The following is a 56,335-nucleotide window of genomic DNA, read 5'->3' on the forward strand; positions in this document are numbered from 1 at the left end:
TGTCGGGTAAGTTCCGACCTGCACGAATGGCGTAACGATGGCGGCGCTGTCTCCACCCGAGACTCAGTGAAATTGAAATCGCTGTGAAGATGCAGTGTATCCGCGGCTAGACGGAAAGACCCCGTGAACCTTTACTATAGCTTTGCACTGGACTTTGAGCTTGCTTGTGTAGGATAGGTGGGAGGCTTTGAAGTGGGGACGCCAGTTCTCATGGAGCCATCCTTGAAATACCACCCTGGCAACCTTGAGGTTCTAACTCTGGTCCGTTATCCGGATCGAGGACAGTGTATGGTGGGTAGTTTGACTGGGGCGGTCTCCTCCCAAAGAGTAACGGAGGAGTACGAAGGTGCGCTCAGACCGGTCGGAAATCGGTCGTAGAGTATAAAGGCAAAAGCGCGCTTGACTGCGAGACAGACACGTCGAGCAGGTACGAAAGTAGGTCTTAGTGATCCGGTGGTTCTGTATGGAAGGGCCATCGCTCAACGGATAAAAGGTACTCCGGGGATAACAGGCTGATACCGCCCAAGAGTTCATATCGACGGCGGTGTTTGGCACCTCGATGTCGGCTCATCACATCCTGGGGCTGAAGCCGGTCCCAAGGGTATGGCTGTTCGCCATTTAAAGTGGTACGCGAGCTGGGTTTAGAACGTCGTGAGACAGTTCGGTCCCTATCTGCCGTGGACGTTTGAGATTTGAGAGGGGCTGACCTTAGTACGAGAGGACCGGGTTGGACGAACCTCTGGTGTTCCGGTTGTCACGCCAGTGGCATTGCCGGGTAGCTATGTTCGGAAAAGATAACCGCTGAAAGCATCTAAGCGGGAAACTTGCCTCAAGATGAGATCTCACTGGAGCCTTGAGCTCCCTAAAGGGCCGTCGAAGACTACGACGTTGATAGGTTGGGTGTGTAAGCGCTGTGAGGCGTTGAGCTAACCAATACTAATTGCCCGTGAGGCTTGACCATATAACACCCAAACAATCTGCCCTCAAAGCAGAGGGTGTCGATGGTGAAGTCGACAGAAAGCCGAAAATTTGCAAGAACTACAAATCATCTATCACGTATCCAAGGGATAGCGTCTCACGACGACATCCCAACCGAATTGCTTGACGACCATAGAGCGTTGGAACCACCTGATCCCATCCCGAACTCAGTAGTGAAACGACGCATCGCCGATGGTAGTGTGGTGCTTCACCATGTGAGAGTAGGTCATCGTCAAGCTCCTATACGAAACCCCAGATCGCGAAAGCGGTCTGGGGTTTCTTCTTTGCAGCGCGGAATACACGCGCATACCATCGCGTAAGGTGCGCTGCGCGGTAAGCGTTCAGCCAAGTCACCTTCCGAACTCCAGCATTAAGGGCGATGGTGTCCGCACCAATAAAAGTGCCGCTCGGGTAGAATGCGCGAATTCTGCTGGGGACTTTCATGTCTGACTCGCCACCCGAACCGTCCTTGTCATCCTTGCCGATCGAGCAGTTGGTCGCCTGTCATGAGTGCGATCTGTTGATGCGCAAGCCGGTGCTGCAGGATGGAGAAAGCGCCGAGTGTCCGCAGTGTGGGTATGAGTTGTTCAGCCATCGCCACCACGTCGTTCGACGTAGTCTGGCGTTAGTGCTGACTGCTCTGCTGCTTTATATCCCCGCGAACTTCCTGCCAATCATGCAGCTCAATCTACTGGGCCAGACCTCGCAAGATACGGTCTGGAGCGGTGTGATCGGCTTGTATGAAAGCGGTATGCAAGGCATCGCTGTGGTGGTGTTCCTCTGCAGCATGGCCGTACCACTGCTCAAGCTGATTTGCCAACTGCTGGTGTTGCTCAGCATTCGTCTCGATTTTGGCCGTAGCTACGGCCTGTTGCTTTATCGTATCTATCACCATCTGCGTGAGTGGGGGATGCTCGAGGTCTATCTGATGGGCATCCTGGTGGCGATGGTCAAGTTGATGGATCTGGCTGATCTGAGTATCGGCCTGGGGCTGTTCTGTTTTATCGCGCTGTTGCTGGTGCAGGTCTGGCTGGAGGTGACCATGTCGCCGCATCAGATCTGGCAAGCCTTGTCCGGGGAGGACATCCATGCGGGCGATTGAGGCTGGATTGCTGGTCTGCCATGAGTGTCATCAGCTCAATCCGGTCGATACCGAGGCCGAGCATCAGTACTGCAGTCGCTGCGGTGGCAGGGTTCATGAGCGTCGACCAGGCAGTCTGGTGCGTACCTGGGCGCTGTTGCTGACGTCGGCGATTCTTTATATTCCAGCCAACCTGCTACCCATCATGACGGTCAACAGCCTGGGCAAGGGCTCGCCGGCGACCATCATGGGTGGGGTGGTGGAACTCATCCACCTGGGCATGCTGCCAATCGCTGCGGTGGTGTTCATCGCCAGTATTCTGGTGCCGACGTTCAAGCTGGTTGGCATCGCGCTGCTGCTGTATTCGGTTCAGCGCCATCAGCCGATGTCGGCGCGTCAGCGTATTCTGATGTACCGCTTTATCGAATGGATCGGCCGCTGGTCGATGCTGGATATATTCGTCATCGCCATTCTGGTGGCGATAGTGAATTTTGGCAGCCTGGCCAGTATCGAAGCTGGGGCCGGAGCGGCCGCCTTTGCCAGTGTGGTCATCCTGACTATGTTGGCTGCACTGACTTTCGACCCTCGCCTTATCTGGGACAACACGGAAACCGACCATGACTGACCTTCCTCTGGCCAAGACGCGTCCTGCTTCGAATTGGTCGGCCATCTGGGTTTTGCCCCTGATTGCACTCATGATTGGTGGCTGGCTCGCCTGGCGCGCCTACAGTGATGCCGGCATTCAGGTGGAATTGGTATTCGCCAGTGGCGAGGGCATCCAGGCCGGCAAGACCGAGCTGATGTACAAGGGCATGGCGGTCGGCAAGGTGACGGCCATCAGTCTCGACAGCAGCGAGAAAAACAGGGGCGTCGTCGCCACGCTTGAGGTCAACAAGGAGCTCGAGCAGTACCTGCGCAGCGGTACCCGCTTCTGGTTGGTCAAGCCGAATGTAAGCCTGGCAGGGATAAGTGGCCTGGAGACGTTGGTGTCAGGTAACTACATCACCTTCAGTCCAGGCGATGGCGAGCCGAGCAAGAGTTTCACCGCTCTGACTCAGGAACCGCCGATGGGCGATGATGTGCCTGGTCTGCACCTGACGCTGAAGGCCGATCGGCTCGGCTCGCTCAATCGCGACAGCCCTGTGTTCTATCGGCAGATTCAAGTCGGTCGGGTGAAAAGCTACACATTGGGTGAAGACCAGAGCACCGTCGAGGTGAAGGTTTTCATCGAACCTGCCTATGCCAATCTGGTGCGCAAACATACGCGTTTCTGGAATGCCAGCGGTATCAGCGTCGATGCCGACCTGTCCGGCTTCAAGCTGCGCAGCGAGTCGCTGGCCAGTATCGTCGCTGGCGGTATCGCGTTCGCCACGCCGGAGCACCGCAAGGACAGTCCGCCTACCGATCCGGCACTGCCATTCCGCCTGTACGAGGACTATGACGAAGCACAGGCCGGTATCAAGGTCGTGGTGACGCTGACCGACTTCGAGGGTTTGCAGGAAGGCCGTACGCCGGTGATGTACAAGGGCATCCAGGTGGGGTCGCTGAAAACCATGAAGGTCGACCGTGACCTCAATAGTGCCACGGCGGAGCTGACCATCAACCCGCTGGCCGAGGAGTACCTGGTCGAAGGCTCTGAGTTCTGGGTGGTCAAACCGTCCATCTCGCTGGCTGGAATCACCGGCCTGGAAGCGCTGGTCAAGGGTAACTACATCGCTGTACGACCGGGCGAGAAGGGTAAGCCGCCGGCACGTAACTTCGTCGCGCGCAGCAAGGCTCCGCCTCTGGATCTGGGGGCGCCGGGCCTGCACCTGGTGCTGTTCACCGACCAGCTCGGTTCCATCGAGGTCGGCAGCCCGGTGCTCTACCGGCAGATCAAGGTCGGCTCGGTGCAGAGTTACCAACTGGGGCGTGATAACAACCAGGTGGTACTCGGTGTTCATATCGAGCCGGATTATGTGCATCTGGTGAATACCACCACGCGTTTCTGGAACGCCAGCGGCATCACCCTCAAGGGTGGGCTGTCTGGTGTCGAGGTCAAGAGCGAGTCGCTGCAGACCCTGCTTGCTGGCGGTATCGCTTTCGAGACGCCTGACCTGCAGGCGGCCAGGTCGGATCGCCAGGTGCAACGCTTTGCCCTGCACGCCGATCGCGACAGCGCCTTGCAGTTGGGTCAGCAGATCACCATACGCGTCGCCGATGGCGATGGTCTGCAACCGGGTACGCTGGTGCGCTACAAAGGTCTGGAGGTCGGCAAGGTCGAGAACCTCAACCTCACGGATGACCTGCAAGCAGTGATTCTCAATGTTCGCATCACTCAGGCCACCGAGCAGATTGCCCGTGACGGCACGCGCTTCTGGGTCGTGAAGCCGGAGTTGAGCCTGACTCGTGCCGCGAACCTCGGAACGCTGGTCAGCGGCCAGTATCTGGAAGTGCAACCCTCGGCGCAGAAGGGGGCGCGCCGTACCGAGTTCACCGCGCTCGCCAGTGCGCCGAATCAGGCCGTGCGCGAGGAAGGCCTGCGCCTGGTGTTGAGCGCGCCGCGGCGTGGTTCGATCAAGCCGGGCGTGATAGTCAGTTATCGCGAGGTGCCGGTGGGCAAGGTGGTGGATTTCGAGCTCGGGCCGACTTCGGATCGCGTGCTGATCCATGTGCTGATCGAACCACGTTACGCGCCCTTGGTACGTTCGGGCAGCCGCTTCTGGAACGCCAGTGGTATTGGCGTCGATGCCGGGTTGTTCAAGGGCCTGAAGGTGCGTACCGAGTCGCTGGAGGCGTTGATCGAGGGCGGTATCGCTTTCGCCACGCCGAACAATCCGGAGATGGGCGGGCCGGCGCAACCTGGGCAGACCTTCGCGTTATTCGATGAACCGCAGGAGCCCTGGATGCAGTGGGCGCCGAAGATCGTGCTGGAGCAGTAAGACGATTATGGAAATGAAAGGGGCCGCAGTGAGCGGCCCTTTTCATTTTTGCGGCTATAAAAGCTCGCGGCTGAAGCGGAATGCCGCCCAGCCGCTCCTACGAGTATGTGATCCGTGGGAGGGGCTTCAGCAGCGACGGGCTCAGGCCAGCTCGGCAGTTTCCTCCTGCGCAGGCTCCTGGGCCTTGGCACTTTCGCGCGGCCTGATGAACTTCCAGTCCGCCTCGTCGATGTAGATGCCGTTGGGGCCGCTGCCGCCTTCCAGGTCGATGGCCACGTGGGCCGAGACCTGCGGTTTCACCGAGGCCAGGATCGGCACGAAGCCGAGCTGCAGGCTGGTTTCGATCAGGGCCTGCTGGTTGCGTTCGTCGATGTCCGCCGCCTCGTCGAGGTAGTAGGGCAGACGCACCCGTCCGGCCTGCTCGCGATCCATCAGGTGCAGCAGCAGGTACATGTTGGTCAGCGCCTTGATGGTCATGGTGGTGCCGTTGGAAGCAGCGCCATCGATGTCGGTGTGGATGATCGGCTGGCCATGCACCTTGGTGATCTCGAAAGCCAGTTCGAACAGATCCTTCAGGCCCAGCTGGTTGCCGTTGGCGGCGACCAGGCGCGACAGGTAGTCCTTGGCTTCCTCGTTCTTGGCATCCTGATCGGCTGATTGCGACAGGTCGAATACCGACAGGGTTTCGCCTTCTTCGTACTGGCCGGCGCTGTGGATAATCTGATCGATGTGGCGCAGGGCTTCCTTGTTCGGTGCCAGGACGATGCGGAAGCTTTGCAGGTTGGAGACCTGGCGCTTGTTGATCTCGCGGTTGAACAGCGCCAGTTGGTGCTCGAGGTTGTCGTAGTCGCTGCGGATATTGCGCAGGGTACGGGCGATATCGGTGACCGCCGCACGGCGTGCTTTGGCCAGGGTCAGGGCTTCGTCCTGGCGGTGGGCGTAGGCGTTGACCAAGAGTTGCAGGCGGCGCTCGACGTCGTCCTCGCTGTCGAACTTGGCAACGCCCTTCAGGCGTACCTGGGCGTAGAGCGCTTCGATCTGACCGTCGATACGCTGCAGCGCCTGCCAGGTGTCCTGGTAGTCGTTGAGCAGCGGCAGCAGGTTGTCCAGCGAGTCGTCCACCGGCTCCATGAACGGAGTGCCGAACGGCAGGTCGGCTGGCAGCAACTGGCGACGACGCAGGGCGTCTTCCAGGGTGCGTTCCTTGGCTTCCAGATCGGCCAGTTGGCGGCCGACCAGTTGCAGCTTGGCGGAGAGTTGCTGCACGCGCTCGGCGAAGGCATCGCTGGCACGTTTGAGTTCGTCCTGGGCGCCTTCCAGCTCGGCCAGGCGTTCCAGCTTCTGCGGTTCCTCGGCGGCCAGGGTCTGGCTCTTGCGGAAGTCTTCCAGGGCTTTCTGCGCATCCAGCACGGCCTGGTACAGCGTCTCGGCCTGGGCCTTGCTGGCGGCGCGGTCGGCGGCGACCGACTGCTGGGTCTTGAGCTGCTTGAGCTCGCGTTCCAGGCGATCCTTCTGGTCGCGCAGGGCGGCGCGGTCGGCCAGCGCCTGCAGGGCCGGCGGTTCGATATGGCTGAGGTCGATGGACAGGCCCGGCACGGCGAAGGTGTCGCCCTTGAAGCGATCCAGCACTGCTTCGATGGCCTTGACCCAATCGTCACCCTCGGCCTGGATGCCTTTCTCGCCGAGCGGTAGGCTGAAAAGCTGGCCGTTGAACAAGCGCATCAGGCGATCGACATCGGCCTGGCTGAATTCCTCGCGCAGGCGCGAGTAGCTGTTGTTGTCAGCGTGGTCGAGTTGCTGCTTGACCGACTTGAGGCGTTTTTCCAGATCGCGCAGACGCTCGTCCAGGTCTTCGCTGGAGAACTGCCGCGACTGCGCCAGGGCGCCGGCCAGTTCGTCGTGGGCGTCCTTGGCGGCGAGCAGTTGCTCTTCCAGTACCTTGGCGTTTTCCACCAGGGCGAAGCGGTTCTTCAGCACCGAAAGTTCGCCCAGCCAGCGCTGGATCTCGCTGATCTCGCGCTCCAGACGCATCAGCTCACTGGTGCCGCCGCGCTGTTCGTTCTGCAGGCCGTCCTGCTCGCTGCGGTAATGCTCGGCCTGGATCACCAGCTCTTCCTTGCGCGCATCGGCATAGTCGTGCCAGGTGCCCAGCAGGTTGTCGAGCAGCGGCGAGAGGCGGTGTAGCTTGCCGCGCAGCACTTCGCGCTGGGCCACGCCCGAGGCCAGCGCTTCGATCAACGGGCCGGCGGTGACCAGCGCCTGGTAGTCCTGCTCCATACGGCGTACGTCGCGGAAGGCTTCCTCGGTGGCGGCGATATAGTCGACGCTGCCCGAGCGCAGGCTGTGCTCGAAGGCATCGAGGAACAGCTGCTTGAGCTTGGCGGCGGTGATCTCGCGCATGTGCAGCAGGTTGATGAACAGGGCGCGGAAGGTCTTCAGGCTCTGCTCGCTGGTCGAGCGCAGCGGGATCAGGGTCAGATCCAGCGGGATGCTGGTGTGGCCGCCGACCAGCAGGCGACGCAGTTCGTCGGGCTTCAGTTCGTAGGCGGTGATGCCGGCCTGGCCGAGGTTCTTGAACAGCTCACGCTGACGCAGGCAGGTGCCGTTCTGCTGATAGTGCTCCAGATCCAGCTCGCCAGCGTAGGCGAAGAACTGGTGGCCGAAGCCGCCGCCCGGGCCGCGACCGGCTACGCCGATCACGTGCGGGCCGTGGGGCAGGGCGACTTCGACGAGGATGTAGCTGGTGTCGCTGGCGAAGTAGAACTTGCGCGAGGCTTCCAGGCTGTACTTGCCGAAGCTCATGTCCGACATGCGCGCCAGGATGGGAAACTGCAGGGCGTTGATCGAGGCGGATTTACCCAGGTTGTTGGCGCCGTACACCGACAGCGGGTTTTCCAGCGGGAACAGGCCGAGACTGTAGCCGGCGGTATTCAGCAGGGCGAAGCGGCGGATGCCGTAGCGTTCCTGGCTCATGCGTCCATCTCCTGTGCGGCGCGTTCTTCGGCCATGGCGCGGGCCAGGGCATCTTCCTCGGATTCTTCGACGCCCGCGGCTTCAGTCGGATCGGCGTCGCCATCATCGTCCAGCAGCACCGGCGCCGGTAGTGGCAGGTCGCTGCTGTGCAGGCTGGCGGCCAGGTCACGGTCGTGCTGCACCGACAGGCAGACGTCGAGGAAACGGTGCATCGGTGGCAGAAAACGGTACACGCCGTTGCTGTCCTCGGCGAAGCCGAGCTGCACTAGGCGGCGGATGATCTTGTCTTCCAGCTCCTCGAAGGTGGTGACCTCGGCCTGCAGGAACAGGTCGCGGTACTTCTCTAGCAGCGCCGGCAGCTCGTCACGGCCGATGCTGCCGCCGTCAAGTACGGAGAGCGGGTCGCGGCCCTGGTCGGCCAGGTGCTCGACCAGGATGAAGGTGAATAGCGCCAGACGCTGGGCGGTCTTGTTCACCTGCGGCGCCACCTGCTCCGGCACGAAGTAGTAGAAACCGCGCGGGTCGCAGACCAGCTCGAAGCCGAGGGCACGGAACAGCGCGCGATACTGATCCTGCATGCTCGACAGCTGGGCGTAGCACTCCGGCTCGCTGCGCGAGATGTGGTAGCCCTTGAACAGGTCGCGGAAGGCCGCCGCGAGTTGGGTCATTTCTTTCAGATCGATGTTCATACGCAATGCTCACGGGCAGTCGTAGGGTGCGCTGTGCGCACCATGTCGTCGGTTGCGGTGCGCACAGCGCACCCTACGGGCAGCTCAGCCATTGGGCTGGCCTACCAGGGCAAAGGAGGCAAGGCTGACCTCATGATCTCGGGTCAGGTACTGGCGGCGCTCCAGGCGTTCACGCTGGAAACGCGACTCGCGCGACAGGCGCGAGAACCAGTAGAGCAACTCGTCGGTGGCGCCTTCCGGTTCCTGCTCCAGCAGCCAGGTCATCAGGTCCGGCAGTGGCAGGGCCTGTTCGCAGCGCTCGATCATTTCTCGCGCGGTTTTCGGCGCCTTGGGCGCGCCGCCCTTGCGGCTGCTGCTGGCCTTGGGGAAATGCGCTGGCTTGGCTTCGAAGCGGGCCAGGGCGTAAACGTAGGCCTCGACCTGACTGGCCGAACCGAGGAAGTTGCTCTGCGGCCGGGTGAACAGCGGCATGGCCGCCTGTGGCACGGCGTCGATGCCCTTCTTGCGGATCACCGACAGCGCCAGCGCGGCACCACGGGTCACGGCGTTGTGCCGGCGCGCTTCCTCCCGCAGTGGCAAGAGCAGTTCACGGGCCTTGCGCAGGGTCAGTTGGGCGGTGGTCTGCATTTCCAGGATGCGCGCGTGGGTGCGCAGCAGCAGGTCATCGTCGACCAGTTGGCCGAGACGCTGTTGATCGCCGAGCAGGCGCAGCAGCACCTGTTCAACGCGGCGCACGCCCTGCTCGAAGGCGCCGTCGGCGGCGACCAACTGGATCATTGGTTCAACGTATTCGTCCCAGGTGGCCAGCACCTCGGCGTAGCGCTGGCGCAGGGGAATCTGCCGATCCGAGGTCTTGGCCCGGTCGGCCACGCTGACCAGCGCCTGTTCGTCGTTGGCCAGCTTCTTCAGTACGTCGCGCACGCGCATATCGAGCAGGCGCAGTTGGCGTGCCAGGTCGTTGGCGTCGCGCACTTCGAAGGCGTCCTGGATGTAGCCGGCCAGGCGCTCCAGGTGGCGCAGGTACGCTTCGATCTCCAGGCACAGGCCGAGGCGGTGTTCACGGCGCAGGTAGGCGAGAAAATCATGGATCTGGGCGTTGAGTTCGAAGCGGTTCGGGCTCTTGGCCACCGGCACCAGGATGTCCAGACGAATCCAGGTGTCGAGCAGGGCAGTGGTGTCGCTGGGCGTGGTGTCGGGCAACTGGGTGGCGAGCTGGTTGCGCAGCTCCACCAGGCTCAGGGTGCCGGCGTCGAAACGCTCGCAGAGCGGCTCGAGCAACGTCCAGTGTTCGGCGAGGGCGCGCAAAACGCGCTTGGGATCGATCATCGAGGAGCCGGGTTCCAGGCAAGTGAAAAAGGGGAGATTGTACTGCAAGGACGAGGCCGGGTTTGAGTCCGGATCGATCAGAGGCAGGTGTTGCGATACAGGGGGCGGTAATCGCGCGGCGTCATCGGCCTGTAACCATAGGTTCTTAGCCTGTCAGCCCGAACAGGCCCAATAACGGTCATGGCCTGTTGTACAAAAAATCTCCAATGCCCTTTCGATATGCGCCGGTTATCGGCACAATTCGCGTCCACTTTTTTCCGGGGGGCTGAAAACCCTCCATTGGCCGACCTTGCTGGGGCGACGAGATGATCCAGACGCCGTACTACCTCATCGACAAACAGAAGCTTCTGGTCAACCTGGAGAAGATCGCCTACGTGCGCGAGAACTCCGGTGCCAAGGCGCTGCTGGCGCTGAAATGCTTCGCCACCTGGTCGGTGTTCGACCTGATGCAGCAATACATGGACGGCACCACGTCGTCGTCGCTGTATGAGCTGAAGCTGGGCCGCCAGAAGTTCGCTGGCGAAACCCACGCCTACAGTGTGGCCTGGGCCGACGACGAGATCGAAGAGATGGTCGCCAACTGCGACAAGATCATCTTCAACTCCATCGGCCAGCTCGAACGTTTCGCCGAGCGCACCGAGGGCACCATCCGCGGCCTGCGCGTCAACCCGCAGGTGAGCAGCTCCGACTACCTGCTGGCCGACCCGGCGCGTCCATTCAGCCGCCTCGGCGAGTGGGACCCTGCGAAGATCGAGCAGGTCATGGGGCAGATTTCCGGCTTCATGTTCCACAACAACTGCGAGAACGGCAGCTTCGAGCTGTTCGACAAGATGCTCACCACCATCGAGGAGCGCTTCGGTCACCTGATCGCCCAGGTCGAGTGGGTCAGCCTTGGCGGCGGCATCCACTTCACTGGTGAGGGCTATCCGATCGATGCCTTCTGCGCGCGCCTTAAAGCCTTCTCCGAGAAGTACGGTGTGCAGGTATATCTGGAGCCGGGCGAAGCGGCGATCACTCTGAGCGCCTCGCTGGAAGTGACCGTGCTCGACACCCTTTACAATGGCAAGCATCTGGCGGTGGTCGACAGCTCCATCGAAGCGCACATGCTTGATCTCTTGATCTACCGCCTCAACGCCAAGATGGCGCCGAATAACGGCGAACACACCTACATGGTCTGCGGCAAGAGCTGCCTGGCCGGGGATATCTTCGGCGAGTACCAGTTCGACAAGCCGCTCAAGATCGGTGATCGCCTGTCGTTCATCGACGCTGCCGGCTACACGATGGTCAAGAAGAACTGGTTCAACGGTCTGAAGATGCCGTCCATCGTGGTCAAGCAACTCGATGGTAGTGTCGAGGTGGTTCGCCAGTTCGAGTTCGACGACTACCTGTCCAGCCTGTCGTGATATCCCGTAGGGTGGATGACGCCTTTTTCATCCGCCATGGCGAAGGTATTCGGTGGACGGGGGAAGCGTCGTCCACCCAACGATTTCCAGCGTAATCATTGTCCAAAACGCAGTACCCAGGAGGTGAAACAATTGAAGAAGAATGTTCTGATCATTGGAGCAGGAGGTGTTGCCAAGGTGGTGGCCCATAAGTGCGCGCAACACAATGACGAGTTAGGTCGCATTGCAATTGCGTCGCGCAACATCTCCAAATGCCAGGCCATCATCGACAGCGTGCAGGCAAAGGGCGGCCTCAAGCAGTCCGGCGAGATCAAGGCCTATGCGCTGAACGCCCTGGACGTGGAAGCGACCAAGGCACTGATCCGCGAAACCGAATCGCAGATCGTCATTAACGTCGGTTCGGCGTTCCTCAACATGTCCGTGCTGCGTGCCTGTATCGACACCGGCGTCGCCTATCTGGACACCGCCATCCACGAAGATCCGAGCAAGATCTGTGAAACCCCGCCGTGGTACGGCAACTACGAGTGGAAGCACCTGGCCGAATGCCAGGACAAGGGCGTGACCGCCATCCTCGGCGTCGGCTTCGACCCGGGCGTAGTCAACTCCTATGCCGCTCTGGCGCAACAACAGTACTTCGACAAGATCGAGTCGATCGACATCCTCGACGTCAACGCCGGTTCGCACGGCAAGTACTTCGCCACCAATTTCGACCCGGAAATCAATTTCCGCGAATTCACCGGCACGGTCTACAGCTGGCAGAACAGCCAGTGGGTGAGTAACCGCATGTTCGAAGTCAAACGCACCGACGATCTGCCGGTGGTGGGCGAACAGAACCTGTACCTGACCGGCCATGACGAGGTGCACTCGCTGTCCAAGCACCTCGACGTACCGAACGTCCGCTTCTGGATGAGCTTCGGTGACCACTACATCAACGTGTTTACCGTGCTGAAGAATCTCGGCCTGCTCTCCGAGCAGCCGGTCAAGACCGCCGAAGGCCTCGAAGTGGTACCGCTCAAGGTGGTCAAGGCCGTGCTGCCCGACCCTGCCTCGCTGGCGCCGGGCTACACCGGCAAGACCTGCATCGGCGACCTGGTCAAGGGCACCAAGGATGGCCAGCCGCGCGAGCTGTTCATCTATAACGTGGCCGACCACGAAGACGCCTTCGCCGAGACCGACAGCCAGGGCATCTCCTACACCGCCGGCGTACCGCCGGTCGCCGCTGCGCTGCTGGTCGCGCGTGGTGAGTGGGATGCCAAGCGTATGGTCAACGTCGAGGAGCTGCCGGCCGAGCCGTTCCTCACGCTGCTGGATGTGATGGGGCTGCCGACGCGCATCAAGGATGAGCACGGCGACCGTCCCTGGGATCAGTAAGCCCAGGTGAACCCCAGAAGCCCCGCTGCGCAAGCTGCGGGGTTTTTGTTTTTGGGACACTTTGTTTGCCCACAATCCCGTTGTGGCGCTTCCCGCTCCGACCATTTCACGCGACAATCCGCCCCTGTTGAAAAACCTCTCTCTGGAGCGCCTGTGATTCCCGAACAGCGCCGTCGCGCCTACCTCGACGCCATGCAGGTGGCCACCTGGCTGCCGCGTACCGAACTGCCCTTCGCGGCAGCGTCGCGTCTGGAACTGCTTGAGTCGCAACAGGAGGAAGCGTTCGAGCCTGTGCCAGAGCCTGTTGCCGTCACTCCGGCTGTCGTGCGTGAAGCGCCGGTCGAGCGGCCGAAGATCGAAATCCCGCGACCGGGCGCACAGCCCCGTCAGGCGGCTGTCGAGCCGGTGGCGGAACCGGAGCAGGTCGAGGAAAAGCCGGCTCGTGTCAGCGTCCCGCCGCCGCGTTTTTCCCTGCAGTTGCTGCGGGCCGGCGATTGCGCCTTACTGGTGGAGCTGCCCACCGGCCAGCCTTTCCAGAGCCGCGACCCGGCCTACATCCTGCTCAAGGATTTGCTGCGCGCCGCCGGCCTGCCGGACAGCCCGCAACTGCTCGGCGAGCCGGTGCGCTGGCCGCTACTGGTGCGCGGCAATATGGATCAAGGCCCGCAAGCGGCGTTGGAATTCGTGCAGAGCTTCGTTGCTGCGCGTCTGGAGGAGCAGCCGAGCGCCTGCCTGTGGCTGGTTGGCCTGCCGGCTATTCGTTTCGCTGGTGAGGGTGACGAGCACAGCTACAATCGCGAGTTGCAGGTCGAGGGGCTGGGTACCTGCTGGGCCTTGCCGGGCCTGGAGCTGCTGATGGAAGAGCCAACGCGCAAGCGTGAGCTGTGGCAGGCCATGCGGCGTGTTCGTCAGCGCTGGCTAGCGCCCGCACATTCCTGAGAACCCCCGTCTTTACGCCCGAGTTTTCCTTAATGAGCGATGCGATTTCCTTCCGCCCGATGACCGAGGCGGATCTCGATGCCGTGCTGAAGATCGAATACGCCGCCTTCAGTCATCCGTGGACGCGCGGTATCTTCACCGACAGCCTCAAGTCCTATAACTGCTGGCTGATGTTCGAAGGTAATCAGCAGGTCGGTCATGGCGTGATCAACCTGATCCTCGACGAAGCACACCTGCTCAATATCACCGTCAAGCCGGAAAGCCAGGGCCGCGGTCTTGGCTTGCGCCTGCTCGAACACCTGATGAAAGAGGCTTACGAGTTGGGTGGACGTGAATGCTTCCTTGAAGTGCGCGCCAGCAACCAGAGCGCCTACCGCCTTTACGAGCGCTTTGGCTTCAATGAAGTCGGTCGGCGTCGCGATTACTACCCGGCAGTCGGCGGGCGTGAAGATGCGCTGGTGATGGCCTGCACGCTGGTTGATTGAGGTCTGGCTGCATTGGGCTTAGAACCGTTCGCGGCAGCAATCGGCGGACTGTTCGCTTGCGCTCCTGAGTCCTCCCTACGGTGTGGCACTGCCAGTCCAGTCACCCTGGATGCCCATCCACCCGCGCTCGACACAGCATCGGCGCGTAATGCCAGGCGAACAGGGCGAAGGCGGCGCCCCAGCAGAGCGCCGCCAGCCATAGCCAGCTGCCACCTGCCGAGACCCGAATCAGCGCGCCCAGATTGAGCAGGCCAAAGGCCCAGGCCATGCTGTGCGGTGGCTGCAGCGCGCGGCCGGTGTGACCGAGGCTGACCCGCGCCATCATCGCCAGGATCAGCCCGCCCATCGCGCCCACCGCCAGCGCATGGCTGGCCAGGCTGGGGTATGCCAACCAGCCCAGGTGCCAGGCGGCCATGCCGAGGCTGGCGACCAGTAGCCAGGCGTAGCCCAGGTGTAGCGACCACAGCAGCGGCACGCCCCAGATGCCGCGCATATGCCAGCGCCACAGGCGCAGGCCGTGCAGTACGCTCAGCACGATGAACGGTACGGCCAGCCAGGAGCGGGCCTGCAAGTTATGCCCACTGGCGAACAGTGCGGCGACCAGCACGCCGCAGACCAGCAGCAAGCGATCCAGCCGGGGATGGGCGGCGAAGGCCTCGACCCGACCCAGGCCGCGCTGGGTGAAGAAGGGAATCACCCGACCACCGATCAGGCTCAGCATGACTGCAATCAGCCACAGTGCGGCCAGTGCGCCACGGCGTTGCAGGCTATCGTCGCCGTGCACCAGGCCGGCGAGCGTGACGGACTGACACAGCGCGAGCAGGCCCAGCACCAGCAGGATCGGGTAGTTGTTGCGTTGCCGGGCGGTGATCAGCTGGCGCGCCATCTGAGCAATGAACAGGCCGATAAAGGCCAGTTGCAGTGCGATCAGCAGTGCCAGTGGCACGTGGAAGAACCACACCAGGCGCGCGGCCAACCACAGCCCGAACAGTGCGACCAGGGGGCGGCCGCTCAAGCCCGGACTGCCCGTCCAGGTCTGTACGGCGGTGAGCAGGAAGCCAGCGATGATCGCCAGGCCGAAACCAAAGGGCATTTCGTGGCGATGCCAGGCCAGCATGCCACCCGGCACCGCCGGGTTGGTCAGCCCGTGCAGCGCCGCCGCCCAGAGGGCGATGGCGAGCACAGCGAACAGGGCTCCGGCGACAAAGAACGGGCGAAAGCCCAGGCGCCAGAAGGGCGCGATGGCCAGTGCCCGCTTGCGATCAAGCAATTGCATGTGCGCATGCCTCGTCTTTCAGGCGTTGCTGCGCGACCAGGCGCAGCACATAACCGATCTTCAAGATGCTGGGACCGAGTAGCGTCAGGCTGTGCGCCAGCACCAGCGTCGGCACATTCAGGTGCTTCTCCAGGCCATAGGCTGCCACCAGCCCCACCAATAGCAGGATCAGGCCGGCCCAGAGCAACTGGCTGGACAAGTGCAGAATCTGCAGCGGTGGAAGATTCAGTGGGTACATGGTTCACCTCCTCATCGTTCAGCTATCCAAAGCCGAGGCCGGGCCGAAGAACTCATAGCGGCTCTGCTCGGCCGGTACGCCCAGTGCCTGCAGGTGGCGCTTGACCTGCGCCATGAAGGGTTTCGGACCGAGGAAGTAGGCGTCCAGATCGCGCTCGGCCGGCAGCCACTGCTCCAGCAATTCGCGACTGAGAAACCCCTCGGCGTCGGCCGCATCCCCCGCGCGCGGCTCGCTGTAGCACACGTAATGGCGAATCTGCGGATGCTCGGCGGCATGGGCGTCGACCCAGTCGCGGAAGGCATGCACTTCGGCATTGCGCGCGCAGTGGATGAAATGGATCGGCCGGCCGCTGTGTCGCGCGGCGTCGAGCATGGCCAGGGCCGGGGTGATGCCAACGCCGGCGCTGATCAGTGCCAGCGGCTTGTCCGACTCGCTCAGGGTGAACTCGCCAGCGGGCGGGAACAGGTCCAGCACATCGCCAACCTGAACCTCGTCATGCAGATGGTTGGACACACGGCCGCCAGGCTCGCGCTTGACGCTGATGCGGTACTCACGGCCGTTGGCCAGGGCCGACAGCGAGTAGTTGCGGCGTACCTCTTCGCCGTCCAGCAGCAGGCGCATGCCAATGTACTGGCCGGGCTGGTAATCGAGCAGCGCGCCGCCATCGACCGGTGCCAGGTGGAAGGAGGTGATCTCGGCGCTCTCGACGACCTTGCGCACCACGCGGAAGGCCCGCGCGCCACGCCATCCGCCAGGCGCGCTGGCGTTGTCCTGATAGAGCTGTTCCTCGGCGCCGATGAAAATGTCGGCCAGTTGCTGGTAGGCCACGGCCCAGGCATCGATCACCGCATCGGTGGCGATCTCGGTGCCCAGCACCTCGCGAATCGCGCGTAGCAGGCAACTGCCGACAATGGGGTAGTGCTCGGGGAGGATCTGCAGAGCGACGTGTTTGTTCACCACCTGGCGCACCAGCGGGCCGAGAGCTTCGAGTCGGTCGATATGGCGCGCGTACATCAATACGCCGTTAGCCAGGGCCCGCGGTTGATCGCCGCTGGCCTGATGGGCCTGGTTGAACAGCGGACGTACTTCGGGATACTCGCTGAGCATCATCCGGTAGAAATGGGTGGTGAGCGCTTCGCCGCCGCTTTCCAGCAGCGGCACGGTGGCTTTGATCAGGTCACGTTGAGCATTGGTCAGCATAAGGGTATCTCCGCAAGGCAAATAAAGACGCCGGTGTGGCTCGTATGGCCAGTTGTGGCGTGCTAGCGTTAGCGATGGATACCTATCAGAAAGCGTGCCAGATAAATAATCATTAAATATCAATGGCTTGCTTGTTTTGCAGTATTAATGACTCGCTTTGCGTGTGGGTCATAAGGACAATGAGTAGTCTTAATGACCGCTAATCCTCTGTTGGAAACCCTGATTCCGCTGGTCGCCGATCTGTCACGCGAGCTGGATGACGGTGAACGCTACCGCCGCCTGCTTGCCGCCTTGCGCCAGCTCTTTCCTTGCGATGCCGTGGCGCTGCTGCGGCTCGACGGTGAAATTCTGGTGCCCCTGGCGGTGGAAGGCCTGAGCCCCGACACCCTGGGGCGGCGCTTCCGGGTCAGCGAGCATCCTCGCCTGGCTGCGTTGCTGGAGCACGCCGGGCCAACCCGTTTCGCCGCCGACTGCGGCCTGCCTGATCCTTATGACGGGCTGGTAGACGGCCTGCATGGGCATCTGGAAGTGCACGATTGCCTGGGTTGCCCGCTCTATCTGGACGAGCAGCTCTGGGGCCTGTTGACCCTGGATTCGCTCGATCCGGCCAGTTTCGGCCGGCTCGACCTGGACAGTCTCGATGCGTTCGCCAGCCTGGCGGCGGCCACGGTCAAGGTCAGCGAGCGCATCAGCGGCCTGGCGCAGCGGGTCGAGGCCGAGCGCCAGCTCACCGAGCTGTACAAACAGGCCCGCCAGCAACCGCGCGAGCTGGTGGGGCAGAGCGCGGCGCTGCGCAAGTTGCAGGACGAGGTTCGCCTGGTCGGCGACAGCCCGCTGACCGTGCTCATCACGGGGGAAACTGGTGTCGGCAAGGAACTGGTGGCCGAAGCGATCCACGCCGCCTCGCCGCGTGCGCAGCGCCCGCTGGTGAGCATCAACTGTGCGGCATTGCCCGATGCGTTGGTGGAGAGCGAGCTGTTCGGTCATGTGCGCGGCGCCTTCTCCGGGGCCATGAGCGAGCGCAGCGGCAAGTTCGAGCTGGCCGATGGCGGCAGCCTGTTCCTCGATGAAGTGGGTGAGCTGCCGCTGGCGATCCAGGCCAAGCTGTTGCGCGTGCTGCAGAGCGGCCAGTTGCAGCGGGTCGGCTCGGATCGTGAGCACCGCGTCGATGTGCGAGTGATCGCCGCCACCAACCGCGACCTGGCAGCCGAAGTACGTGCCGGACGCTTTCGCGCCGACCTCTATCACCGCCTGAGCGTCTATCCGCTGCCGGTGCCGCCGCTGCGCGAGCGTGGCCGCGATGTGTTGTTGCTGGCCGGCTACTTCCTCGAAGAGAACCGCGCCCGGCTGGGGCTGCGCAGCCTGCGACTGAGTGCGGAGGCGCAGAAGGCGCTGCTGGGCCACGACTGGCCGGGCAACGTGCGCGAGCTGGAACACCTGATCGGCCGCGCGGCGATCAAGGCGCTGGCGCGCCATGGCGAGCGACCGCGCATTCTCAGCCTCGACGTGCAGGACCTGGATCTGCCGATGGCCGAGACGCCGCCCTTGATCGACGAAGTGCTGGCGCCTGGTGAGCCGATGCCGACAGGTGTGGAGCTGCGGACGGCGGTGGACGCCTTCCAGCGCAGGTTGATTGAACAGTGCCTGACACGGTATCAGGGCAAATGGGCCGACGCGGCGCGTGAGCTGGGCGTGGATCGCGCCAACCTCAGCCGCCTGGCCAGGCGCCTAGGCATTCGCTAGCGGATTGTAGGGAGGGGCTTTAGTCGCGATCTGTTCATGTCGCGGCTAAAGCCCCTCCCACAGGTTTATCCTTGCTGAAACACCAGCGCCTTCAATCCGCTCTCGGGCGAGATATCGGGAAACTCCGGTGGGTTGTCCAGGCGCTCGACGAAGCGCAGTTGTGGCGCCTCTTTTGCCATGCCGTCGATGATGAAATCCGGGCCGATATCCGGGTCGTTGACGCAGGCCAGCACGGTACCGTGTTCGGTCAGCAGCTCAGGCAGGCGCCGGAGAATCTTGGCGTAATCTTGGGTGAGGGCGAAGCTGCCTTTCTGGAAGCTTGGCGGGTCGATGATCACCAGGTCGTACGGGCCGCTCTTACGCACCTTGCCCCAGGACTTGAACAGCTCGTGACCGAGAAACTCCACCCGGGAGAGGTCATGCCCGTTCAGGCGATGGTTGTCGCGCCCGCGCGACAGCGCAGCGCGTGCCATATCCAGATTGACCACATGCGCAGCACCGCCAGCGATGGCGGCCACGGAGAAGCCGCAGGTGTAGGCGAACAGGTTGAGTACGCGTTTGCCGGTGGCCTGCTCACGCACCCACTGGCGACCCAGGCGCATATCGAGGAACAGCCCGCTGTTCTGCTTGCTGCCCAAATCCAGCAGGTAGTGTAGGTCGTCCTCGATAATCGGCCATTGCGCCTGCGGCTCACCAGCCAGCCACTCGCTCTCGCTGCCCTGCACGTAGCGGTGCTGCAGCAGCAGGCCGCGCGCACCGCTGGCCTGCCATTGCGGCGTTTCCAGCAACTCCATGAGCAGCGGCCTTAGCGCTGGCGACGGTTCGCGAAAAAACATCACCAGCACCATGCCGGACAGCCAGTCGACGGTGATCTGCTCCAGCCCAGGCCAGCAGCGACCACGGCCATGGAACAGGCGACGAGTCTCGCTGCCGGGGTGGTTGTCCAGCGCCTGCAACAGGTGCTCGCGCAGGGTGGCGAGGGCGGTATCAGTCATCGCGGGTCAGCACTTCCAGCAGTTCGATCTCGAAGGTCAGGTCAGAATTGGGCGGAATTGCGCCCATGCTGCGCTCGCCATAACCCAGATGCGCCGGCACCTGCAGCTTGCGTTTGCCGCCGACCTGCATGCCCATCAGGCCCTGATCCCAGCCCTTGATCACGCGGCCGGTGCCGATCACGCACTGGAAGGGTTTGCCGCGCGAGTAGGACGAGTCGAACTCGCTGCCATCGGCCAGCCAGCCGCGATATTGGGTGGTGATCAGGGCGCCCTTGACCACGGCCTTGCCGTCGCCCAATTGCAGGTCTTCGATGATCAGTTGGTCAGTCATGTCAGATTTCCTTGCGGTGACGGTTTTGGCTGGCCTGCACCGAGCGTTCGGCGGGTACGCGCAGTTGAACCAGCAGGTAGTCGGCGAAGGCCGGGTCATAGTTCTGCAGGGCGATGGCGCCGGCCATGCAGCTCAGCCAGCTTTCCGCCAGCGCCTGGTCGATTGGCCACTGGGCATGGAAGGCTGGAATACTGATGCTGCCGTATTTTTCGGCGAACAGGCGTGGGCCGCCCAGCCAGCCACTGAGAAAGCACGCCAGCTTGTCGCGTGAGGCGCTCAGGTCGGCTGGGTGCAGGGCACGCAGTGCGGCGGCTTCGGGGCGTTCGTCCATCAGTCGGTAGAAATCATCGACCAGGTGGCGCAGGCCGTCGATGCCACCGGCAGCCTGGTAGGAGGCATCGCCGGTGCCGTAGGGAGGGGTGTGGCTCATCGCGTTATTCCGCGGAAAAGGCGCCATTGTAACCGCTCGCGTAGAATGGCCGGCCAGTTTGGTTTGAGGTAATGGGCAACTGCAGAGGCTGTTTTCTCCCCTCTCCCATTCATGGGAGAGGGGCCGGGGGAGAGGGGAAAAGCTCACACCCTCTCCCCAGCCCTCTCCCGCAAGCGGGAGAGGGGGCAGATCGTGCTTGCCTGAAAAGATGATGATGCAACCCCAGCAAGGCTTCGTGCTCAGCCGCCATTGGCGCGATACGCCGGAAGGCACCGAGGTGGCCTTCTGGCTGGCGACCGATGCCGGCCCGCGTCAGATACGCCTGCCGTGCCAGGAGACGGTGGCTTTTATCCCCGCCGAGCAGCGCGCCTGGGCCGAGCCATTGTTACGTAATGAGAAGGGCGTCGAGCTGCGCGAACTGACCTTGCGCGACTTCAAACACCGCCCGGTGCTGGGCCTGTATTGCCGCCAGTACCGCCAGTTGCTGCAACTGGAGAAGAAGCTGCGCCAGGTCGGCGTCGACGTCTACGAGGCCGATATCCGCCCGCCGGATCGCTACCTGATGGAGCGCTTTATCACCGCCAGCGTGCTGTTCGACGGTATCGAGCAGGAAGACGGCAGCCTGCTGTGCAAGTCGCTCAAACCCGCCACCGATTACCGCCCGGCGCTGCGCCTGGTGTCGCTGGATATCGAGACCAGCGCCCGCGGCGAGCTGTATTCCATCGCCCTGGAAGGCTGTGGTCAGCGCCAGGTGTATATGCTCGGCCCGGCCAATGGCGACGCGAGTATCGTCGACTTCGAACTGGAGTACTGCGACAGCCGCAAGGTGCTGCTCGAACGCCTGAACGACTGGCTGCAGCGGCATGATCCGGATGCCATCATCGGCTGGAACCTGGTGCAGTTCGACCTGCGCGTGCTGCGCGATCACGCCGAGCAACTCAAGGTCCCGCTGCTGCTGGGGCGTGGCGGCGACGTGATGGGCTGGCGCCAGCACAACAGCAGCCAGCACTACTTCGCCGAGGCGGCCGGGCGTTTGATCATCGACGGTATCGAGGCGCTGCGCTCAGCCACCTGGAGCTTCCCTTCGTTCAGCCTGGAATCGGTGGCGCAGACCCTGCTCGGCGAGGGCAAGGCCATCGACACGCCCTATGCACGAATGGACGAGATCCAGCGCATGTTCGACGAGGACAAGCCGGCGCTGGCGCTCTACAACCTGAAGGACTGCGAGCTGGTCACGCGCATCTTTGCTCATACCGATCTGCTCGCCTTCCTGCTGGAGCGCTCCAGCGTCACTGGTTTAGCCGCCGACCGCAGCGGCGGCTCGGTGGCGGCCTTCACCCACCTGTACCTGCCGCCCATGCACCGTCTGGGTTTCGTCGCGCCCAATCTCGGTGACATTCGTGGCGAGAACAGCCCTGGCGGTTTCGTCATGGACTCGCGCCCCGGTCTGTACGATTCGGTGCTGGTGCTGGACTACAAGAGCCTGTACCCGTCGATCATCCGCAGCTTTCTGATCGATCCGCTGGGGCTGGTCGAAGGGTTGCACCAGCCGGATGACGAACATTCGGTGGAGGGTTTTCGCGGCGCCCGTTTCTCGCGTACCCGGCATTGCCTGCCGGCCATCGTCGAGCGCGTCTGGCAGGGCCGTGAGGCGGCCAAGCGCGAGGGCAACGCGGCCTTGTCACAGGCGCTGAAGATCATCATGAACGCCTTCTACGGTGTGCTTGGCTCCAGCGGCTGCCGCTTCTTCGACCCACGCCTGGCATCGTCCATCACCCTGCGCGGGCACCAGATCATGAAGCGCACCCGCGAGCTCATCGAAGCTGAGGGGCATGCGGTGATCTACGGCGACACCGACTCCACCTTCGTCTGGCTCGGCCGCGCCCACGACGAGGACGAGGCGACACACATCGGTCGCGCGCTGGTGGCTCGCGTCAACGCCTGGTGGCGCGAGCATCTGCAGCAGGAATACGGCCTGACCAGCGCCCTGGAGCTGCAGTTCGAGACCCATTACCGGCGCTTTCTCATGCCCACCATTCGCGGCACCGAGGAGGGCAGCAAGAAGCGTTATGCCGGCCTGGTTCACGACGTAGACGGCAGCGAACGCATGGTGTTCAAGGGGCTGGAGACGGTGCGCACCGACTGGTCGCCGCTGGCCCAGCGCTTCCAGCAGGAGCTGTATCGCCTGGTGTTCGCCGGCCAGCCCTACGAGGACTACGTGCGCGACTACGTGAAACGTACGCTGGCCGGCGAGCTGGACGAGTTGCTGGTCTATCGCAAGCGCTTGCGCCGGCGCCTCGATGACTACCAGCGCAACGTGCCGCCGCATGTGCGCGCCGCACGCCTGGCCGACGAGCACAACCAGCGTCTGGATCGACCGTTGCAGTACCAGCGCGGCGGCTGGATCAGCTACCTGATCACCACTAGCGGGCCGCAACCACTGGAGCGCCTGCTGTCACCGGTGGACTACGAGCACTACATCAGCCGTCAGTTGAAACCTGTGGCCGATGCCATCCTGCCGTTCGTCGGCGGTGAGTTCGAGCGGCTGGTAGATGGGCAGCTCGGGCTGTTCTGAAATGCGCCGGCCGCCGCTCTGGGTAGAACCTCCGCGCGAGAAATGGGCTAATTGCCTTGAAATACTTTGCAAAATTCGCCCCGTTGAGCGGAGTTCGCGGCCTGAATATATTTGCGCCCGTGATGCCGGGCCCCTCTGGCGGTTAACACCGCGATGTCGGAATCACAGTCTGTTCAATCTGACTGTAGGAGGGGCTCATGACTGCCCTCGAACCGTTTCTCTTCGCCGACTTCCTCGGCACGGCCACCTGGTTGTGGCTGGTCTTCATCGCTGTCGTCATCTCCCTGCTGGCCTTCGACCTTGGCGTGCTGAATCGCGATAACCGCGAGATCGGCGTGCGCGAGAGCCTGTTGCTCTCGGGTGGCTACATCACTGCGGGTCTGTTGTTCGGTGTCTGGGTGTTCTTCCAGAAGGGCGGCGACGCCAGCATGGATTACCTCACCGGCTTTCTGATCGAGAAATCGCTGTCGATGGACAACGTGTTTCTCATGGCCATGATCTTCAGCTTCCTCGCCATCCCGCGGCAGTACCAGCACAAGGTGCTGTTCTGGGGAATCATGGGCGTGCTGGTGCTGCGGGCGATCATGATCGGCCTGGGTGCAGCGCTGATTCACGAGTTCAGCTGGATTCTCTATGTGTTCGGCGCCTTCCTGTTCTTCACCGGCGTGAAGATGCTGTTCTCCAAGCTCGACGATGCGCCGGACCTGCAGAACAACGTGCTGGTCAAGTTCCTGCGCAAGCACCTGCGCGTGACTGATGAGCTGCACGGCCAACGCTTCTTCGTGCGCCAGGACGATGGCAAGGGGCGCAGCGTGCTGTGGGTGACGCCGTTGTTCCTGGCGCTGATCCTGATCGAGTGCGCCGACCTGGTGTTCGCCATCGACAGCGTGCCGGCGATCTTCGCCATCACCCAGGATCCGTTCATCGTCTACACCTCGAACATCTTCGCCATCCTCGGCTTGCGCGCCCTGTACTTCGCCCTGGCGGCGCTGATCCACCGCTTCGCCTACCTCAAGTACGCGCTGGCCCTGGTGCTGGTGTTCATCGGCGCGAAAATCTTCCTGGTCGGCATCATCGGCAAGATCCCGGCTGCGGTGTCGCTGAGCGTGACCCTGGGCCTGCTGATCGGTGGCGTACTGCTGTCGCTGTACAAGACTCGCGGCCAGCCGCCCGCCAACATCTGACATATGAACCGAGCCTCGTCACACTGGCGAGGTCCGGTTTCGCAAGTGGAGAAATCGAGATGTATCAAACCTGGAAAAAACGCCTGACGCCTGTCGTCCTGGGCGTAGCGCTGATCACCCTGGCGGGCTGCGATGCTGCCGAGCAGTCCGCGCAGAAGCTCGCCGAAGAGGCGAAAAAGGAAGCACAGGCGCTGATCAGTGATTCAGTTGGCGAGGTGGTGGATGAGGTCAACCGCCAGGTGGACTCCCTGCAAGAGTCCACCAACCGAGCACTTGGCGAGGACGACAAGGAGAACGAGCAGGACGCCGAGACACCGCAGGCGAAGCCCGAGAAACCGCTCGAGCAGGGCGTCGAGACCTGATGCAAGGTCGGCGGTGCAGGCACCGCTGAGCGGTTGCTGGGCGCCGCCACTTCCGCCCCGGCGCGCTTGGGTTTATCCTGCGCACCTCTTTGGGGAGTAGCCTGCCGTCGCGCTAGCGTCGGCGCGTTGGTCAACATTCTCGGCAACCTGCCGTGGCCAACGCATCCGCTGGGATTGGTGAGACCAACGACAGTCCTGTGCCAGGTCGGGCGCGCAGTGGCTTGTCGTTGACTCAGGCCCGGCTGGAGTTTCCCTTGAATCCTCTCTCGCTGCTTCTTCTGTCATTCGCCATGTCGACGGATGCCTTCGCTGCTGCCATCGGCAAGGGCTCGGGCCTGCACAAGCCGCGCTTCGCCGAAGCCCTGCGTGCCGGCTTGATCTTCGGCACCATCGAGGCCATCACGCCGATCATCGGCTGGCTGATCGGCCAGGCGGCCAGCCGCTTCGTCCTTGAGTGGGATCACTGGATCGCCTTCGTGCTGCTGGTCGGGCTCGGCGTGCACATGATTCACGCGGGCCTCAGTGCCGATGACGATGCGTCTGAAGACAAACCCTCGCGCCATTCCTTTTGGGTGCTGGCTGTCACCGCGGTGGCCACCAGCATCGACGCCCTGGCCGTTGGCGTGAGCCTCGCCTTTGTCGAGGTGAACATACTGGTCGCAGCACTTTGTATCGGTTTGGCCACCACCCTGATGGTGACATTGGGCATGTTGCTCGGTCGTATGCTCGGTCAACTGGTTGGCAAGCGTGCCGAGATCGTCGGCGGTGTAGTGCTGATGCTGGTTGGCGCGACGATTCTCTACGAACACTTTGCGAGTCTGTGAACATGAACATGTCCCTGCGTTTTCTGAGAAACGCACTGCTGGCAGCTGCTGCGCTGATCGCCGCTGCCCTGGCGTTCTTCGCCTGGCAATACTTCTTTCCGGTGCAGGCCGCCAGTGGCTGGTCGTATCGCGTCGCCTACGACGGCGTACAGAAGGCGGCCGGGCTGGCACGAGCGCCGGGTGGCGGCATTCTGGTCAGCCAGGAACTGCAGGATGGTCGCGGCAGTATCCTGTTGATGCAGCCCGACGGCGACCGCGAAGTGGTGGTCGAAGGCCTGTCCAAACCCGATGGCCTGCTCAGCGCCCGTGGTGGCCTGGTGTTCAGCCAGGAGTCGGGTGATAAGCCGGTCAGCTTCCTGCAGGGCAAGCGTGTTTCCGAGCTGTTCGCGGGCGATCAGGTGCAGGGGCTGTGGGACGATGGTCACTACCTGTATGCCATCGAGGACCGCAAGGGAAATGGCCGGCTATGGCGCTACCGCTGGGATGATCGGCAACTGAGCGTGGTGCGTGACAACCTCTCGGAGACCGAGTCGATCACCCGCTGCACCGACGGCCGCATGCTATATAGCGAAAAGGAAACCGGGGTGATTCGCGAGCTGCGCGAGGATGGCCGCGACCCGGTAGTGATCGATGGCCTACGCAACCCGACCTTCCTGCTGTGCGACGAGCAGGGGCTATGGATCAGCGAGGACTCGACCCATCGCGCCCGCCTGCTGCTGGTCGACGCCCAGGGCGAGCAGACCACCGTGTTGTCGTTCCTCAAGGCGCCGCAAGCGATCCTGCCCTTGGACGATGGTCGTTACCTGATCGCCGAAGGTGGGCGTGATCGAGTGCTGGAATTGAGCGTGGTGAGATCGGCAGGCGGCCTTAAAAAAACCGAGATTGCCAGCGACCGGCAGGGCGGTTGAGGCCCGGCTGACGGCTTAACCGAGCAGACGTCTAGGGCTGAGCAGAGCCGCATTCAGGCCTGCTTCTGCAAGGCGCGGCGGCAGCGGCTGCCGGCGAATCAAGGCAGCGCAGGCTTGGCCCATGGCGGCGCTGGTCTGGATGCCATAGCCGCCTTGCGCTGCCACCCAGAAGAAGTCGTCGGCCTGGGTGTCGAAACCGCCGACCAGATCGCCATCGACGACGAAGCTGCGCAGGCCGGCCCAGGTGTGCGCCGGACGACGAATCTGCAGCGTGGTGTGGGTTTCGATCTGATGGATGCCCAAGGCGATGTCCAGCTCTTCAGGCTGCACGTCATGTGGCTCCACCGGGTCGGCATTGGCTGGCGAACCTAGTAAGAGACCTGCATCGGGTTTGAAGTAGAACGATTCGTCCAGGCTCACCAGTACCGGCCAGTGCTGGCAGTCGATGCCTGCCGGGCCGTTGAAGGTGAAGGCGGCGCGGCGCTTGGGCTGTAAGCCGATGCCGGGTAGGCCGGCCAGACGCGCGAGCTCGTCGCACCAGGCGCCGGCGGCATTGATCAGCACGCGCGTGCGGTAGCGTTGCCCGGCACATTCCACCTGCCAACCGTCCCCGTCGCGGTCGATACTGAGCACTTCGCGGTTGCAGTGAATCTCCCCGCCCTGTTGGCGGATACCACGCAGGTAACCCTGGTGCAGCGCGGCGGTGTCGATGTCAGCGGCGCTGGGGTCGAACAGCGCACCGTGCACGAGCTCGCGGCGCAACACCGGAACCAGCGCGCAGGCCTCGTCAGCACTGAGCAGGCGAGCCTCTGCAACATGCTCACGGGCCTGCTCGTACTGGCGCTGCAGCTCGGCTGCGTCACCGCTGAAGTCCACCACCAACTCGCCACGTGGCGTGAGCAGAGGATGCTCGGCAAAACCGGCTGGTGGGGCATCGTAAAAGGCGCGACTGGCAGCGGTCAGCGCGCGGACCTGTGGCGTGCCGTAGGCCACGGTGTAGAGCGCGGCTGAACGGCCAGTGGAGTGGTAGCCGGGCTGCGCCTCGCGTTCGAGCAGCAGCGTCTTGCCATGGCTGGCGAGAAAGTAGCCGGTTGAAGCGCCGGCAATGCCGGCGCCGATGATGAGGTAGTCGTAGTGTTGCATGGCGTATCAATCAACGGGGTCAAATGAAAAAGGCGAAGCTGGAGGGCTTCGCCTTTGTTCTGCTTCGGCCTTATCAGTGCTTGCGCGGCACCGGCTTGAGCAGCTCGTCCGGCGGCATTTCGCACTGGATCTTGCGGCCGATCAGCTCTTCGATTGGCGGCAGGGCGAAGGCGTCGTCCTCACCGGCGAAGCTGATCGAGGTGCCGCTGGTGCCGGCGCGGCCGGTGCGGCCGATGCGGTGCACGTAGTCGTCCGGGTCTTCCGGCAGGGTGAAGTTGATCACGTGGCTGATGGCATCGACGTGGATGCCACGACCGGCGACGTCGGTGGCGACCATGACGCGGATCTTGCCTTCGCGGAAGCCTTCCAGTGCGCGGATACGCTTGTGCTGCGGAATGTCGCCGGACATCTGCACGGCGCTGATGCCGTCGCGGGTCAGGCGCTCTTCGATGCGCCGGACTTCGTCCTTGCGGTTGGCGAAGACCATGACCCGCGTCCAGTCGTTCTGGCTGATCAGGTTGTACAGCAGTTTGTACTTGTCAGCCGAGGCTACGGCGTAGACGTGCTGCTCGACGGTGTCGCTGGCGACGTTCTCTGGCTCGATCTCGACGATGGCCGGGTTGACCGTCCACTGCTTGGCCAGGTTCATCACGTCGTCGGTGAAGGTGGCTGAGAACAGCAGGGTCTGGCGGTCACCCTTCATCGGCGTCTGGCGGATGATCTGGCGCACCTGAGGGATGAAGCCCATGTCGAGCATGCGATCGGCTTCGTCCAGCACCATCACCTCGACCATGTCCAGGTGCACTTCGCCGCGCTGGTTGAAGTCCAGCAGGCGGCCCGGGGTGGCCACGAGGATGTCGCAGAAGCGCGATTCCAGCTGCTTGAGTTGTTTGTCGAAGTCCATGCCACCGACGAATTGCATGACGTTGAGGCCGGTGTATTTGGTCAGCTCGGCGGCGTCCTTGGCGATCTGCACCACCAGTTCGCGGGTCGGCGCGATGATCAGCGCGCGCGGCTCGCCCATGTAGCGCTCTTTCGGCGCCGGGGTCTGCAGCAGCTGGGTGATGATCGAGATGAGGAACGCCGCGGTCTTGCCGGTGCCGGTCTGGGCGCGGCCGATGGCGTCCTGACCCTTGAGGGTGTAGCCCAGTACGCCAGCCTGGATCGGCGTGCAGTAGGGGAAACCGAGGTCGTGAATGGCGTGCATCAGCTCGGGGGCGAGCTTGAAGTCATGGAAACGGGTCTTGCCTTCGGCCGGCTCGACCACGAAATCTTCCAGCTTCCAGGTGTCGACTGGCTTGGCTGGGCGCTCGCGACGCGGTTTGTCGGCCTTGGGCGGGCGGGATTGTTGCGGCGCCGGGCTATCGCCTGCGCTCTCGCTGGCAGGGCGGGCGGGCTTGTTCTTGCGTGGGCGCTTCTGCTCTGCGTCACCGCTCTGGGCGGGCGCTGCTACGGATGACGGCGCTGGTTGTGGCTGCTCGTCTTCGGCTTTGCCGAACATTTTCTTGAGTGCTTTGAGCACGGGCTTCTCATCGACTGGTTAAGGAGTGAACGCCCGCCAGTGTAATGCAAGACGCGGGCGTGGCGAAGTGCTTCGCTCGCGTCTGTCAAGAGGACCGTGCGCCCAGCACCTTATTTCTCCGGCAGGCTGGCCAGCAGCAGGCGCTGTACATTGCCGCCCATGATCGCGGCAATGGCGTCATTGTCGAAGCCGGCGGCTTGCAGGCCTTCGGTAATCTGCGCCAGGCCGGTGACGTCGAACGGGGTGTGTACGGTGCCATTGAAGTCCGAGCCCAGGGCGACATGCTCGACGCCGACCTTGTCCGCCGCGTAGCGGATGGCTTTGACGATGGCGGCGACCGAGGTGTCGCACACCGCGGTGCTCCAGTAGCCGATGCCGATCACCCCGCCCGTGGCCGCGATGGTCAGCAGGTGCTTGTCGCTGAGGTTGCGGGTGCCGGCGCAGGTGCCTTCGACGCCGGTGTGCGAGACCAGCACCGGGCGCTTGGCCATGGCCAGTACATCATCGATCAACGGGCGTGAAGCGTGGGCCAGGTCCACCAGCATGGATTTTTCTTCCAGGCGCGCGATGACCTGGCGCCCCAGTGGGGTCAGCCCGCCTTTTTCCAGGCCATGGGCCGAGCCGCCGACTTCGTTGTCGAAGAAGTGAGTCAGGCCGGCGATGCGGAAACCCGCGTCATACAGCACGTCGATGTTCTCCAGCTTGCCCTCGATAGGTTGCAGGCCTTCGGTGGCGAGCAGGCCGGCGACGCGGCGCGGGTCCTTTTCCCAGGCATCGACGAAGTTCGCCAGGTCCGCGCGGGTGCGGATCAGCACCAGGCGCCCATCGCTGCCGGCGCTGGCGTCCTTGAGTTTCTGCGCCTGGTACAGGGCGCGCTGTAGCAGGCTGCTCCAGGTTTCCCGTGGCCAACGCTGGGCCATGGCCAGCAGTGTGATGTTGTCGCTGTCGGCGCCGTTGCTCTCCATGTTCAGGCCGCGTGGGGTTTTGGTCACGGTGGAGAACACCTGCAGGCCGAGGCGGCCTTCGAGCATGCGTGGCAGGTCCGAGTGGCCGTAGTCGTAACGCTTGAGCAGGTCGCGCTCCCAGAGCAGGGCGTCGTCGTGCAGGTCGGCGACGAATAGCCCTTGGTGCAGCTTCTGCGCGCTGGCGCTAGTCGGATAGGGCGGTGGGCTGGCCACGCTGTTCATCTGTGCGTCGAGTACCTGGGGCAGGCCCAGAACAGCGAGGGCGGAAAGGGGGACTAGCAGAAGCACAGCAATCAGCAGTTTGCGCATGAGAAGCCATCCAGGCGTGTTGTTATGTGCGCCACTCTAGCAGGGAAGCGCGACGCGCGGTGTCAGCCGCTGAGGCAGTTACGCCCCTGCTGCTTGGCCTGGTACAGCGCGGCATCTGCACGCGCGATCAGGCCCTGCAGGCTGTCCTGATGCTGCATCTGCGCCAGGCCAATGGAGATGGTGACGCCCGGCAGAACGCCGACTGGCGAGTAGAAGGAGGCGATATGCTCCAGGCTGAAGCGCAGGCGTTCGCCGATACTGCGTGCCGCCTCGGCACAGATATCCGGCAGGAGAATGACGAACTCCTCGCCTCCGAACCGTATCAGGCTGTCCTTGGGCCGCAACTGGCTGCGCAAGGTGTGCGCCACCATGCACAGGGCGTAGTCCCCTGCAAGATGTCCGTGCTGGTCGTTGTAGGCCTTGAAGTGGTCGACATCGAGCATCAGCAGCGAGATGGGGGCGTCGTTGAAGGCACAGCGGGTGCTTTCGCGTTCGAAGACGTGCTCCAGCCAACGTCGGTTGAAGCAACCGGTGAGGGTGTCGACATTGGCATTCTGCTCGCTGTCGAGAATCTGCCGGTTGCCCTGGCGCACACGCTCACAGAGCAGCTCCAGCAGGTTCTGCATCATCTGCGGTGATTGCTGAAACAGCGCGACCAGCGATTCGCGATGCAGGCGCAGCACCGTGGAGGGGCGCTCGGCTACGACGTAGGCAGAAGGATGTTCGTTGTCGATGAAGCTGATCTCACCCGCGCAGTCGCCGACTTCGAGGGTGCTCACGGCCTGGTTGTCCAGTGACCCGAGATAGACACGCAACTGGCCCTCGATCAGCAGATAGAGGTACTGGTTGCGATTGAAGGGGGAGAGCAACACTTCGCCGGCTTCCAACTCGCACGCGCGAAACCCCTGCAGCAACTGATCCAGGCTGCTGGTAGCGACATTCTGAAATAGTCGCAGGTGCTGAACTTGCTGCAGGTCTGCCTGCCAGTGCGCCGGTTTCATTGCGATCTCGTCGGGCCTGGCCGGGCGAATAGGCCTGAGGGCACCACCAACGCTCCCTGTCGTGTCTACGAATAGAGTTCGACATTATTCCCGGGCTCCACGCGTGGCAATGTCTGCCAGTGGCTCGGCCGACCAGTGGTTGCACGAAAGTGCAAAGCTGTTAACTGGCGCGCGTCCTTGCGCGCTCTGGATCACGCTGCGAAGTGGATGCGATGGCCCACCGCGTAGCCGGACAGCCGTTCGCCAATGCTGGCAGCCAAGACCTGATCCTGATTCGGCAGGTGGATGTGGGCCAATTGACCAGCCTTGTCATCGCTCAGCACTTCGACCCGAACAGCCGGGTGCAACTCATCGATAGCCGCCTGGTAAACCCGGGCGATGGCATCGAAGCGCAGCGCTGGTTTGAAAGTCTTGCCCACCGCGGTAAGCGGAATGGCATCGATGATCCAGGCGTCCTTGGGTACCGCGGCGCGCTCGGGGATATGGGCGGCGGCATGCTCCAGCAATTCGACCTCGCTGACCTGTGCACCGGGTTTGAGCTGGACGTAGACCACCGGCAGTTCGCCGGCCTTCTCGTCTGGCTTGCCCACTGCAGCGGCCATGGCCACTGCCGGGTGCTTGTGCAGCGCTTCCTCGATCATCTGCGGGTCGATGTTGTGGCCGCCGCGGATGATCAGATCCTTGCTGCGGCCGGTCAGCCAGATGTAGCCGTCGGCATCGACGCGCCCCAGGTCACCGGTATTGAACCAGTCGCCATCGACCCAGATGCCGGCGTTCTTGCTCGCCTGCAGATAGCCCTTGAATACCGTGGCACCGCGGATGCACAGGTTGCCGATTTCGTTGGGCGCGGCTTCGCGCAGATATTGCCCCTGCTCGTCGAGTACCTTGATACGCACTTCGCAGTAGGGCATGGGCAGGCCGATCGAGCCAGGGCGGCGCTCGCCGGCTGGAGGGTTGGCGCAGCTGCCGCAGGTGCCCTCGGTCAGACCATAGCCTTCGAGCAGAGTCAGCCCGGTCTTGGCTTCGAACTGGCGAATCAGCTCCACCGGCATGGGCGCTGCGCCGCACAGGGCGTACTTCAGCGAGGACAGGTCATGGCCTTCGCTGGGAATCTGCAGGAGGCCGGCATAAATGGTGGGCACTCCGCTGAAGAAGCTGACCTTGTGGCGTTCGATGACCTTCCAGAAATTGCCGATCAAGGTGGTGTTGCGATAGCCCTGAGGCGTGGCCAGCAGCACTTCGGCACCGCCGATGAAAGCCGCCAGGCCGGTGACGATGACGCCGTTGACGTGAAACAGCGGCAGGCCGCAGAGGGTTACGTCACCGACGCCGAAGCGCGTCACCTGGTTCATGCTGTAGGCCATCGCCACTTCGTTGCCGTGGCTGTGCGGCGCCAGTTTTGGCGTGCCGGTGGTGCCGCCGGTGTGGAAGTAGCTGGCGATATCGTCGGCGGCGATCACGCGGCCACTTTCTAGGTGATCGGCTGGGCAGGCGGCGATGGTCTCGTCGAAGTCCAGCACGCCCTCTGGTAGCGGGCCGCGCTGGGCCTTGAGTACGCTGCGTTGTGGCTCCGGCAGCAGGTTGGCCATATCCACGCAGAGAATCGCTTTCAACTCCGGCAACTGATCGCGCAGAGCGTTGACCTTGTCCCACAGGTCGGTGCCGGGGAAGGGCGCCAGGGTCACCAGCAGTTCGGAGTCCGACGCGTGGATCAGCTCGGCGATATGCTCGGCGTCGAGCAGCGGGTTGATCGCGTTGACGATCCCCGCCGCCTCGCCGCCCCAAATGGTGTAGTGGGTCTGCGGCAGGTTAGGCAGCAGGAATGACACCGCCTTGCCCGGGCGCAGGCCCAGACGATGGAAGGCGTTGGCCGTCTGGGTGATTTTGCCGAGCAACTCGGTGTAGTTCAGGCGTAGCGGGGCTTCTTCGGCCGTGCCCTGGAGGATGAACGACAGCGCTGGTGCATGCGGACTGGCCTGGGCCGTGCGGCGGATCAGATCAAAGGTGCTCTCGGGCAGGCCGCGATCACTCAGCGGCGTGCTCTCGATCTGTTGAATATCCTGCAGGGTACGAATGAGGGGCGCTGTGCTCATTTATTGTGCATCTCTTCGGTTCGGTCAGTCTGCCAGCAATTGGCTCAACCATTCGGCGATATCGCGAATCTCTTCCGGTAGCACCTCGTGGGCCATCGGATAGTCGCGCCATTGCACCGGCACCCCGCAGGCGTGCAGGCGGTCATACGCGGCGCGTCCCATGTCTGGGGTCACCACGTCGTCGAATCTGCCATGCAAACAAAGCACCGGCAGTTGTCTTTTTGTATCCGCCAGGGGCATTTCATCGCTGAAAGTCGGCGCGTAGGTCGACAGCGCCAGTACCCCGCCGAGGGGTTGCAGATAGCGCACGAAGGCGGTGTGCAGCACCACTGCTCCACCCTGGGAGAAGCCCGCCAGGACGATGCGTTCAGGGGCGATGGCGCTTTCGCGCTCGGCTTCGATCAGGGCGATCACCTGGTCGGCGGATTCCTCCAGCTGCGCCTGGTCGATGGCCCGTGCCGGGGTCATGGCGAGAATGTCGTACCAGCTCGGCATGCTCCAGCCGCCGTTGATGGTCACCGGGCGGGTGGGCGCCTGCGGCAGGATGAAGCGTGTGCTGGGCAGGCGTTCCTGCAGCATCTCGGCGACCGGCAGGAAGTCGTAGCGGTCAGCTCCCAGCCCGTGGAGCCAGATCACGCTGGCATCGGCGTTTTGTGGTGGCTGCAAAATCATGGGTGCGGTCATTGGTAGCTCCAGTGTGGTACGGGCGCATCGAATTGGGGCGTGCCCCTGCTCAAGGCTTGGCTAATCTGTGAATAAGTTGTCGCACGGGTGAATCTTTTGCCCTTGCCCCTTGCATATCCGGCCATTTGCCATGTGCTGGTACGGGGCTTGCTAAGGCTCATCTGAACTGACGACGCGGTGCGGTAACGGTAACACTGTGCCACTGCGCACCGCTCAACAGGCAGGAATCTGCTGTGTGGGGTTCCTAATAGACCGTCAGGGCGATCAATCGCTCAGGCGGATGACGATCCGTCTCTTGCCCGTTCAACCAATGGGCTGGGCAGGAGCAGTTGGCCAGCAGAGGGAAATGCCGACTAGACTCCTGCCTGACGTTCGAACTTCTCGTCGATACCGTTGCTGCCAGCGGGTCGCGTGCCTCAAAAGGGTGGAGAAGGCGGACGGAGACTCCAACACAACAAGAGCAACTGGAGGTTTTTGATGAAGATGGTGAAATCCACCCTGGCTGTGCTGACCACCGCAGCTGTGCTCGGTGTCAGTGGCTTTGCTCAGGCAGGCGCCACCCTGGATGCAGTGCAGAAGAAAGGCTTCGTGCAGTGCGGTATTAGTGACGGTCTGCCTGGCTTCTCCTACGCCGATGAAAAAGGCAACTACCTGGGTATGGACGTTGACGTCTGCCGCGCTGTTGCCGCCGCTGTATTCGGCGACGCTACCAAAGTGCGTTACAGCCCGCTGACCGCCAAGGAGCGCTTCACTGCGCTGCAGTCCGGCGAAGTCGACATCCTATCGCGTAACACCACCTGGACCAGCTCGCGCGACGCCGCACTGGGCCTGAACTTCACGGGTACCAACTACTACGACGGCCAGGGCTTTTTGGTTAACAAGAAGCTGGGCGTTTCCAGCGCCAAGGAACTGGACGGGGCTACCGTCTGCATCCAGGCCGGTACCACCACCGAGCTGAACCTCTCCGACTACTTCCGTGCCAATGGCATGAAGTACACCCCCATTACCTACGATACCTCTGACGAGAGCGCCAAGTCGGTCGAAGCTGGTCGTTGCGACGTGCTGACCTCCGACCAGTCGCAGCTGTACGCACAGCGCATCAAACTGGCCAACCCTGACGATTATGTCGTGCTGCCGGAAGTCATCTCCAAGGAGCCTCTGGGCCCGGTCGTGCGCCAGGGTGACGAAGAGTGGTTCGACATCGTGCGCTGGACCCTGTTCGCCATGGTCAACGCCGAAGAGCTGGGTTTGACCTCGGCCAACGTCGAAGCCACCGCCAAAGACACCAAGAACCCGGACGTAGCACGTCTGCTGGGTACTGAAGGTGAATTCGGTAAAGACCTCAAGCTGCCGAAAGACTGGGCAGTACAGATCGTCAAGCAAGTCGGTAACTACGGCGAGTCCTTCGACCGTAACGTTGGTGCCGGTAGCGAGCTGAAGATCGAGCGTGGTCTCAACGCCCTGTGGAACAAGGGTGGTCTGCAGTACGCACCGCCGGTGCGTTGACCGTCCACAGCGGCAGGCCTAGCGCCTGCCGCTGTCGTTTCCGATTAAGTGAACTCCGGCCGGCTTGCGTGCGGCCGGGGCTTCCATGAGGGTTGTTATGCAAACGACTGCTAATGCCCCGCGCCCGCGAGGATCGCTTCTGAACGATCCGCAGGTGCGCGCTTGGGCTTTCCAGATCATTGCCGTTGTCGCCGTTGTGGCGCTCGGCTGGTTTCTCTTCCAGAACACCCAGGCCAACCTGGAGAAGCGCGGGATCATTTCCGGCTTCGCTTTTCTCAATAACAGCGCCGGTTTCGGTATTGCCCAGCACCTGATCGACTACACGGAAAGCGACAGCTACGCCCGTGTGTTTCTGGTTGGTTTGCTCAATACCCTGCTGGTGTCTTTTATCGGTATCGTGCTGGCCTCCATCCTTGGCTTCCTGCTGGGTGTGGCGCGGCTGTCGCCTAACTGGCTGATCAGCAAGCTGGCCACCGTTTACATCGAGATCTTCCGCAACATTCCGCCGTTACTGCAGATCCTCTTCTGGTATTTCGCTGTCTTCCTTGCCCTGCCTGGTCCTCGGCAAAGCCTGGACGTGGGTGAGGTCTTCTTCCTCAACAGCCGTGGTCTGTACATGCCGGCGCCGAGTCCTTCGGAGAGCTTCGGTCTGTTTGCCGTGGTGCTGCTAGCAACCATCGTCGGCATCATCGCCCTTGGACGCTGGGCCAAGAAACGCCGTGAAGCCACCGGCCAGATCTTCCCGCTGCTGTGGACATCGCTGGCGCTGATTGTGGTGATTCCAGGCCTGACCGCATTGGTCGCGGGCAATCCGCTGGTGTGGAGTGTGCCGGAGCTGACCGGTTTCAACTTCCGTGGCGGCTGGGTGATGATCCCCGAGCTGATGGCGCTGACCCTGGCACTGACCATCTACACCGCGGCATTCATCGCCGAGAACGTGCGTTCCGGGATCATGGCGGTCAGCCATGGTCAGACCGAAGCCGCGCGTTCGCTGGGTTTGCGTCCGGGCGTCACTCTGCGTCTGGTGATCATCCCGCAGGCGCTGCGCGTGATCATTCCGCCGCTGACCAGTCAGTACCTCAACCTGGCGAAGAACTCGTCCCTGGCTGCCGGTATCGGCTATCCGGACATGGTGTCGCTGTTCGCCGGCACTGTGCTCAACCAGACCGGCCAGGCCATCGAGGTGATCGCCATCACCATGAGCGTGTACCTGGCGATCAGCATCAGCATTTCCCTGCTGATGAACTGGTACAACAAGCGCATTGCGCTGACTGAGCGGTAAGGAGCAGCCATGCAGACTCATACATTCAAACCGGACCTGCCGCCACCGCGCATGAGCGTCGGTGTGGTGGGCTGGCTTAAGGCCAACCTGTTTTCCAACTGGTTCAACAGCCTGCTGACCGTTTTTGCGATGCACCTGATCTGGTTGATCGTGCCGCCGCTGCTGCAGTGGGCGATCATCGATGCCAACTGGGTCGGCAGCACCCGCGCCGACTGCACCAAGGAAGGCGCGTGCTGGGTGTTCATCCAACAGCGCTTCGGTCAGTTCATGTACGGCTTCTACCCGACCGAGTTGCGCTGGCGTGTGGATGCCACTCTGTGGCTGGCGATCATCGGCATGGCGCCGCTGTTCGTGCCGCAGATGCCGCGCAAGGCGGTGTACGGTCTGGCTTTCCTGGCGATCTATCCGTTCATCGCCTGGACCCTGCTGCACGGTGGTGTATTCGGCCTGGACGTTGTTTCCACCAGCCGCTGGGGCGGCCTGATGCTGACCCTGGTGATTGCTGCTGTCGGCATCACCGGTGCGTTGCCGCTGGGCATCCTGCTGGCGCTGGGGCGACGCTCCAACCTGCCGGCGATCAAGGTCATCTGCGTCACCTTCATCGAGTTCTGGCGCGGTGTGCCGTTGATCACAGTGCTGTTCATGTCCTCGGTGATGCTGCCGCTGTTCCTGCCCGAAGGCATGCATTTCGACAAGCTGATGCGTGCGCTGATCGGGGTGATCCTGTTCCAGTCCGCCTACATCGCCGAAGTGGTGCGTGGTGGCTTGCAGGCCATTCCCAAGGGCCAGTACGAAGCCGCTGCGGCCATGGGCCTGGGCTACTGGCGGATGATGGGCCTGGTGATCCTGCCGCAGGCGCTGAAGCTGGTGATTCCGGGCATCGTCAACGTCTTCATCGCCCTGTTCAAGGACACCAGCCTGGTGATCATCATCGGCCTGTTCGATCTGCTCAACAGCATCAAGCAGGCGACCACCGACCCGGCGTGGCTGGGCATGGCCACCGAGGGCTACGTGTTCGCCGCGCTGATCTTCTGGATTTTCTGTTTCGGCATGTCCCGCTATTCGCTGCATCTCGAGCGGAAGCTGGATACCGGCCACAAGCGTTAGGAGCTGATCAGTATTTGCTGCGCGTCGGCCGGGCGGCGTTGAAAACACTCTCGGGATGCTCATGTACAGCCGTACATTGCGCTCCCTCGAATGTTTTCGCCTTGCCTGGCTCTAGCTCGCTAAATCCTGAATCGAGCCCCTCAAGAGGAGTGAGTCATGAGTGAAGCAATCAAACAACCCAGCGCCGAGCCGATGATCCTGCTGCAGGGCGTGAACAAGTGGTACGGCCAGTTCCACGTACTCAAGGACATCAACCTGAGCGTGCAGCAGGGCGAGCGTATCGTCCTGTGCGGGCCGTCCGGTTCGGGCAAGTCCACCACCATTCGCTGCATCAACCGTCTGGAAGAGCACCAACAGGGGCGTATCGTGGTCGATGGCACCGAGCTGACCAGCGACCTCAAGCACATCGAGGCGATTCGCCGCGAAGTGGGTATGGTATTCCAGCACTTCAACCTGTTCCCGCACCTCACCGTGCTGCAGAACTGCACCCTGGCGCCGATGTGGGTACGCAAGATGCCCAAGCGCCAGGCCGAGGAAATTGCCATGCACTTTCTCGAGCGCGTGCGCATCCCTGAGCAGGCCAACAAGTTTCCGGGCCAACTCTCCGGTGGTCAGCAGCAGCGAGTGGCGATTGCCCGCGCGCTGTGCATGAAGCCGAAGATCATGCTGTTCGACGAGCCGACCTCGGCCCTCGACCCGGAAATGGTGAAAGAGGTGCTCGACACCATGATCGGTCTGGCCGAAGACGGCATGACCATGCTCTGCGTGACCCATGAGATGGGCTTTGCCCGCACCGTGGCCAACCGCGTGATCTTCATGGACAAGGGCGAGATCGTGGAGGAGGCCGAACCGAACGCCTTCTTCACCAACCCGCAGAACGAGCGCACCAAGCTGTTTCTCAGCCAGATCCTGCACTGAGTCGGCTTTGCGCCATCGATCAGGGAGTCTTCAGGCTCCCTTTTTCGTTGCCTGGGTTTAACTGCGCCGCATGCGCTTGCGGAAGGCGCCCGGCGTTTCCCCGCACAATTGCTTGAAGCGCTTGGCGAAGGTCGCGCGGTCGGTGAACCCGACCTGGTTGGCGACCTGCTCCAGTGACTGCGCCGAGCCGGCCAGCGCCTGCTGTGCCAGGCTGATGCGCAGGCGTTGCAGGTAATCGCCTGGGGTCAGCCCGGTGGCCTGCTTGAAGCGGCGCAGCAGGGTACGCGGCGAACAATGCGCCTGCTGCGCAAGGCGGTTGAGATCGATCACCTCGGCGTGGTGCTCGCGTAGCCAGGTCAGCAGCGGGGCAAGGGTTTTATCGTCGCTGCTGGGCAGCAGCGGCGCGAAGCGGGTCTGCGTGCCGCGCTGGCGTTCGATCACCATGGCGCTGGCAACCTGCTGCGCCAGCCATTCACCGGCATGCAGGGCAATCAGATGCAGACACAGGTCGAGCCCGGCCTGAGCCCCGCCGGAGCAGAACAACAGGCCATCCTCGGTCAACAGCAGGTCGCTGCGCAGCTTCACCTGGGGAAAGTGCCGGGCGAAGGCGTCAGCCAGGGCCCAGTGGGTGGTCGCCTGGCGGCCATCGAGCAGGCCAGCAGCCGCCAGCAGAAAGGCGCTGCTGCACAGGCTGGCCACCTGTTGCTGGTCGCGCCGGGCCAGCCAGGGCAGCAGCTTGGCGTTGCTCTCCAGGGTACGGCTGATGGCGCTGCCGGTGGCGGGAACGATCAGCAGGTCTGCCTGTTCGGCCAACGGTAGGCCACCATCGACCTGAATTTGCGCGAAATCCAACTGTACGGGCTGGCCATCAAGGCTGAAACGCTGCAACTGAAAGTGCGTTGTGCCGGCCAGGCGATTGGCGAGACTGAAGGCATCCTGCGCCATGCTCAGGCTGGAACAGACGGTTTGTTGGCAGACGTACAAAGCGATGCGCAGCATGACGATGGCCTGGAGTGAAGTTGGCGATTATTGACACAAAGTTGTCTTTATAGCCAATCGCCACGTCCCCGCCGGATGAACAGACTGGAGTGAACCATCCTTGCGAACGTGTAGGGTGCGCTGTGCGCGCCAGTGAGCGACGCGGTGACAGCGGTGCGCGCGGCGCACCCTACGTAATGAAAAGCCTGTAGGAGCGACTCATGAGCCACCCCAATGCCGATCTGATCCAGCGTTTCTACAGCGCCTTCCAGAAACTCGATGCCGAGACCATGGCAGGCTGCTACGCCGAAGATGTGCGTTTCTCCGACCCGGTCTTCGTCGACCTGCACGGCGCTGAGGCCGGCGATATGTGGCGCATGCTGTGCAGCCGCGCCGAGGGATTCTCGCTGACCTTCGATTTGGTGCATGCCGACGATCATGTCGGCAGTGCGCGTTGGGTCGCCAGCTACCGTTTCAGCGCCACCGGTCGTCAGGTGGTCAACCACATCCAGGCGCGCTTCGTGTTTCGCCACGGGTTGATCGTCGAGCATCGCGATCATTTCGATCTATGGCGTTGGGCACGTCAGGCGCTAGGTGGCAAAGGGCTTCTGCTGGGGTGGGCACCACCGGTGCAGGCTGCCATTCGTCGACAGGCGGCACGTGGTCTGGCCCAGTTTCGCGGTACGCGCTGAGGCGGGCGAATGAACGCAGTGGTAGGCTATCCGGTCTTAGCCTTCAATAAAGAGTGCGCACATCGGGTGCCGCACCTCCACTGCCAATCGAGACCTGCCGTGACCGAATTGATCGTTGCCGTAAAACAGGCCAAAGCCTGGGGGGTCCACGCTGTTACCGCCAGCGGCGTGATCCTCGCCCTCCTGGCATTGTTGGCCGTACTCGACGGCCAGCCCAAGCAATGCCTGTTGTGGCTCGGCCTGGCGCTGCTGGTCGATGGGCTGGATGGTTCGCTGGCGCGGCGTTACGACGTCAAGGTTGTGCTGCCGCATTTCGACGGCTCGACCCTCGACCTGGTGATCGACTACCTCACCTACGTATTCATCCCCGCGATCTTCCTCTATCGCTTCATTCCGCTGCCGGATTACACGCCGCTGTTCGCCGTGGGCCTGATTCTGCTGTCCTCGCTGTTCTGCTTCTGCAACCTGAACATGAAGAGCAAGGACAACTACTTCGTCGGCTTCCCGGCGGCGTGGAACGTGGTCGTGCTGTATTTCTACATCCTCGACGTGCATCCCTGGATCACCCTGGCCATGATCGTCCTGCTGGCCGGCCTGACCCTGACCAAGATGAAGTTCCTGCACCCGTTCCGCGTGCGTCAGTTCATGCCGCTGAACATCCTCGTGACCTTCGTCTGGATGCTCTCCAGCGCATTGCTGATTCTGCAGTACCCGGTCAGTCAGTTCTGGCTGCTGGCGCTCTGGTGGTTGGCTTCAGCCTACTTCGTCGGCATGTGCCTGTGGCGCTCTGCGCGTGAGTGGTTTCCTGCTCGCGGATGAATGCAGCAGTCGAAAAAGCCTGGTTCGTCTATCTGGTGCGCGCCGCCAATGGCGCGCTGTATTGCGGCATCAGCGATGATCCGCAGCGGCGTTTCGCTCAGCACCAGAGTGGCAAGGGCGCTCGCTTCTTCCATACCAGCCCGGCGCTGGCGCTGGCCTATATCGAAGCCTGTGCCGGCAAGGGCGATGCATTGCGCCGTGAACGGGCGATCAAGCGCCTGAGCAAAAGCGCCAAAGAAGCGCTCATTCTGGCCGTTGATGGTGGCACATCAGCCTGAGGCGGTTGCGTGCACGTGCCGCGCGGGTAAGCTGAGGACTTTGATCCGACGCGGAGCGCGCCATGCATGAGTTGATCCTTCATCACTATCCGACCTCGCCGTTCGCCGAGAAGGCCCGCCTGATGTTGGGCTTCAAGCAACTGTCCTGGCGTTCGGTGATGATCCCGCCGCTGATGCCCAAGCCCGATCTCACTGCGCTGACTGGCGGCTACCGCAAGACCCCGGTGCTGCAGGTCGGCGCCGACATCTATTGCGATACCGCGCTGATCGCTCGCCGCCTGGAAGCCGAGAAGGCCACCCCGGCGCTGCTGCCCGACGCTCAGGCGTTCAATGTCAGCCTGCTGGCGCAGTGGGCCGACTCGGTGCTGTTCCAGCATGCCGCGGCGCTGGTGTTCCAACCCGAGTCGATGGCGCTGCGCTTCGCCAAGGTGCCGCCGGAGTTCGCCAAGGCCTTTGCTGCCGACCGCGGTGCGCTGTTTTCCGGCGGTACGGCGAGTCGTCTGCCACTGGAGCAGGCCAAGCATCAATGGCCGGCGCTGATGGGGGCCTTGCAGCGACAGCTGCAAGGCGGGCAAGGCGATTTCCTTTTCGGTGAAGCGTCGCTCGCCGATTTTTCCGTAGCTCACTGTTTGTGGTTCCTGCGCGGTACGCCGGTCACCGCGCCACTGGTCGACGATTACCCTGAGGTCGCCGCATGGCTTGCCCGTGTGCTCGGCTTCGGCCATGGCTCGCTGAGCGAGATGAGCAGCGAACAGGCGATCGCAGTGGCGCGTGAAGCGACGCCGGCAGCGCTGCCGAACGAAGATTTCGTCGACCCCAATGGCTTCAAGGCGGGCCAGGCGGTGAGCATCGCGGCAGTGGACTATGGTGTCGACCCGGTGCAGGGTGAGTTGCTGCATGCCGGGCGTGACGAGCTGATTCTGCGTCGCGAGGACGAGCGTGCCGGCATCGTACACGTGCACTTCCCGCGCCTGGGCTTCCGTATCGAGGCGCACTGATAGCGTCCTTAGCTCGCATGCAAGCCGGGGACGACGAGTCAGGGATGCCTGGATTGCATTCGGGTTACGTGGGTGGTCAGTGCGGGTGGATGATGATCTTTTCGTCCACCACGGCGTGCATCGTAGGCGCTGACCAACCGCCTCAACGCTGATCCGGCAGCAGAAAATTACCCAGCCCGGCGTTGTCCAGCGTCGGCACTTCGGCTTCGTCCTTGAGATCGACGCCCGAGAGCTGGCGGCGGCAGGCCTCGCGCATCAGGTACATCAGGCGGAAGGTGGCCATGCCATAGCTCAGACCCTCCAGGCGCACGTTGGAGATACAGTTGCGGTAGGCGTCGTTGAGGCCGATCCGCGGCGCGTAGGTGAAATACAGGCCCAGGCTGTCCGGCGAACTGAGGCCGGGGCGTTCGCCAATCAGGATCACCGTCATCTTCGCCCCCAGGCGCTGTCCCACTTCATCAGCCACTGCAACCCGGCCCTGCTCCACCAGGGTGACCGGCGCCAGCGACCAACCTTCTGCCTGCACCTGCTCCAGCAAACGGTCGAGAAACGGCAGGCTGTGCTTGTGCACCGCCAGCGATGACAGGCCGTCGGCGATGACGATGGCCAGGTCATAGCCCCGGCCGTGCTCGGCGGCGTAGTCATCGAGCAGGCGTGCGGCATCTTCGTGCAGGCGCCGGCCCAGATCCGGGCGTTGCAGGTAGGTGTGCCGGTCGGCGGCGGCGCTGTGCAGCAACAGCGTGGGTAACTGGCGATCATGCAGCGCTTCGCGCAGGGCGGTGTGGTCGAACGGCAGATGCACGGCGTCACGCGCCTGGGCGTGGGCGAACTGGAAATCCAGTTGCGCAGCGGTCGGCAGGCTGGTGCCGGCGCGGCCCAGGGCGATGCGTGCCGGTGTCAATTGGCGCAGTTGCTGCCAGGGGTTTGCGGTGGCGGGGGACTTTTCGCTCATGACGGCCTCGATTGATCAGGACAACTGCGCCAACGCCTGGCGAAATGCCGGGGGCAGCTCATCGCCCATGCGCAGGCGGCCACCCTGTTGCTGGAAAATCCCCATGCGCGCCAGCCAGGCCTCGAACTCTGGCGCGGCGTGCAGGCCGAGCACCTTGCGGGCGTAAAGCGCATCGTGGAAGGAGGTGGTCTGGTAGTTGAGCATCACGTCATCCGAGCCGGGAATGCCCATGATGAAGTTGATGCCCGCCGTGCCGAGCAGTGTCAGCAGCATGTCCATGTCGTCCTGGTCGGCTTCGGCATGGTTGGTGTAGCAGATGTCGCAGCCCATGGGCACGCCGAGCAGCTTGCCGCAGAAGTGATCTTCCAGCCCGGCGCGGATGATCTGCTTGCCGTTGTACAGGTACTCCGGACCAATGAAGCCGACCACGGTATTGACCAGAAACGGATTGAAGTGGCGGGCCACGGCGTAGGCGCGGGTTTCACAGGTCTGCTGGTCGACGCCGTGGTTGGCGTTGGCCGACAGCGCGCTGCCCTGGCCGGTCTCGAAGTACATCAGGTTGTTGCCGAGGGTGCCGCGCTTGAGGCTCAGGCCGGCTTCGTAGCCTTCCTGCAGCACCTTGAGGCTGACGCCGAAGCTGGCATTGGCCGCCTCGGTGCCGGCGATGGACTGGAACACCAGATCCAGCGGCGCGCCGCGCTCGATGGCAGCGATGGAGCTGGTGACGTGGGTCAGCACGCAGGATTGGGTGGGAATCTCGTAGCGCTGGATCACCGCATCGAGCATCTCCAGCAGGGTGCATACGGCGCTCATGCTGTCGGTGGCCGGGTTGATGCCGATCATGGCATCGCCGTTACCGTAGAGCAGCCCATCGACCACGCTGGCGGCGATGCCGGCCGGATCGTCGGTCGGGTGGTTCGGTTGCAGGCGGGTGGACATGCGCCCGCGTAGCCCCTGGGTGTTGCGAAAGCGGGTGACCACGCGGGTCTTCTGCGCCACCAGAACCAGATCCTGAATGCGCATGATCTTCGACACCGCTGCGACCATCTCCGGCGTCAGCCCAGGGGCCAGCGCCGTGAGGCTGGCTTCGTCGGCGTCGTCGCAGAGCAACCAGTCGCGAAACCCACCCACCGTCAGGTGGCTGACCGGGGCGAAGGCCTGGGCATCATGGGTGTCGATGATCAGGCGGGTGACTTCGTCGCTCTCATAGGGAATCAGCGCCTCCTGCAGAAAGGTCTTCAGCGGCACATTGGCCAGCGTCATCTGCGCGGCGGCGCGCTCGGCATCGCTGCCGGCCGCGACCCCAGCCAGGTAGTCGCCGGAGCGTGCCGGCGTAGCCTTGGCCATCAGTTCGCGCAGGCTGTCGAAGCGCCAGGTCTGGCCGGCCATGCTGTGGGAGTAGCTTGCCATGTATCTGTCCTCAACCAGTCTCTCTCGGTCGCCGTTGGGCAACGCCCGACGTCTGCTTGGCAGGCATCAGGCGTTGCGGCGGTTGTCAGGCCGGGCTGACCTGTGGCTTGCCTGCGACCGGGTACTCATCCTGTTCGATGATGCCGACAGCGCGATCCTGTTGCTCCAGTTCCAGCGCCTTGGGCACTGATAGCCAATAGGCCAGGCCGATGGCGGCAAAACCTGCGATCAGCTTGCCGATCAGCACTGGCAGGATGATGGTGGGCTGGAAGTTGGCCGTAAAGGACAAGTGGTCACCCAGCAGGAAGGCCGCGCAGACGGCGAAGGCGATGTTGATTACCTTGTCCTTCGGTGGCATGAAGCGCACCAGGCGGAACATGGCCAGGATGTTGGCGATGGTCGCGAGCATGCCGGCGCTGCCCACGGCGCTCAGGCCGACCTTGCTGCCCAGGTGTTCCAGCGGGCCGCCGAAGTATTTGCGCAGCAGGTAGACCATGGGGAAGGCGCCCGCCAGCATGATGCCGATGTAGCCGGCGGTTTCTAGGGCGCGGGTCTGGTCTTCGGCGTCCGCGATGATTGGGTCGAAGCCCCAGCCACCAAAGACTATGGTGAACACCCCGGTGAAGTATTCGACGATGGAGAATACCAGCACCAGTTTGATCATCGCGTCCAGGCCACGGCCGAAACCGATGAAGCCCTTGATCATCAGATCCGGCAGAAAACGCAGACCGGCAGCCAGGGCGACGACGAAGACGATGATCGGCAGCAGATTGGCGAAGATGCTGCCCAGGCCCATGGCCAGCTGATAGGTCGCCTCGCCATTGGTGGCGACCACTTCGCGGATCATCGGGTCGCTCGCCACCAGCAATACGCTGGCAATCAGTACGCCGAGCGGAATGGTCAGGATGCCGGACATGATGCCCAGTGCCATGTATTTGTGGTCACGCTTGTCGAGCATCGCAAGCCCCATGGGGATGGAGAAGACGATGGTGGCACCACCCATGAAGCCGGTGATCAGCGCCATGACCAACGCTTCCTTGCTCGACGCCAGCGCCGATGCCAGGTGATAGCCGCCCATGTCCGAGGCGATGATCATGGTCGCGGCCAGTGCCGGGTCGGCGCCGAGGGCGTTGAAAAACGGCCCGCAGGCCTTCTCGATGAGCACCGTGAGGTACGGGATGGAGGCCATGATGCCGGCCGCCGGCACGAAGATGTAGCCGGTGGCGTGGATGCCCTCCATGAACTCCTTGCCCAGGCTCTTCTCGCTGTCGTAGATGGCCGCGAAAGCCCCTGCAACGGCGCAGGCCATGATGATGTAGAGAACGTAATTACCTATTTGATCCATTGCTGTGCCCTGACTGTCTTTATTGAGTGACGGTGCGGTATTGGCCCGCTCGAACGCTGCCTTGGCCGAGCCCTCTGCGCAGAGGCAGCAGGGCCGGCTTGCGGACGATCCGAACGGGCGTGAGCCGCGTCTTGTGCATGGCAGACCGTAAACAACGGTGGATTAAAAGAACCCCAGCGGATTGATGTCATAGCTCACCAGCAGGTTCTTGGTCTGCTGGTAGTGGTCGAGCATCATCTTGTGGGTTTCACGACCGACCCCGGACTTCTTGTAGCCGCCGAAGGCAGCGTGCGCCGGGTACAGGTGGTAGCAGTTGGTCCACACGCGGCCGGCCTTGATCGCACGGCCCATGCGGTAGGCGACGTTCATGTCGCGGCTCCACACGCCGGCGCCGAGGCCGAACTCGGTGTCGTTGGCGATGGCCAGGGCTTCGGCTTCGTCCTTGAAGGTGGTCACGCCGATCACCGGGCCGAAGATCTCTTCCTGGAACACGCGCATCTGGTTGCTGCCCTTGAGCAGGGTCGGCTGGATGTAGTAACCGCTGGCCAGATCGCCGTCGAGTTTCTCCGCTGCGCCACCGGTGAGCACCTGCGCGCCTTCCTGCTGGGCGATCTCCAGGTAGCTCAAGATTTTGTCGAACTGCTGCTGCGAGGCCTGGGCGCCGACCATGGTTTCGGTGTCCAGCGGGTTGCCGCGCTTGATCTGTTTGACCTTCTTCATCACCTCGACCATGAAGGCGTCGTAGATCGACTCCTGCACCAGCGCACGCGACGGGCAGGTGCACACCTCACCTTGGTTGAAGAAGCCCAGCACCAGACCTTCGGCGGCTTTCTCGATGAAGGCCGGCTCGGCGTTCATGATGTCGGCGAAGAAGATGTTCGGCGATTTGCCGCCCAGTTCGACGGTGCTCGGGATGATGTTCTCGGCAGCGCACTTCATGATGTGCGAGCCCACAGGGGTGGATCCGGTGAAGGCGATCTTGGCTATGCGCTTGCTGGTGGCCAGCGCTTCACCGGCCTCGCGGCCAAAGCCCTGAACGATGTTGAGCACGCCCGGCGGCAGCAGATCACCGACCAGCTCAATCAGCACGGTGATGGAGAACGGCGTCTGCTCGGCCGGCTTGAGCACGATGGCGTTGCCGGCAGCCAGCGCCGGAGCCAGCTTCCACGCGGCCATCAGCAGCGGGAAGTTCCACGGGGTGATCTGCCCGACTACGCCCAGCGGCTCGTGGAAGTGATAGGCCACGGTGCCGTCGTTGATCTCGGCGGTGCTGCCTTCCTGAGCGCGGATGCAGCCGGCGAAGTAACGGAAATGGTCGGCGGCCAGCGGTACGTCGGCGTTCAGCGTCTCACGCACCGGCTTGCCGTTGTCCCAGGTTTCGGCCACGGCGAGCAGTTCGAGGTTGGCTTCGATACGGTCGGCGATTTTCAGCAGGATGTGCGAACGCTCCTGCACGCTGGTGCGACCCCAGGCGTCGGCAGCGGCGTGAGCAGCATCGAGAGCCTTGTCGATGTCGGCGGCGTTGGAGCGGGGGAATTCGCCGATTACCGAGCCATCGACCGGGCTGGTGTTGCTGAAGTACTGGCCGCTGAGCGGGGCGACGAACTCACCGCCGATGTAGTTGCCATAGCGCGGCTTGAGGGTGACGAGGGCGCCGCTGGTTCCAGGCTTGGCATAAATCATGAGCGTTCTCCGAAACGATGTTGTTGTAGTTGTACGTAGCAGGTGAGCTGACGTTCAGCCTGGGTCGATCATGAGCCGATTTCATGGGCGCAACTTGACTGCACAGGGGGCTTGCTGTCGTGCAAAGTCAACTTTGCAGGCGCCGACGCTGCCTGTGTCGTAATGGGTCAAGTCGTCTGCTGCGTTTTGGTGCGGATGTTTCAAAATGACTCACTCGCCCGGTAAGGCGGGGCACGGTGGTGGCGTTTGAACCGTGGTTTTGCGGTGCGACAGTGCAGGCGTATTTCTTGCTTGCCGAAACGCATTGTTACCAAGGAGGCCCCGATGAGTGCATTTCTCTCCCAGGCAGGTGGTTCGTTCGGCGCTTCGCTGTTGTCCGGTCCGCCGGCTAATGCGGGTGTGCTGGCGGCTGCTGCGAGTGGCTTGTGCGGCTTCATCGAAAAGCAGGGCGGTGACCCGGATCGTATCCTCGGGGTCTCCGGCATCGACCCCGAGTGCCTGCGCCATCCGACCCTGAGCCTGGCGCTGCCCAATTACTGCCAGGTGCTGGAAGAAGCCGCGCATCAGTCCGGCTGCGACAACTTCGGTCTGTACTATGGCCAGCAGTTCAAGCCGCAGGCGCTTGGCCTGCTCGGTTATATCGGGCTGTGCTCGGCGACGCTGGAACAGGCGCTGATCAACTTCGCCCGCGCCTTCCCGCTGCACCAGCGCAACAGCCTGATCCGCCTGGTCGACGAGGGCGAGTGCTACCGCTTCGACTATCAGGTACGCCATGGCGCCATTCTCAGCCGCCGCCAGGATGCCGAGTTGACTCTGGGCATGGCCCTCAACCTGGTGCGCCATGTGCTTGGCCCGCAGTGGGCGCCGCGCGCGGTGCACTTCGAACACCCACGGCCGGAGCATTGGCACGAGCACTGTAAGGTGTTCGATGCGCCGGTGTATTTCGAGCAGCCGTGCAATTCCCTGCTGATTCCCAAACGCGGCCTCGACCGCGCCATGCCGGACAGTGATCCGGTACTGCTGATGGTCATGCAGGACTCGCTGAACCAGATCAGCGCGCTATGCGGACGTGGTGAGCGGGATATGGTCAATGACGTGCGCGAGCAGATTCGCCAGCGTCTGCTGTACGGCGAGCCGGCGCTGGAAGATGTCGCGGAAATGCTCGGCATGGCCAGTTGGTCGCTGCAGCGGCGCCTGCGTGAGCAGGGGCTGAGCTTCTCGCAACTGGTGGACAACGTGCGTCGCGAACTGGCCAACCGTTACCTGCGCCAGTCGCAGCTACCCATCTCGCACCTGGCGCCATTGCTCGGCTATTCGGAAACCAGCGCCTTCTCGCGCGCCTTCCGCCGCTGGTTCGGCGTTAGCCCACGGCAGTGGCGGCGTGAGGACAGTTCGCTGAGTTGAGGTCAGTAGGCGGCGCGGATGGCGCGCACGTCGTAGCCGTGAATCACCTGACCGCGCAGGTCGATCACCGGTACACCGCGGCCGCCAAGCGCTTGGTATTGGGCGCGGCCGGCGGTATCGGTCTCGATGTTCACTTCGCGGTAGGCGATGCCATCCTCGGCGAATAACTCGCGGGTCTTGGCGCAGTAACCGCACCACGGCGTGGCGTAGAGCACGATCTCGCCGCTGGCATTGCCGGCCTGTGGCGGGTTTAGCCAGCGGTCGATCTTGTCCCAGTTCTGCCACAGAGCCAGGGCGGCGAGCAGCAGCACAATCGTCTTCATGGTTTCGCATCCTTGTGTGATGGCACGTTCCGCTCAGCGTAAACCGAGCCAGGACACTCCGCCATGTGAGGCCGTAGGGTGGGCTTCAGCCCACCAGAACGCGAGGTAGTACGCCTTCTTTGGTGGGCTAAAGCGGATCGCCGCCCGGGCCACCCTACAAATATTTCAATCCTGACGGCGCTTGAGCTGGTCCTTCAATTGGGTGGGCAACTGGCGAATGATCAGCATGTCGCGGCCTTCGTCGTACTCGACCTTGGAGCCCAGCAGGTGCGCCTCGAAGCTGATCGACAGGCCCTCGGCACGGCCGGTGAAACGCTGGAATTGGCTCAGGGTACGTTTGTCCGCCGGAAACTCCGGGGCCATGCCGTAATCCTTGTTGCGGATGTGCTCGTAGAAGGCCTTGGGGCGCTCCTCATCGATCAGTCCGGAAAGTTCTTCCAGGGTGATCGGTTCGCCCATCTTGGCCTGGCCGCTGGCGTAGCCGACCAGGGTTTTGGTCTTCTCGCGCGCCTGCTCTTCGGGCAAATCCTCGCTCTCGACGAAGTCGCTGAAGGCCTTGAGCAGGGTGCGGGTCTCGCCCGGGCCGTCGACGCCTTCTTGGCAGCCGATGAAGTCGCGGAAGTAGTCCGAGACCTTCTTGCCGTTCTTGCCCTTGATGAAGGAGATGTACTGCTTGGACTGCTTGTTGTTCTGCCACTCGCTGATGTTGATGCGCGCGGCCAGGTGCAACTGGCCGAGATCCAGGTGCTTGGCCGGGGTCACGTCCAACGCGTCGGTCACCGCCACACCTTCGCTGTGGTGCAGCAGGGCGATGGCCAGGTAGTCGGTCATGCCTTGTTGGTAGTGAGCCAGCAGCACGTGACCGCCAGTGGAGAGGTTGGATTCCTCCATCAGCTTCAGCAGGTGTTCGACGGCCTGACGGCTGAAAGCGGTGAAATCCTGCTCGCCATCGAGATAGGCCTTGAGCCTGCCACTGAACGGGTAGGCGCCGGATTCTTCGTGGAACAGACCCCAGGCCTTGCCCTGCTTGGCGTTGTAGCTCTCGTTGAGGTCGGCCAGCAGGTTCTCCATGGCTTGCGACGTGGCCAGCTCGCTGTCGCGAGCGTGAAGCACGGCAGGGCTGCCGTCGGGCTTCTTGTCGATCAGGTGGACGATGCAGTGGCGGATCGGCATGGCGGTCTCGTGGGTAAATGAAACAGGGGCGCAGTTTACCCGAAGCAGAAAATGGATTGCGGGGCTGGGTGTGGATCTATCCGTGAAAAGCGTTGAAGACCACATAGCAGATCGCGGCTAGAGCCACTCCCACGGGTATCGCGAACATCCGTGGGAGGGGCTCTAGCCGCGATGCTTCTCTACTGGCGGCGTTGCTGTTGCGGCGTAGGGTGGACGACGCTTTTTCCATCCACCGCTTCGGGGCGTCAATGAAGCGTGCTTCGCCTTACGCCTGTCGGCGCCGTTGCAGCTCGCGCAGTCGTTCGATCACGTAGCGCACATGCATGTGCAGTTCGTACAACTCGTTGGAGTAAGACAGCGGCACTTCCACAGCCGCGAGTTCGTCCTCCATCACCTCCAGGCGTTCGATCTCGCTGTCCAGCTCGTTGGGCAAGGAGCCTGCGTGCAGCTTGCGGTCGATCTCGCGCAGGTACTTGTACCAGCGGTAGATGCGCGCGCGAATGCGCCACTGGTAGATCGGGCCGACAGCCTTGAACAGTGGGATCATCACCACGATCAAGGGGATCAGCAGGATGATGTAGCGGTCGGCCAGCGAGGCGATGCGAAAAGGCAGGTAGCGCTGTAGGATCGGCAGGCCCTTGTCGTAGTAATGCCCGGCATCCTTGTGCAGCTCGAAGGTGCGAGGCTCGGCACTGGGAAAGGTGCCGGCGGCGTCGAGCAGGGTACCGCTGCGCATCACTTCACGGCTGGCTTCGAGAAACAGCGGTACCAGGCCAGGGTTGAAGTCGTCGTTGACCACCAGGGTAGCGACCGGGGACAGGGTAACGATATCGCGGTCTGGTGCGTTGCTGGCCAGATCCAGCAGGCCTTCACCGACCTTTACCTGATTGAAGAACGGCAGTCGCGCCTCGTAAGCGGCGGCGCGCCGAAAGTGTGCCAGGGCGATGTCCGGGTTGGCCGCCAGTTGCTGCACCAGTGCGTTCTCGGCCGGACCGACGAAGAACGCTGCATCCAGTTCGCCGGCCATCAGCGCCCGAGCGGCTTTGCCACCGCCGATGCTCTGCCAGCTTTCGGGGTGTTGTTCCGGCTCGATGGCATTGGCGCCGAGAATGGCATCGCTGGCGGCACGGGTGCCGCTGCCTTCACCGCCCAGACCGACGCGCAATGGCAGCAGGTCGGCAATGCGATCCAGCTTCACGTCTCGTCGATAGAACAGCCACAGGGGCTCCTGATAAATCGCCCCCAGACTTTCCAGCTGACGCCGCTCGTCGGGAGCCAGCTGGCGCTCCAGGCCGCTCTGGACCAGGGCGATCTCCACTTGCGGGTCCTTGGCCAGCAGGCGTTGCAGGTTGTCACGCGAGCCGGAGGTCGGTACCAGTGTCAGCTCAAAGCCTTCCTTGGCCAACTCTTCCTTCAGGCGTTCGGCAAACTGCTGGTAGGCGCCCCCTTGGGTGCCGGTGGCCATGCTGGCGCTCATCGGTGGTGGCGGCGCGACGAACTGGAACAGTGCCCAGACCAGGCCTGCCACCACCGGGACGATCCACAGGTTGGCCAGGATCATGATTTTCAGGTCATTGAGTACGCGGAGCATGGGGCTTCCTTTCAGCGTTTGTCGCTTCAAGGATAGAACCCTGGAGCAACGATGGTCACGCATCGGCGGCGATACCGCTCGGGTTAAGCCGTTTTCGACCGTCACCTGCCGGGAAGGTGCAAGCTGCGTTGCCGTGCTTATTATCTGCTGCGCTAGGCCAGCGCCTTACCCAGCGTGCGCAGGCGATCAAGCAGCAGCAACACCCCAAGCAATGCCACTGCATACAGCGCATCGCCGCCAAGCATCAGCAGCACCCCAGCGCAGAGCAGGGCACTGAGACCGGCAAGCAGGCGCCAGACGCCACTGAGCAGCACCCAGCCAGCGGCCATGCTCAGCAGGTAGATCAGCACGAAGTTGCCGTTGGCATAGCGGATTAGATCGTCCACCGACAGGTTCAAGGTGGCCGAGAGCATGGCGCACAGCGCGCAGCTGATCACCACCAGCAGCAAGGCTTTGCCGGGTACACCATGGCGGTTGCGCACGGCCAGCCTGGCCGGCAGACGGCCTTCATCGGCCAGGCTCCAGATCAGCCGGGCGAAGCCCTGGATGTACACGTTCATCGAGGCGAAGCAGGCCAGGTAACCGAGCACCGCGACCAGCACGCGTGCGTGCTCACCCAGCAGCTGTTCAAACAGACGGGGCAGGGCGGTAATGTCGCTGTGCACGTCGCCGTAAGTGGCAAAGCTCAGCACCGCGACCGAGCAGGCCCAGTACACCAGGCCGGCCAGTACTACGCCGAGCAATAGCGCCAGGGGGAAGTCGCGCTCGGGGTGTTTGAACTCCTCGCCCAGGTGGGTGAAGGCCTCGATACCGACGAAGCACCAGAACATCACCCCCAGCGCCGTCGGCAGCAGGTGCCACTGGCCGTCCATTGCCGGCAGCAACGGCTGGCTGGCGTGCGGCAGGTCGCCGACCCACCAGATCAGCGCCACGCTGGCGAAGATGGCTACAGCGATCAGCCCCTGCAGCATGCCCGATGCTTTCGCTGGGCGCTGACCAAGCAGGAGAATGGCGCCCAGCGTCGCCAGTTCGATGAGCAGCAGGTTGGTGCGATCGAGGTCGAACAGCGCCAGCCAGAAACCGCTGGCGATATGCAGCGCAGCGGGCAGACCGACCGGCAACACGGCGAGGAACAGCAGGGCGCTGACGCCCTCCATGCGCAGACCGAAGGCACGGCCGATCAGGTGCGGCGCGCCGCCGGCATGAGGGAAGCGCTTGCCCAACTGGGCGAAGGTGAACGCCACCGGCAGCACCAGGGCAATCAAGATCATCCATGCCCACAGCGACGCTTCGCCGGCTCCCGTGGCTGCCAGTGCCGGCACCACGAAGATGCCGGTGCCGAGCAGCGAGGTGCTGAGCAGGGCGATGCCCTGCAGCAGGCCCAATTCCTTGTTCAATCGACTCATGGGGTATGCTCATCATTTTCCAGATACCGCCATGGTAGGGCGCCGGCCAGTTGCAGGCTGTCGCCTTTTGCCGACGAAATGGCGGTTTTCACCGTCAATCCGATAACCGCCCGAGAAGCCCCAGTGGACAAGTTCGATCGCCAGATCCTCACTCTGCTGCGCAGCGATGCGCGCACCTCCGTCAGCCAGATCGCCCGTGAGATCAATCTGTCACGTTCGGCGGTAAGCGAGCGGATTCGCTATCTGGAGGAGAGCGGGGTGATTCGTGGTTATCACGCGCAGGTCGCGGTGCCGGGCGAAGGTGGAGTCAGAGCTTATCTCGAGCTTTTCTACCAAAACGCCCGTTGTCAGGATTACGTCGAGCGTATGCGCGAATACCCGGAAATCCGCCATTGCAGTGGCATCAGCGGCGAGACCGACATGCTGGTACTGGTCGAGGCGCCGAGCATGGCGCGCCTGAGCGAAGTGCGCGCGGCCATCGAGGCCTTCCCGCAAATGCAGCGGGTCAAGACTCATGTCGTCGTACAGGACTGGCCGCTATGAGCTTGCGCATCCTGCACACCTCCGACTGGCACCTGGGCCAGCATTTCATGGGCAAGACTCGGCAGGCCGAGCACCAGGCCTTCTGCGCCTGGCTGCTGGAGCAGGTGCGCGTGCACGACGTAGACGTGCTGTTGATCGCCGGTGATGTGTTCGACACCGGCGCACCGCCCAGTTACGCCCGCGAGCAGTACTACCGGCTGGTGGTGGAGTTGCGCGACGCCGGCTGCGCCCTAGTGGTACTCGGCGGCAACCACGACTCGCCGGCCATGCTCGGTGAAAGCCGCAGCCTGCTGGGGCAACTGGGCACCCAGGTGGTGCCGAGCGTGGGCGTCGACCTGGCTGAACAGGTACTGGTACTCAATGATCGTACTGGCCAGCCGGGCGCCATTCTCTGCGCCATTCCCTTCATCCGCTCGCGCGACGTGCTGGCCAGCCAGGCGGGGCAGAGCGCACAGAACAAACAACAGTCGCTGCAGCAAGCTATCGCCGAGCATTACCGAGCACTGTACGAGCTGGCGGCGAGCAAGCGTAACGAGCTGGGCCTGACGCTACCGATCATCGCCACCGGTCACCTCACCACAGTTGGCGCCAGCGCCAGCGAATCGGTGCGCGAGATCTACGTCGGCAGTCTGGAGGCCTTCCCCACCAGCGCCTTCCCGCCGGCGGACTACATCGCCCTTGGCCATATCCACCGCCCGCAGAAGGTCGGCGGCCTGGAGCACATTCGCTACAGCGGCTCGCCGATTGCCCTGTCCTTCGACGAGGCGCGCCAGCAGAAGGAAGTTCTGCTGCTGACGTTCGCAGGCGCCACCCTGCAGTCGATCACGCCACTGCCCGTGCCGGTGTTCCAGCCCATGGCCAGCCTGCGCGGCTCGCTCAAGGAGTTGGCAGGCTCCATCACCGAGGCAGCTGCACAAGGCACCCCCGAGCGGCCTGTATGGCTGGAAGTGCAAGTGAGCACCGACGACTACCTGAGCGACCTGCAAAGCCGCATCAACGCTCTGTGCGAAGGGCATCCCGTGGAGGTGCTGCGTATCCGCCGCGAGCGCGGCAACGCCATGGCCAGCCTGGCCAGCGAAGCACGGGAAACGTTGGACGAGCTGAGCGTGGAAGACGTCTTCGCCCGGCGCCTGCTGCAAGAGACATTGGAAGAAGAGGATGCCCAGCGCCTGCAGGGTTTGTATCGGCAGGTGCTGGAGGCGCTGCCCAAGGCCTAGCGGCACAGACCTCGTAGCCCGAATGCAATTCGAATGGCGGTCGTTACAACCCAGCCAAGTGCTTGCCGCGCTCACCCCAGCGGGCTGACTACACCGGCAAAGCCCTGTCCCAGCACATGCGTATAGATCTGCGTCGTACGTATATCCGCATGCCCCAGTAGCGTCTGCACTGTGCGAATGTCACTCCCTCGACGCAGTAACTCGGTGGCGAAACTGTGGCGAAAGGTATGGCAACTGGCAGGCTTGTGCAGATTGGATTGCCGCACGGCATGTCTGACAGCTTTCTGAATGGCACTGACATGAAGGTGATGACGAACGATCTGCCCGTCCTCATCCGTGCAAAGTCCGGTCGACGGGAACAGCCACTGCCACTCGAATGAACATCCCGCCTTGGGGTATTCGCGACGTAGCGCAAATGGCAGGCTGACGGGAGCGTGATAAAAACTGTCCCGCTGCTTCCAGGCGCGAAACATACGCTCTCTGCGCTCCAGCAGCTGTGTGATCAAGGGCGCCGGCAGAAGTGTCGTTCGGTCTTTGGCGCCTTTGCCGTCGTGAATGGTGATGATCTGCTTATCGAAATCCACATCCTTGATACGCAAGCGTGCAGCTTCCACCACTCGCAAGCCGGCGCCATACATCAGCGAAGCCAGTAGCTGATGCGGTTGGCCGAGCCTGGCAATGAGCGCCGTGGCTTCCTCATGCGTAAGTACGCAAGGAATACGCGCTGAGCGTTTTGCGCGCACCACCTCGCCCACTTGCCC

General features: G+C 62.9%; 48 protein-coding genes, 2 rRNA genes, 1 pseudogene and 1 riboswitch (2 of these 52 running past the window's edge). Of the genes and pseudogenes, 26 read left to right on the forward strand and 25 right to left on the reverse strand.

Annotated features, from left to right (window positions below; genetic code table 11):
• The 5 genes from AAEQ75_RS13355 to AAEQ75_RS13375 all read left to right on the forward strand — a co-directional run.
• Positions 1-961 (forward strand): 23S ribosomal RNA (locus AAEQ75_RS13355) (it extends 1,932 nt beyond the left edge of the window).
• Between the two features lie 139 nt (positions 962-1,100).
• A 5S ribosomal RNA gene (gene rrf / locus AAEQ75_RS13360) occupies positions 1,101-1,216 on the forward strand.
• 204 nt (positions 1,217-1,420) lie between these two features.
• Entirely contained in the window at positions 1,421-2,080 is a 660-nt protein-coding gene (locus AAEQ75_RS13365; protein ID WP_343349277.1) for a paraquat-inducible protein A, read from the forward strand.
• Positions 2,067-2,684: a paraquat-inducible protein A gene (locus tag AAEQ75_RS13370; RefSeq protein WP_106736999.1), complete on the forward strand. Its 618-nt coding sequence runs from the start codon at positions 2,067-2,069 to the stop codon at positions 2,682-2,684. The genes AAEQ75_RS13365 and AAEQ75_RS13370 overlap by 14 nt, the downstream gene beginning before the upstream one ends.
• Positions 2,677-4,980 carry a PqiB family protein gene (locus tag AAEQ75_RS13375; protein ID WP_343349278.1) on the forward strand — a complete coding sequence of 768 codons (2,304 nt, stop codon included), beginning with the start codon at positions 2,677-2,679 and terminating at the stop codon, positions 4,978-4,980. The genes AAEQ75_RS13370 and AAEQ75_RS13375 overlap by 8 nt, the downstream gene beginning before the upstream one ends.
• Positions 4,981-5,121: 141 nt before the next feature.
• On the opposite strand, the gene mksF is transcribed toward AAEQ75_RS13375, so the two are convergent.
• The 3 genes from mksF to mksB all read right to left on the reverse strand — a co-directional run bounded on the left by mksF (position 5,122) and on the right by mksB (position 9,968).
• Entirely contained in the window at positions 5,122-7,953 is a 2,832-nt protein-coding gene (gene mksF, locus AAEQ75_RS13380) for an Mks condensin complex protein MksF (RefSeq protein WP_343349279.1), read from the reverse strand.
• Positions 7,950-8,642, reverse strand: coding sequence for an Mks condensin complex protein MksE (gene mksE, locus AAEQ75_RS13385; protein ID WP_256836223.1), 693 nt, complete (start codon positions 8,640-8,642; stop codon positions 7,950-7,952). The genes mksF and mksE overlap by 4 nt, the downstream gene beginning before the upstream one ends.
• Before the next feature lie 84 nt (positions 8,643-8,726).
• Positions 8,727-9,968, reverse strand: coding sequence for an Mks condensin complex protein MksB (mksB, locus tag AAEQ75_RS13390; protein ID WP_343349280.1), 1,242 nt, complete (start codon positions 9,966-9,968; stop codon positions 8,727-8,729).
• A 305-nt stretch (positions 9,969-10,273) separates the two neighbouring features.
• Between mksB and AAEQ75_RS13395 the strand changes: the two genes are divergently transcribed.
• The 4 genes from AAEQ75_RS13395 (at position 10,274) to rimI (ending at position 14,166) form a co-directional block, all read left to right on the forward strand.
• Positions 10,274-11,371: a carboxynorspermidine decarboxylase gene (locus AAEQ75_RS13395; RefSeq protein WP_343349281.1), complete on the forward strand. Its 1,098-nt coding sequence runs from the start codon at positions 10,274-10,276 to the stop codon at positions 11,369-11,371.
• A 132-nt stretch (positions 11,372-11,503) separates the two neighbouring features.
• Positions 11,504-12,742 carry a saccharopine dehydrogenase family protein gene (locus AAEQ75_RS13400; protein ID WP_343349282.1) on the forward strand — a complete coding sequence of 413 codons (1,239 nt, stop codon included), beginning with the start codon at positions 11,504-11,506 and terminating at the stop codon, positions 12,740-12,742.
• A 153-nt stretch (positions 12,743-12,895) separates the two neighbouring features.
• Positions 12,896-13,681 (forward strand): energy transducer TonB, encoded by a 786-nt coding sequence (locus tag AAEQ75_RS13405; RefSeq protein WP_143504029.1) that lies wholly within the window; start codon positions 12,896-12,898, stop codon positions 13,679-13,681.
• Positions 13,682-13,713: 32 nt separating this feature from the next.
• Entirely contained in the window at positions 13,714-14,166 is a 453-nt protein-coding gene (gene rimI / locus AAEQ75_RS13410; RefSeq protein WP_021488733.1) for a ribosomal protein S18-alanine N-acetyltransferase, read from the forward strand.
• A gap of 100 nt (positions 14,167-14,266) precedes the next feature.
• On the opposite strand, the gene AAEQ75_RS13415 is transcribed toward rimI, so the two are convergent.
• From AAEQ75_RS13415 to hmpA, 3 genes are read right to left on the reverse strand one after another with little or no spacing between them, the layout of a single operon-like run.
• Positions 14,267-15,442 (reverse strand): NnrS family protein, encoded by a 1,176-nt coding sequence (locus AAEQ75_RS13415; RefSeq protein WP_343349283.1) that lies wholly within the window; start codon positions 15,440-15,442, stop codon positions 14,267-14,269.
• Positions 15,429-15,680: a hypothetical protein gene (locus tag AAEQ75_RS13420; RefSeq protein ID WP_017362531.1), complete on the reverse strand. Its 252-nt coding sequence runs from the start codon at positions 15,678-15,680 to the stop codon at positions 15,429-15,431. The genes AAEQ75_RS13415 and AAEQ75_RS13420 overlap by 14 nt, the downstream gene beginning before the upstream one ends.
• 18 nt (positions 15,681-15,698) lie before the next feature.
• Positions 15,699-16,880 carry an NO-inducible flavohemoprotein gene (gene hmpA / locus AAEQ75_RS13425; protein ID WP_041979587.1) on the reverse strand — a complete coding sequence of 394 codons (1,182 nt, stop codon included), beginning with the start codon at positions 16,878-16,880 and terminating at the stop codon, positions 15,699-15,701.
• Positions 16,881-17,072: 192 nt separating this feature from the next.
• Between hmpA and norR the strand changes: the two genes are divergently transcribed.
• On the forward strand, positions 17,073-18,623 hold the full coding sequence (gene norR / locus AAEQ75_RS13430) for a nitric oxide reductase transcriptional regulator NorR (protein ID WP_343349284.1): 1,551 nt from the start codon (positions 17,073-17,075) through the stop codon (positions 18,621-18,623).
• A 65-nt stretch (positions 18,624-18,688) separates the two neighbouring features.
• Here norR and AAEQ75_RS13435 read toward each other — a convergent pair whose 3' ends face one another.
• The 3 genes from AAEQ75_RS13435 to AAEQ75_RS13445 are packed head-to-tail and all read right to left on the reverse strand — an operon-like array spanning position 18,689 to position 20,379.
• Entirely contained in the window at positions 18,689-19,618 is a 930-nt protein-coding gene (locus tag AAEQ75_RS13435; RefSeq protein WP_343349285.1) for a class I SAM-dependent methyltransferase, read from the reverse strand.
• Entirely contained in the window at positions 19,611-19,949 is a 339-nt protein-coding gene (locus AAEQ75_RS13440) for an FKBP-type peptidyl-prolyl cis-trans isomerase (RefSeq protein ID WP_143504021.1), read from the reverse strand. The genes AAEQ75_RS13435 and AAEQ75_RS13440 overlap by 8 nt, the downstream gene beginning before the upstream one ends.
• A 1-nt stretch (position 19,950) precedes the next feature.
• Positions 19,951-20,379, reverse strand: coding sequence for a group II truncated hemoglobin (locus AAEQ75_RS13445; RefSeq protein WP_275860495.1), 429 nt, complete (start codon positions 20,377-20,379; stop codon positions 19,951-19,953).
• A gap of 214 nt (positions 20,380-20,593) precedes the next feature.
• On the opposite strand from AAEQ75_RS13445, the gene AAEQ75_RS13450 reads away from it, so the two are divergent.
• From AAEQ75_RS13450 to AAEQ75_RS13470, 5 genes are all read left to right on the forward strand, one after another.
• Positions 20,594-22,954 carry a DNA polymerase II gene (locus tag AAEQ75_RS13450; protein WP_343352388.1) on the forward strand — a complete coding sequence of 787 codons (2,361 nt, stop codon included), beginning with the start codon at positions 20,594-20,596 and terminating at the stop codon, positions 22,952-22,954.
• A gap of 197 nt (positions 22,955-23,151) precedes the next feature.
• Positions 23,152-24,138, forward strand: coding sequence for a TerC family protein (locus AAEQ75_RS13455; RefSeq protein WP_343349286.1), 987 nt, complete (start codon positions 23,152-23,154; stop codon positions 24,136-24,138).
• Positions 24,139-24,197: 59 nt separating this feature from the next.
• A complete protein-coding gene (locus tag AAEQ75_RS13460) occupies positions 24,198-24,500 on the forward strand; it encodes a hypothetical protein (protein WP_041979594.1) in 303 nt (100 codons plus the stop codon).
• A gap of 76 nt (positions 24,501-24,576) precedes the next feature.
• Positions 24,577-24,749, forward strand: a riboswitch (yybP-ykoY riboswitch).
• Positions 24,750-24,754: 5 nt separating this feature from the next.
• The gene (mntP, locus tag AAEQ75_RS13465) at positions 24,755-25,324 is read left to right on the forward strand and encodes a manganese efflux pump MntP (RefSeq protein ID WP_106734556.1); all 570 of its coding nucleotides are present in this window, start codon (positions 24,755-24,757) and stop codon (positions 25,322-25,324) included.
• A 2-nt stretch (positions 25,325-25,326) separates the two neighbouring features.
• Entirely contained in the window at positions 25,327-26,232 is a 906-nt protein-coding gene (locus tag AAEQ75_RS13470; protein WP_343349287.1) for a hypothetical protein, read from the forward strand.
• Positions 26,233-26,247: 15 nt separating this feature from the next.
• Here AAEQ75_RS13470 and AAEQ75_RS13475 read toward each other — a convergent pair whose 3' ends face one another.
• From AAEQ75_RS13475 to AAEQ75_RS13500, 6 genes are all read right to left on the reverse strand, one after another.
• The gene (locus AAEQ75_RS13475) at positions 26,248-27,375 is read right to left on the reverse strand and encodes an NAD(P)/FAD-dependent oxidoreductase (protein ID WP_343349288.1); all 1,128 of its coding nucleotides are present in this window, start codon (positions 27,373-27,375) and stop codon (positions 26,248-26,250) included.
• 73 nt (positions 27,376-27,448) lie between these two features.
• Positions 27,449-28,897, reverse strand: coding sequence for an ATP-dependent RNA helicase RhlB (gene rhlB, locus AAEQ75_RS13480; RefSeq protein WP_106734559.1), 1,449 nt, complete (start codon positions 28,895-28,897; stop codon positions 27,449-27,451).
• Between the two features lie 110 nt (positions 28,898-29,007).
• Positions 29,008-30,171: a dipeptidase gene (locus tag AAEQ75_RS13485; RefSeq protein ID WP_343349289.1), complete on the reverse strand. Its 1,164-nt coding sequence runs from the start codon at positions 30,169-30,171 to the stop codon at positions 29,008-29,010.
• 62 nt (positions 30,172-30,233) lie between these two features.
• Positions 30,234-31,172, reverse strand: coding sequence for a diguanylate cyclase domain-containing protein (locus AAEQ75_RS13490; RefSeq protein ID WP_179574366.1), 939 nt, complete (start codon positions 31,170-31,172; stop codon positions 30,234-30,236).
• 191 nt (positions 31,173-31,363) lie between these two features.
• Positions 31,364-33,265, reverse strand: coding sequence for an acyl-CoA synthetase (locus AAEQ75_RS13495; RefSeq protein ID WP_343349290.1), 1,902 nt, complete (start codon positions 33,263-33,265; stop codon positions 31,364-31,366).
• Positions 33,266-33,289: 24 nt separating this feature from the next.
• Positions 33,290-33,949, reverse strand: coding sequence for an alpha/beta hydrolase (locus AAEQ75_RS13500; RefSeq protein ID WP_343349291.1), 660 nt, complete (start codon positions 33,947-33,949; stop codon positions 33,290-33,292).
• Positions 33,950-34,426: 477 nt separating this feature from the next.
• Between AAEQ75_RS13500 and AAEQ75_RS13505 the strand changes: the two genes are divergently transcribed.
• The 4 genes from AAEQ75_RS13505 (at position 34,427) to AAEQ75_RS13520 (ending at position 38,762) form a co-directional block, all read left to right on the forward strand.
• A complete protein-coding gene (locus AAEQ75_RS13505; RefSeq protein ID WP_179544147.1) occupies positions 34,427-35,455 on the forward strand; it encodes an amino acid ABC transporter substrate-binding protein in 1,029 nt (342 codons plus the stop codon).
• A 97-nt stretch (positions 35,456-35,552) separates the two neighbouring features.
• Positions 35,553-36,737: an amino acid ABC transporter permease gene (locus AAEQ75_RS13510; protein ID WP_166432427.1), complete on the forward strand. Its 1,185-nt coding sequence runs from the start codon at positions 35,553-35,555 to the stop codon at positions 36,735-36,737.
• A gap of 9 nt (positions 36,738-36,746) precedes the next feature.
• Positions 36,747-37,844, forward strand: a complete 1,098-nt coding sequence (locus AAEQ75_RS13515) for an amino acid ABC transporter permease (protein WP_343349292.1) — start codon at positions 36,747-36,749, stop codon at positions 37,842-37,844.
• A gap of 156 nt (positions 37,845-38,000) precedes the next feature.
• Positions 38,001-38,762: an amino acid ABC transporter ATP-binding protein gene (locus tag AAEQ75_RS13520; protein WP_017675242.1), complete on the forward strand. Its 762-nt coding sequence runs from the start codon at positions 38,001-38,003 to the stop codon at positions 38,760-38,762.
• A 57-nt stretch (positions 38,763-38,819) separates the two neighbouring features.
• Here AAEQ75_RS13520 and AAEQ75_RS13525 read toward each other — a convergent pair whose 3' ends face one another.
• Complete coding sequence (locus AAEQ75_RS13525; protein ID WP_343349293.1) at positions 38,820-39,761, reverse strand: GlxA family transcriptional regulator; 942 nt, start codon at positions 39,759-39,761, stop codon at positions 38,820-38,822.
• A 200-nt stretch (positions 39,762-39,961) separates the two neighbouring features.
• Here AAEQ75_RS13525 and AAEQ75_RS13530 point away from each other — a divergent pair, with 200 nt between their 5' ends.
• The 4 genes from AAEQ75_RS13530 (at position 39,962) to AAEQ75_RS13545 (ending at position 42,527) form a co-directional block, all read left to right on the forward strand.
• Positions 39,962-40,432, forward strand: coding sequence for a nuclear transport factor 2 family protein (locus AAEQ75_RS13530; RefSeq protein ID WP_256836251.1), 471 nt, complete (start codon positions 39,962-39,964; stop codon positions 40,430-40,432).
• A 99-nt stretch (positions 40,433-40,531) separates the two neighbouring features.
• On the forward strand, positions 40,532-41,251 hold the full coding sequence (gene pcsA, locus AAEQ75_RS13535) for a phosphatidylcholine synthase (RefSeq protein ID WP_143503997.1): 720 nt from the start codon (positions 40,532-40,534) through the stop codon (positions 41,249-41,251).
• Entirely contained in the window at positions 41,248-41,529 is a 282-nt protein-coding gene (locus AAEQ75_RS13540) for a GIY-YIG nuclease family protein (protein ID WP_179574362.1), read from the forward strand. Before pcsA ends, AAEQ75_RS13540 begins: the two co-directional genes overlap by 4 nt.
• Before the next feature lie 62 nt (positions 41,530-41,591).
• On the forward strand, positions 41,592-42,527 hold the full coding sequence (locus AAEQ75_RS13545) for a glutathione S-transferase family protein (protein WP_343349294.1): 936 nt from the start codon (positions 41,592-41,594) through the stop codon (positions 42,525-42,527).
• Between the two features lie 142 nt (positions 42,528-42,669).
• On the opposite strand, the gene eutC is transcribed toward AAEQ75_RS13545, so the two are convergent.
• The 4 genes from eutC to exaC all read right to left on the reverse strand — a co-directional run bounded on the left by eutC (position 42,670) and on the right by exaC (position 47,917).
• Positions 42,670-43,479, reverse strand: coding sequence for an ethanolamine ammonia-lyase subunit EutC (gene eutC, locus AAEQ75_RS13550; protein ID WP_343349295.1), 810 nt, complete (start codon positions 43,477-43,479; stop codon positions 42,670-42,672).
• A 15-nt stretch (positions 43,480-43,494) separates the two neighbouring features.
• Entirely contained in the window at positions 43,495-44,889 is a 1,395-nt protein-coding gene (locus AAEQ75_RS13555) for an ethanolamine ammonia-lyase subunit EutB (RefSeq protein ID WP_004424195.1), read from the reverse strand.
• A gap of 85 nt (positions 44,890-44,974) precedes the next feature.
• Positions 44,975-46,234, reverse strand: a complete 1,260-nt coding sequence (gene eutH, locus AAEQ75_RS13560; protein ID WP_343349296.1) for an ethanolamine utilization protein EutH — start codon at positions 46,232-46,234, stop codon at positions 44,975-44,977.
• Between the two features lie 162 nt (positions 46,235-46,396).
• Positions 46,397-47,917, reverse strand: a complete 1,521-nt coding sequence (exaC, locus tag AAEQ75_RS13565) for an acetaldehyde dehydrogenase ExaC (protein WP_343349297.1) — start codon at positions 47,915-47,917, stop codon at positions 46,397-46,399.
• A 324-nt stretch (positions 47,918-48,241) separates the two neighbouring features.
• On the opposite strand from exaC, the gene qhpR reads away from it, so the two are divergent.
• Positions 48,242-49,321 carry an AraC-like transcriptional regulator QhpR gene (qhpR, locus tag AAEQ75_RS13570; protein WP_273257379.1) on the forward strand — a complete coding sequence of 360 codons (1,080 nt, stop codon included), beginning with the start codon at positions 48,242-48,244 and terminating at the stop codon, positions 49,319-49,321.
• Between the two features lie 2 nt (positions 49,322-49,323).
• Here qhpR and AAEQ75_RS13575 read toward each other — a convergent pair whose 3' ends face one another.
• The 4 genes from AAEQ75_RS13575 to yjeH form a co-directional block, all read right to left on the reverse strand.
• On the reverse strand, positions 49,324-49,644 hold the full coding sequence (locus AAEQ75_RS13575) for a glutaredoxin family protein (protein WP_343349298.1): 321 nt from the start codon (positions 49,642-49,644) through the stop codon (positions 49,324-49,326).
• Positions 49,645-49,809: 165 nt separating this feature from the next.
• The gene (gene yejK / locus AAEQ75_RS13580) at positions 49,810-50,817 is read right to left on the reverse strand and encodes a nucleoid-associated protein YejK (RefSeq protein WP_343349299.1); all 1,008 of its coding nucleotides are present in this window, start codon (positions 50,815-50,817) and stop codon (positions 49,810-49,812) included.
• A gap of 265 nt (positions 50,818-51,082) precedes the next feature.
• Positions 51,083-52,408 (reverse strand): TAXI family TRAP transporter solute-binding subunit, encoded by a 1,326-nt coding sequence (locus tag AAEQ75_RS13585; protein ID WP_343349300.1) that lies wholly within the window; start codon positions 52,406-52,408, stop codon positions 51,083-51,085.
• Between the two features lie 152 nt (positions 52,409-52,560).
• Entirely contained in the window at positions 52,561-53,814 is a 1,254-nt protein-coding gene (yjeH, locus tag AAEQ75_RS13590) for an L-methionine/branched-chain amino acid transporter (RefSeq protein WP_343349301.1), read from the reverse strand.
• 123 nt (positions 53,815-53,937) lie between these two features.
• Here yjeH and AAEQ75_RS13595 point away from each other — a divergent pair, with 123 nt between their 5' ends.
• The gene (locus tag AAEQ75_RS13595; protein ID WP_106734684.1) at positions 53,938-54,357 is read left to right on the forward strand and encodes an Lrp/AsnC family transcriptional regulator; all 420 of its coding nucleotides are present in this window, start codon (positions 53,938-53,940) and stop codon (positions 54,355-54,357) included.
• The gene (gene sbcD, locus AAEQ75_RS13600; protein WP_343349302.1) at positions 54,354-55,574 is read left to right on the forward strand and encodes an exonuclease subunit SbcD; all 1,221 of its coding nucleotides are present in this window, start codon (positions 54,354-54,356) and stop codon (positions 55,572-55,574) included. Before AAEQ75_RS13595 ends, sbcD begins: the two co-directional genes overlap by 4 nt.
• A 71-nt stretch (positions 55,575-55,645) precedes the next feature.
• Here sbcD and AAEQ75_RS13605 read toward each other — a convergent pair.
• Positions 55,646-56,335 (reverse strand): annotated as a pseudogene (locus AAEQ75_RS13605) (integron integrase) (it continues 348 nt past the right edge of the window).

This window comes from Pseudomonas sediminis (assembly GCF_039555755.1).
GTDB lineage: Bacteria > Pseudomonadota > Gammaproteobacteria > Pseudomonadales > Pseudomonadaceae > Aquipseudomonas > Aquipseudomonas mendocina_D.

Coding starts and splice junctions, on each gene's coding strand:
- AAEQ75_RS13365 (WP_343349277.1), top strand. CDS start 1,421: ATGTCTGACTCGCCACCCGAACCGTCCTTGTCATCCTTGCCGATCGAG.
- AAEQ75_RS13370 (WP_106736999.1), top strand. CDS start 2,067: ATGCGGGCGATTGAGGCTGGATTGCTGGTCTGCCATGAGTGTCATCAG.
- AAEQ75_RS13375 (WP_343349278.1), top strand. CDS start 2,677: ATGACTGACCTTCCTCTGGCCAAGACGCGTCCTGCTTCGAATTGGTCG.
- mksF (WP_343349279.1), bottom strand. CDS start 7,953: ATGAGCCAGGAACGCTACGGCATCCGCCGCTTCGCCCTGCTGAATACC.
- mksE (WP_256836223.1), bottom strand. CDS start 8,642: ATGAACATCGATCTGAAAGAAATGACCCAACTCGCGGCGGCCTTCCGC.
- mksB (WP_343349280.1), bottom strand. CDS start 9,968: ATGATCGATCCCAAGCGCGTTTTGCGCGCCCTCGCCGAACACTGGACG.
- AAEQ75_RS13395 (WP_343349281.1), top strand. CDS start 10,274: ATGATCCAGACGCCGTACTACCTCATCGACAAACAGAAGCTTCTGGTC.
- rimI (WP_021488733.1), top strand. CDS start 13,714: ATGAGCGATGCGATTTCCTTCCGCCCGATGACCGAGGCGGATCTCGAT.
- AAEQ75_RS13415 (WP_343349283.1), bottom strand. CDS start 15,442: ATGCAATTGCTTGATCGCAAGCGGGCACTGGCCATCGCGCCCTTCTGG.
- AAEQ75_RS13420 (WP_017362531.1), bottom strand. CDS start 15,680: ATGTACCCACTGAATCTTCCACCGCTGCAGATTCTGCACTTGTCCAGC.
- hmpA (WP_041979587.1), bottom strand. CDS start 16,880: ATGCTGACCAATGCTCAACGTGACCTGATCAAAGCCACCGTGCCGCTG.
- norR (WP_343349284.1), top strand. CDS start 17,073: ATGACCGCTAATCCTCTGTTGGAAACCCTGATTCCGCTGGTCGCCGAT.
- AAEQ75_RS13435 (WP_343349285.1), bottom strand. CDS start 19,618: ATGACTGATACCGCCCTCGCCACCCTGCGCGAGCACCTGTTGCAGGCG.
- AAEQ75_RS13440 (WP_143504021.1), bottom strand. CDS start 19,949: ATGACTGACCAACTGATCATCGAAGACCTGCAATTGGGCGACGGCAAG.
- AAEQ75_RS13445 (WP_275860495.1), bottom strand. CDS start 20,379: ATGAGCCACACCCCTCCCTACGGCACCGGCGATGCCTCCTACCAGGCT.
- AAEQ75_RS13450 (WP_343352388.1), top strand. CDS start 20,594: ATGCAACCCCAGCAAGGCTTCGTGCTCAGCCGCCATTGGCGCGATACG.
- AAEQ75_RS13455 (WP_343349286.1), top strand. CDS start 23,152: ATGACTGCCCTCGAACCGTTTCTCTTCGCCGACTTCCTCGGCACGGCC.
- AAEQ75_RS13460 (WP_041979594.1), top strand. CDS start 24,198: ATGTATCAAACCTGGAAAAAACGCCTGACGCCTGTCGTCCTGGGCGTA.
- AAEQ75_RS13470 (WP_343349287.1), top strand. CDS start 25,327: ATGAACATGTCCCTGCGTTTTCTGAGAAACGCACTGCTGGCAGCTGCT.
- AAEQ75_RS13475 (WP_343349288.1), bottom strand. CDS start 27,375: ATGCAACACTACGACTACCTCATCATCGGCGCCGGCATTGCCGGCGCT.
- AAEQ75_RS13485 (WP_343349289.1), bottom strand. CDS start 30,171: ATGCGCAAACTGCTGATTGCTGTGCTTCTGCTAGTCCCCCTTTCCGCC.
- AAEQ75_RS13490 (WP_179574366.1), bottom strand. CDS start 31,172: ATGAAACCGGCGCACTGGCAGGCAGACCTGCAGCAAGTTCAGCACCTG.
- AAEQ75_RS13495 (WP_343349290.1), bottom strand. CDS start 33,265: ATGAGCACAGCGCCCCTCATTCGTACCCTGCAGGATATTCAACAGATC.
- AAEQ75_RS13500 (WP_343349291.1), bottom strand. CDS start 33,949: ATGACCGCACCCATGATTTTGCAGCCACCACAAAACGCCGATGCCAGC.
- AAEQ75_RS13505 (WP_179544147.1), top strand. CDS start 34,427: ATGAAGATGGTGAAATCCACCCTGGCTGTGCTGACCACCGCAGCTGTG.
- AAEQ75_RS13510 (WP_166432427.1), top strand. CDS start 35,553: ATGCAAACGACTGCTAATGCCCCGCGCCCGCGAGGATCGCTTCTGAAC.
- AAEQ75_RS13515 (WP_343349292.1), top strand. CDS start 36,747: ATGCAGACTCATACATTCAAACCGGACCTGCCGCCACCGCGCATGAGC.
- AAEQ75_RS13520 (WP_017675242.1), top strand. CDS start 38,001: ATGAGTGAAGCAATCAAACAACCCAGCGCCGAGCCGATGATCCTGCTG.
- AAEQ75_RS13525 (WP_343349293.1), bottom strand. CDS start 39,761: ATGCTGCGCATCGCTTTGTACGTCTGCCAACAAACCGTCTGTTCCAGC.
- AAEQ75_RS13530 (WP_256836251.1), top strand. CDS start 39,962: ATGAGCCACCCCAATGCCGATCTGATCCAGCGTTTCTACAGCGCCTTC.
- AAEQ75_RS13540 (WP_179574362.1), top strand. CDS start 41,248: ATGAATGCAGCAGTCGAAAAAGCCTGGTTCGTCTATCTGGTGCGCGCC.
- AAEQ75_RS13545 (WP_343349294.1), top strand. CDS start 41,592: ATGCATGAGTTGATCCTTCATCACTATCCGACCTCGCCGTTCGCCGAG.
- eutC (WP_343349295.1), bottom strand. CDS start 43,479: ATGAGCGAAAAGTCCCCCGCCACCGCAAACCCCTGGCAGCAACTGCGC.
- AAEQ75_RS13555 (WP_004424195.1), bottom strand. CDS start 44,889: ATGGCAAGCTACTCCCACAGCATGGCCGGCCAGACCTGGCGCTTCGAC.
- eutH (WP_343349296.1), bottom strand. CDS start 46,234: ATGGATCAAATAGGTAATTACGTTCTCTACATCATCATGGCCTGCGCC.
- exaC (WP_343349297.1), bottom strand. CDS start 47,917: ATGATTTATGCCAAGCCTGGAACCAGCGGCGCCCTCGTCACCCTCAAG.
- qhpR (WP_273257379.1), top strand. CDS start 48,242: ATGAGTGCATTTCTCTCCCAGGCAGGTGGTTCGTTCGGCGCTTCGCTG.
- AAEQ75_RS13575 (WP_343349298.1), bottom strand. CDS start 49,644: ATGAAGACGATTGTGCTGCTGCTCGCCGCCCTGGCTCTGTGGCAGAAC.
- yejK (WP_343349299.1), bottom strand. CDS start 50,817: ATGCCGATCCGCCACTGCATCGTCCACCTGATCGACAAGAAGCCCGAC.
- AAEQ75_RS13585 (WP_343349300.1), bottom strand. CDS start 52,408: ATGCTCCGCGTACTCAATGACCTGAAAATCATGATCCTGGCCAACCTG.
- yjeH (WP_343349301.1), bottom strand. CDS start 53,814: ATGAGTCGATTGAACAAGGAATTGGGCCTGCTGCAGGGCATCGCCCTG.
- sbcD (WP_343349302.1), top strand. CDS start 54,354: ATGAGCTTGCGCATCCTGCACACCTCCGACTGGCACCTGGGCCAGCAT.